We start from the raw sequence: 46,580 nt of genomic DNA, 5'->3' as shown, positions 1-46,580 counted from the left end.
GCCGTGGGGGTCGGTGATGGTGGTCCTGTGGGCGTCCCAGGTGATCAGGGCCTCCTGGCCCGCTCGGGATCTGGAGACGAGGTAGGCGGTCCCGGCGAGGCTGATGGTGCCGTTGCGTCCTGTGGTGGTGCGCCTGGTGGCGGTGGGGGCGGATCTGCGTCCCGCGTGGGCGCGGGGCCTTGGGTGGTCTGGCCGGTTGGGCGGGCGGGTCGTCGTGCGGCGGTCTGGGGGCCTGGGCCGCCTCGGTGGCGTCCCGTGCCTGGGCGGGGGTAGTGCGCCCGGGCAGGCTCTGGTGGGGACGCTCGGTGTCGTGTGGATGCGGTCGAGGGCGCCTGGCCTGTGCCCGGGGGCCCGGCGACGGTGGCGGGGCGGGGGCTGCTTGCCCGTGCCGGCGCAGCAGGGCGGGGGTGGAAGCGCTCGTTCCTGCGCCGTGGGTGGTGGGCTTGTAGGGCCTGCCGGTGATGGGCTCCACGCCCAGCGCTCTGACGTGATCCACCCCCCGGCCCTGCCGGCCCCTGCGGGTGGGCCTCAACGAGGCCCCGTTATCTCGGTCAGGGGGCTGCCGGGGGCACGCCGTAGGCGCGCACGCCCCCTTGCCGCAGGACCCTGACAGCCGCGTGGCTGGTGGCGGCCCGGGCGACCAGCCAGGCCACCGCCAGGCGGGAGTGATCGCCGAAGAAGGCTGGAGGACCACGCGCTTGCGGCCTCTGTCCAGGACGATTCTCGGTGGAGCCGGCTGCCAGCAGGCGTTCGAGAGCGGGGTAGACGAACCGCCGCCCCTGGCCGCCCCGGGGGGCCTCCTTGCTGGGCTCGGCGCGGACCCGCGTCCCTGGCCCGCAAGGACCCGGGCCAGGGACGCCACTGAAGGCGCCACCCCAGGCCCATGGAGACCATCTTGTCGCACCACGCTGACCGGCCCGTGGCCCCGGGCCCGAGAGCCCCTCCGGGGACGCGCGTACTGCCACCGCCTGGTCCGCGGTCGCCCCACCCAGACGAGTCGGACTGGTCCTGGGGCGGCGGGACCCGGCCCGGCACAGCCGCCTGCCCCTCGGCGCGGGCACGGGCCCTTGAGGGCACAGCAGCGTCCTTGCGCGAGATCCCCTGCTCGGCGCCCAACGTGGCCGGCGCCCCACGCGGAGCGTCATCGGGCCACCGGGCGATGGCAGGGCGAACACCGGGGACGAGCAGGCTCATTCCCACTCACCCGCCAAGCACAACCGAAGTGTCACCACCACCCGAACCGTCACCGATGCCCTGACACACCAACCGTCACCGATCTCCTGAGACATCACAGGTCAGAAGGACGGGAGAAAGGTACGTTCACGCTGCAAAGGTACGTTCACGTCGTCAACCGCCGTCGGCGTCTGGGGTGCGTCCCGTGCCGCCCGCCGGGACCTCCCCGGCGCTGGTCCCTCGGAGTCCGCCGGAGTCCCGAAGGGCCCCGAACGGGTCGCCCTCAGCCGGGAGCAATCACCCCACGCGCTTTCAGGACGATCGGCGGTCTCGGGCGCGGTGCGGATCGTCGTGATTCCACAGTTCTGCGATACGGGCGGCGCGAAGCGCGGTGCTGAAAGTGCGTGGGATGCTCACTTTCCCGAGAGCGCGGCTCCCGGCGGGCGTCCCGAACCGATCTCGGGCCGGAACCGGACCGACCTCGGCGACAGGGGCTGGCGGGAAGATGCGGGAGGAGACGGGGACGGCCAGGCGCCACCGCACCCCACCCGCACCCGGGCCCCGGAGCCGTTCCTCTAGGATGGGCCCATGGCGGACAAGAGCAGCGAGGGCACCCAGGACGCACCCAGGGACGACTTCGTCCACCTTCACGTCCACACCGACTACTCCATGCTCGACGGCGCGGGCAAGATCAAGGACTACGTCGCCGAGGCCAAGCGGCTGGGCCAGCCGGCCCTGGCGATCACCGACCACGGCTACATGTTCGGCGCCTACGAGTTCTACGCGGCCGCCACGGCCGCCGGCATCAAGCCGATCATCGGCGTGGAGGCCTACATGACCCCGGGCACCTCCCGCTTCGACAAGACCAGAGTCTTCTGGGGGGAGGAGTCCCAGCGCGGCGACGACGTGTCCGCCCGCGGCTCCTACACCCACATGACGCTGCTCTCGCGCACCAACGAGGGCCTGCACAACCTCATGCGCATGGACTCCTACGCCTCCCTGGAGGGCCAGTGGGGCAAGGCCCCGCGCATCGACCGCGAGCTGCTCTCCCGCTACTCGGCGGGCCTGATCGGCTCCACCGGCTGCCCCTCCTCCGAGGTCCAGACGCGCCTGCGCCTGGGCCAGTGGGACGAGGCGCTGCGCGCCGCCGGGGAGCTGCAGGACATCTTCGGCAAGGAGTTCTTCTACGTCGAGCTCATGGACCACGGCCTGGAGATCGAGCGGCGGGTCACCAAGGACCTGCTGCGCCTGGCCGAGACGCTCGGCGCCCCGCTGCTGGCGACCAACGACTCCCACTACGTGCGCCCCGAGGACCGCACCATCCAGGACGCCATGCTGTGCATCAACTCCGGCTCGGTGCTCACCGACCCCGACCGCTTCAAGTTCGACGGGGACACCTACTACCTGCGGCCCGGGCGGGAGATGCGCGAGCTCTTCGCTGAGATGCCGGGCGCCTGCGACAACACCCTCCTGGTGGCCGAGCAGTGCGACGTCCACTTCGCCACCGTCGACGAGGGCGCCTCCTTCATGCCGGTCTTCCCCGTCCCCGAGGGCGAGACCATGGAGTCCTGGTTCATCGCCGAGTGCTGGCGGGGCATGGAGCGCCGCTTCGGCGGCGACATCCCCGAGGACTGCCGCAAGCAGGCCGAGTACGAGATCGGCGTCATCGTGCAGATGGGCTTCCCCGGCTACTTCCTGGTGGTCGCCGACTACATCAACTGGGCCAAGGCCCAGGGCATCCGGGTGGGGCCCGGGCGCGGGTCGGGCGCCGGGTCCATGGTCGCCTACGCCATGGGCATCACCGAGCTCAACCCCCTGCGCCACGGGCTCATCTTCGAGCGCTTCCTCAACCCCGAGCGCATCTCCATGCCCGACATCGACGTCGACTTCGACGAGCGCCGGCGCGACGAGGTCATCGAGTACGTCAAGCGCAAGTACGGCTCGGACAAGGTCAGCCAGGTCGTCACCTACGGCGTCATCAAGGCCAAGCAGTCCCTGAAGGACTCCAGCCGCGTCATGGGCTACCCCTACGCGGTGGGCGACCGGCTCACCAAGGCCATGCCACCGACCATTATGGGCAAGGACATCTCCATCAAGGGCATGTTCAACCCCGCCGACGAGCGCTACGGGGAGGCCCAGCAGTTCCGCGAGCTGCACGCCGAGGACCCCGACGCCCAGAAGATCGTCGAGCTCGCCGGCGGCCTGGAGGGCATGACCCGCCAGTGGGGCGTGCACGCCTGCGCCGTCATCATGTCCTCGGCGACCCTGACCGACATCATCCCCATGATGCAGCGCCTCCAGGACGGCGCCTACATCACCCAGTTCGACTACCCCACCTGCGAGCACCTGGGCCTGCTCAAGATGGACTTCCTGGGGCTGCGCAACCTGACCGTCATCTCCGACGCCCTGGAGGGCATCGTCGCCAACGGCAAGGAGCCGCTGGACATCGACCACGTCGAGCTGGACGACCGGGCCACCTACGAGCTGCTCTCGCGCGGGGAGACCCTGGGCGTCTTCCAGCTCGACGGCGGCGGCATGCGCACCCTGCTGCGGCTGATGAAGCCGGACAACTTCGAGGACATCTCCGCCGTCGGCGCCCTGTACCGCCCCGGCCCCATGGGCGCGGAGTCCCACACCAACTACGCCCTGCGCAAGAACGGCCTGCAGGAGATCACGCCCATCCACCCCGAGCTCAAGGAGGCCCTGGAGCCGATCCTGGGAACCACCCACGGCCTGATCGTCTACCAGGAGCAGGTCATGAAGATCGCCACCGACCTGGCGGGCTTCTCCATGGGCAAGGCCGATGCGCTGCGCAAGGCCATGGGCAAGAAGAAGATGGACATCCTGGCCAAGATGTTCGTCGAGTTCGAGGCCGGCATGGTGGAGGGCGGCTTCTCCAAGGAGAGCGTCAAGACCCTGTGGGACGTCGTGGTCCCCTTCGCCAAGTACGCGTTCAACAAGGCGCACTCGGCGGCCTACGGGGTCGTGTCCTACTGGACCGCCTACCTCAAGACCCACTACCCGACCGAGTACATGGCGGCGCTGCTGACCTCCCAGAAGGACAACAAGGACAAGCTGGCCGTCTACCTGGGGGAGTGCCGCCACATGGGCATCACCGTCCTGCCCCCCGACGTCAACGCCTCGCGCGCCCAGTTCTCCGCCGACGGCGAGAGCATCCGCTTCGGCCTGGCGGCCGTGCGCAACGTGGGCCTCAACGTCGTCGACGCGATCGTGGCGGCGCGCGAGGACAAGGGCGAGTTCACCAGCTTCGAGGACTTCCTCGACAAGGTCCCGGCGGTGGTGTGCAACAAGCGCACCATCGACTCCCTGATCAAGGCCGGCGCCTTCGACACCCTGGGCAGGACCCGGCGCGCCCTGCAGGCCTGCCACGAGGACTTCGTCGACGAGATCATCGGCGTCAAGCGCAACGAGGCCGCCGGCCAGTTCGACCTGTTCGCCTCCCTCATGGGCGGCGACGCCATGGAGGGGGCCGGAGGCGCGCCGTCGCCCTTCGGCTCGGGCCCCGTCTTCTCCTCCGAGGTGCCCGACCTGCCCGAGTGGGACAAGAAGGACAAGCTCGCCTACGAGCGCGACATGCTCGGCCTCTACGTCTCCGACCACCCGCTGCTGGGCCTGGAGGGCGTGCTGGGCAAGCTCGCCGACACCGAGATCGCCGACCTGGTCGAGGACGAGGAGCGCCCCGACGGCGCCATGGTGACGATCGCCGGGCTCATCACGGGCCTGACCCGCAAGACCACCAAGCAGGGCAACCTGTGGGCCATCGCCCAGATCGAGGACCTGGGCGGCAGCATCGAGGCGCTGTTCTTCCCCAGCACCTACCAGACCGTCTCCACCATGCTGGCCCCGGACACGGTGGTCACCGTGCGCGGGCGCCTCAACCGGCGCGACGGGCAGGTGGCCCTGTACGCCCAGGAGATGACCCTCCCGGACGTCTCCAGCGCCGCCCACGAGGCGGTCACCATCACCCTGCCGACCAACCGGTGCACCGCCCCGCTGGTGGAGAGGTTCAAGGCGGTCCTCGAGAACCACCCGGGCATGTCCACGGTGCGGCTCAACCTCACCAGCCCCGGCCGGGAGGTGCGCACCCAGCTGGACTCCTCGCTGCGGGTCGAGGCCAGCGCCGCCTTCTACTCCGACATCAAGGCGCTGCTCGGGCCGGGCTGCCTGAGGCGCTGAGGAGCCGCGGGGCGCTTTCGGCTCTACGCGTAACCCGGCGCCGGGCGGGGACGCCCGCCGCCTCGCGGCCGGCTGAGCAGGCGGCCCCTGCCGCCCGGCTCAGACCACTCAGACCACCTCGACGACGGCGCCCGCGGCACCGGTCGGCAGGTCCACCACGACGACGTCGCCGTCGGCGAGCGCGTGCCCGCGACGGGTGTCGGTCTCGCCGTTGACGGTGACATCGCCGCACTGGACCGCCATGCGGGCCTCGGCGCCGTCCTCGACGAGGCCGGCGAGCTTGAGGAACTGGCCGAGCCTGATCCGTCCGCGCACGGGCACGCACGGGTAGCGGCTCGAAGGCGTGTGAGGAGGCGTCCGGGGCTGCACGCCCCCATTCTTCCAGGCCCGCCGTCGGGCCGCCCCGTGTGAGGAGGAGCGCGTCGCGCAGCGGCGCGCTTATCGCACTGTGAGGCACATGTGCTCGCGCTCGGGCAGGGATAACGGTACGGTAAACGCGATTCCGTGCAGTCTGCAGGAGGAGAATCAGCGTGCGTCGCAGCGCAGCCACCATCATTGCCGTGCTCGCCCTCATCATGCTTCCACTGACACTTCCACTGACGGCGTCCAGCGCCGCAGCCGCTCCCGCTGCTGGTGTCGTCCATGTCTCGGCATCGGCCGGTCAGGGCGGCGACGGCTCGGCGGACAAGCCCTACACCACCATCACCGAGGCGATTGCCGCCGCCCCGTCCGGAGCCACGATCGAGGTCGGGGACGGCACCTACCGGGAGGGCGAGATCTCGGTCGACAAGAGCCTGACCATTCGCGCCGCCGAGGGCGCGGCCCCGGTCCTGTCGGGAGCCGAGGTCCCCACATCCTGGTCGGCCTCCGGCTCCACCTGGTCCACCGCGGCGGACATGGTGCGCTTCTGTACGGTGTGCACCACCAACGCCGACCCCTCCGCCGAGGGCATGGCGGCCCACCCCGAGCAGGTCTTCGTCGACGGCAAGCCGCTGACCCAGGTCGCCACGCGCGGGGAGGTCACGGAGTCCACCTTCTACGTCCAGGACGACGACCCGATCACCGCCAAGAACCCGTCCAACAGCCGGGCGGGCTACAACACCAAGCCGCACCGGGGGACCTCCTACGTCATCGGCGTGGACCCCGACCAGCACACGGTCGAGGTCGCCCAGCACTCGCGGGCCCTGACCCTGTCGGCCGACAACATCACCCTCAGCGGCCTGACCGTGGAGAAGTACTCCCCGGTCCAGGAGTGGGACTACATGGACCCCGAGATCGGCACCAGCACGGGGGGCGTCATGGTCTTCGCCTCCGGCACCGGTCTGACCATCACCGGCAGCGCCTTCAGGTACTCCGGGGGAGGCACGGCGCTGGGCGTCGCCAACGCGCAGAACGCGACCGTGACCAGCAACAGCATTACCGACAACGCCGGCGTCGGGATGGGCGTCAACCGCTCCTCCAACGTCACCATCGAGAACAACCTGTGGTCGGGGAACAACAGCGCCGGCTTCATCACGACCGCCTGCGGGGGCTACTGCACCATCGCGGACACGAAGGTCACGCACTCCGAGAAGGTGCGCTACGCCTACAACACCGTGGACTACTCGCAGTCGGGCACCGACCACTCCGAGCTGTCCTCGTGGGAGACCAACCGGCAGTCCGGCGTCTGGTTCGACGAGGGCGTCCTGGACTCCTCCGTCCTGGCCTCGTACTTCGTCAACGTGCCCACGGGGGTCTCCGTGGAGGTCTCCAAGGGCAACACGGTCGCCTCCAACCTCATCGAGGGCGCCGGCATCGGCATCCAGGTCGCGGGCTCGGAGAGCACCAAGGTGTGGAACAACACGGTGACGCACGCGCTGACGAGCGTCTCGGTCTACGAGGACGAGCGCTCCGACGGCTGCAACGCGCGCGGCAGCGACGGCACCTGCACCTCCAACGAGAGCTGGTCCAAGGAGCACGGCCTGACATGGGACGCCACGGACACGAGCATCTACAACAACATCCTGTCCTCCGAGCAGATGGTCCCCGCGAACGCGGACACCTGGCGGTACTCCGCCATGGTGCAGGTCACCGGCGCCAAGGACGCCGACGGCTCGAGCGCCTTGTACGCCAACGACATGGTCTCCGGCATCGACTACAACGTCTACTACCGGCAGCCCACGAGCCAGCCCTCGACCACCGTCCTGTGGCAGTACGGGGAGGACCGCGGCTCCCAGGCCGTCAACGCCGCCTCCCTGTCCGACTTCTCCAGCAGCCCGAACGTGACGACGGCGGGCAAGGAGGCCAACGGGCTGGACCTGCAGGGCGGCCGGGACGCCAACCCCGTCCTGGTCAGCGAGTCGGCCGACCCCACCGCGTGGAAGACCTCCGACCTGCACGCCAAGCCGGGCGGTCCCGCCGCGGGCACCGGCACGCCGCTGCCGCAGGACATCGCCGACGCCCTGGGGGTGAGCCCGGGCGGCGCCGTCGACCGCGGGGCTCTGGTCAACGCCGCCTGGCAGGGCGGTGCGCAGACTCCCAAGGCTCCCGCCGCCGCGCCCGCGGCGGAGCAGACCGCCTCCCCCTCGGCCCAGCCCCAGGGGGAGGGCGGCGAGGACGCGGCGGCCCAGACCCAGGCGGCCCAGGCCGCAGCTGATGATCCGACGACGCCGGGCGTGATCGCCGCCTCCGGGGCCGAGGGCGTCGGCGTGGCGGCACCGGGCGGCCAGATCGACGCCGTCGATCACCCCGCCACCGGTGCTCAGTCCACGACGCTGCAGAAGTTCGTCGGCCGCACCATCGCCGGCCTGGGGGCGACCGCCACGGTCCTGGGCGCCGTCCTCTACCTCTTCCGGGCACGGCTGTTCTGAACAACGGGCTGTGCTGCGGCGCAGGCGGAAGGGGGCGAGGACGGTGGTCATGATCTCAGACGGCGGTCCGCAGCCGGCGTCCTCGGAGGGCCGTGAGCTCGCCGAGGAGCCGGGGGCCCTGGCTCTGGACGTCGGCGAGCGCTACCCGGTGGGCGAGCGCATGCTCACCCTCACCCCCGCTCTGGCGGAGGCCGCCGGCCGGGCCCGGGCGGTCCTGCTCGACGTGGCGGCCCACCGCGAGGTCATCACCTACGGCGAGCTCAGCGAGGCGATCGGCGGCCTGGTCCTGCCCCGGCACATGGGACCGCTGCTCCACATGCTCGGCCACGACTGCCGACTGCGCGACGAGCCGTCCCTTCCCGCGCTCGTCGTCAGTGCAGCCACGGGCGAGGTCGGCACCTCCGACGGCGCCTGGGCGGCGCCCGCCCGCAGGGCGTGCTGGCTGCGCTGGGGCCTCGGAAGTGGCGCGGGGTACTGATATGCCGCGGCGTCCTAACGACTGTGAAACGAACTGGCGCAGGCCCTGGTGCTCATCCGCGTACTGTGGTAACGTCCTCGTGCTTTCTCTATCCATCTTTCCCTGTAGGAGATACACGGCATGCTCAGTTGTGAATCTCGATTGGTGACGGCGGTATGACATTCGAGGATCTTCTCAAGCTCACTCGCCGGCAGGTCGTCGCCATCGCCGTCGGTCTCCTCGCGGGGCTCTTCGTGGCCCTCACGGTGATCCTGCTGACGCCGGTGTCGTATCAGGCCTCCGCGGAGGCCTACATCCGCGTCAACGTGTCGCCGGACGGGGAGGCGGCGCAGCAGTACGCGGCCTCCCAGCTCGCCAACCAGAAGGTCAAGGCCTTCGTGCCCGTGTTCACCTCCGAGGCCGTCGCGCAGGGCGTCATCGACTCCCTGGGGCTCGACATGACGCCGGCCCAGCTGTCGCGCTCGCTGTCGGCGACCAACAAGAACAACACCCTGACGATCACCGTCACCGCGACCGCGTCGTCGGAGGACCGGGCCCGCCGCATCGCCGACGAGGTCGTGCGCCAGTCCGCCGAGCAGGTCAAGCAGCTGGAGGGCGAGGACTCGCCGATCGAGGTCGTGCTCATGTCCCCGTCCGCCCTGGCGCCCACGACCCGCTCGCCGTCCGGGTTCAAGTATCTCGGCGTCGGCCTGGTGGGCGGCGTCCTGCTCGGATACGCCCTGGCCTTCGCGCGCGAGGTGTGGGACAGGCGCGTCCGCTCCGCCGCGGACCTGGCCGCCGTCGTGGACGGCCCCGTCCTCGGCGTCATCCCCGTGTCGGACGCCATTGCGCACGGGCGGGTGGGAACAGGCGCCGGCGCCGGCGCCGAGGAGGCCTTCCGCAAGCTGCGCACCAACATGCGCTACGCCAATGTCGACAAGGGCGTGCAGTCCTTCGTGGTGACCTCGGGCATGCAGGGCGACGGGAAGTCCACCGTCGCCAGCAACCTGGCCCGCGTCATGGCGCTGGCCGGCCAGTCGGTCGTGCTCATCGACGGCGACCTGCGCCGTCACCGGCCCCATGACGGGGGCGGGCGGCGCCGTCCCGGGCTGACCCAGCTGCTGGTCGGCTCCACGTCCCTGGACGCGGTGCTGGTCCAGAGCGCGGTGCCCGGCCTGCGGGTCATTCCGGCCGGCGACCCTCCGCCGAACCCGTCCGAGCTCCTCGGCTCCGAGCGCATGTCGGATCTGGTGACCTACCTGTCGTCGAAGCATGTCGTGGTGATCGACGCGCCGGCCGCGCTGCCGGTCACCGACGCCGCCGCGCTCGGCGCCCACACGGACGGCGTCCTGCTGGTGGCGCGCTCGGGACGGACGACGAACGACCAGCTCGAGCAGACGGTCGAGGTGATCCGGCAGGGCGGCGGCTCTGTCTTCGGCGTCGTTCTCAACCAGACGCCGCAGCCCAAGCCGCGCCGGTTCACCGGCGCCGGCGAGGCGCCGGCGTTCGCGCCCCGTGAGCAGGCCCACGGGGCGGGACGGCGCACGGTGGAGGGGCTGGGCGGCGCCCCGGCTCCGGGGCCCAACCTGCCTGCCAGGGCCAGGTGAGTGCACGGCTCCAGCAAGCACAACTGCGTCGTACGTCCGCTACTCGTCCCCATATCACAGCAGTTTCCCCCTGAGGTTGCAGTTGTCCGCGCCGCCTCGATGCCCTTACGACCCTGGAGAGACCAGAGACCATGTCCCGCACACAGATCGCCCCCTACACCACATCGAAGGTCCCTGGTCCCCGCGTGACGGCGGGATTCCAGCACTCACTACGCGCCGGCGATCTCGCCGCCATCTTCTGCGCCGTCCTCTTCGGCCGGTTCGTGGGCCTTGCCGACGAACGGGCCTTCGCCGCGCACGCCGGTCGGCTCATGCCCAACGACATCCTCCTGGACGTCTGCGTGGCCGCCAGCTGGTGGTTCCTCCTGACGGTCATGAACGCCTACCAGGAGCGCATTCTCGGTCACGGGCTCGACGAGTACCACCGCGTGCTTCAGGCCTCGGCGGCCGAGTTCGGGGGCCTGGCCCTCCTGTCCGCCCTCAGCGGGGCCCAGCTGCCCCGCGTCTACTTCCTGGTGGCCCTGCCCGGCGGCATCGCCCTGCTCCTTATCTGGCGCTGGGCGGCCCGTCAGTTCTTCGTGCAGGCCAGGAGACGGGGGGCCTTCACCCGCCCGGCGTTCGTCGTCGGCTCCCACGAGTCGGCCTCGGCGGTGATCGCCACGATCAGCCGGCGGCCCGAGCTCGGCCTGAAGCCCTGCGGCGCCTTCCTGTCCGACGACGGCCCGGCGGACTGCGACGCCGCAGACGTCGCGCACCTGCCCGTGCCGGTCGTCGGGGGCGTCGAGGACATCGGCCGGGCCGTTGACGGGGCCGACGGGATCACCCTGCTGATCGCCCCGACCTCCGGCCTGACCCCGCTGGCGGTCCGCAGGATCGGACGGGCGCTGGGGACGACGAGCCGGCTCATGCTGGTGCGCGCCGCCCTCGAGGTCTCCGGCCCGCACTCGGCCGGCGGCATCCGTCTGCACGAGATCAGCTTCGGCTCATTCGCCAGAACCAGGCTCGCGGTCAAGAGGGCGATCGACATCGTGGCGTCGGTCATCCTGATCATTGCCCTGGCCCCCATGTGGGTCGTGGTGCCCGCGCTCATCCGGCACGACGACCGCGGACCGGCCTTCTTCCGCCAGACCAGGGTCGGCAGGGACGGGCAGACGTTCAGGATTTGGAAGTTCCGCACCATGCGCGTCAACGCCGACACCGAGCTGGGCACCCTGCTGACCGAGCAGGGGACGGGCGACAAGCCCTTGTTCAAGGTGGCGGGCGACCCCCGCATCACCAGGATCGGACGGGTGCTCCGGCGCACGTCCCTGGACGAGTTCCCCCAGCTGTTCAACGTTCTCGAGGGATCGATGAGCCTGGTGGGGCCCAGGCCCCAGGTCCCCAAGGAGGTCGAGTTCTACGACGAGACCGCCGCACGCCGGCTGCTGGTCAAGCCGGGGATGACGGGACTGTGGCAGGTCAGCGGAAGGTCCGCCCTGAGCTGGGAGGAGGCCCTGCGCCTCGACCTGTTCTACGTGGAGAACTGGACCCTCCTGATGGACTTGAAGATCCTGCTCAGGACCGTCAAGGTCGTCCTCACCCAGGAGGGGTCCGCCTGAGCGGCTGGAGCGTCCGCCGTCGTCCGCCCGGACGGCGCGACGCCGGTCAGGCCGCCGGCCGTCCGATTCCCGCCAGCGCCGTCCGGCGCGCCAGGTCCCGCAGGTCGGCGGCGCGCGGCGGTGCGGAGCCGGGGCCGGCCGGCAGCCCGTGGACCTTCGCCTCCCACCTGTCCGGGACGGCGGCGGCGCCCAGGTAGCCGCCCGCCACCGCGCCGGCGATCGCGGCCACCGTGTCGGCCCCGCTGAACGGCAGGCCCCTCACGCCGGCGAGACGACGTGGGCGCGGATCATCTCGGCCTGGATGACGCAGGAGCCGGCGGCCAGGGGATCGGCGTGCGTCAGCGACGCCGCGGCCCGAGCCGCTGCCGCCGTGGCGCGCGGGTCGTGCAAACGGGTCAGGCCGACGACGCCGTTGCGCATGAGCGCCGTTCCCGGTGCTGCGCCCGCCGGAGGCCCTGTGGTAGTCCAGCGCGGCGCATCCTCTCCGAGACGCCCGGCTCACCGCGGTGGCGGGCGACGGACGTCAGGACCGCGTGGGTCTGCGCGCCGACGTCGGAGGCCGCTGAGGCGAGCCAGTCGATGAAGCCGTTCGCAATGGCGTCCAGGGCGGCCCGGCTCGTCAGGTCGGCGCCGGTGGCCGCGACGCGGGCGATCACCACCGCCACCTGGGTGTCGTCGCTCCACTCGCCCGGCGCGCAGGGGCCCAGGCCCCCGCCCTGCATGAAGCCCTCGCCCGGCTCGGCCCCGCAGCCGGGATCGGCGGGGCGGCGGTCGAGCTCCCACGGCGCCCCGAGGGCGTGGCCGCAGGCCTGGGCCGGCAGGACTCCCTCGGCGCGGTCGAGCTGGGAGGCGGACAGGGGGGCTTCATCGGTACCCGCGGGCGGAGTGTAGGTGTCGGGCGCGGCGGCCGACGGCGCACGGGGGCGCTCGGCGGGGGCGTGCCCGCCTTGGGCGCCGGCCGGCCCGCACCGGTCGGGGCGGGGCCGTCGGGGACGGCCGCACGCGCCGGTACCGGGACGGACCGCGAGCGCCCCCGGGCGGCTGTGCTCAACCTGTGAGATACTCCATGAATCGAACGTGATCATTTTGTTACATTCATGCATGCTTCTGATTATCCTGGGTGCACGTGGTGTTCGGCTGTCCTGAGAGCGGCCCGGCGCCCCGTGCAAGAGACGCGCCGTCCCCCAGGGGCGCGGCGCTCCGCCACCTCACCAAGTGTCGATCGGCAACGATCATGCACATTCTTGATCTCACAGACGCGGAGCACGTCCTCGTCGCCTCCGCCTTCTTCGCTCAGCAGCGTCTCGACCTGGTACCCCGGCTGCTCGTGGACGTCGCCGGGGCGGTGTTCCTCGCCGTCGTCCTGCTCTTCATCGGGCTCAACGTCTACGGCGCCGCCCACCGCGCGCGCTCCGCCGGCGGCGCCTACCGGCCGCGTCACGCGCGGCCCCGCTCCTACCGCGGCGCCGGCTCCTCCAGCCGCCGCCCCAGAACCGGCCTCCACGACCTGACGACGGGGTGAAGCATGAGCATCCTCATTCTGATCGACCGCATCGTCTGGGGCGGTGCGCTGGGAATGGTCATCGTGGCCCTCGGCTACGCCCTGGCCCTTCTCGTCGTCTCCGGGCGCCCGCCCCGCCGCTCGGCGGACGGACGGCCGCCGGCCCTCGACCCCGGCATGCGCGTCGTGGTCCTCATGCCCTGCCTCAACGAGGCCGAGGTCATCGCGGCCTCCGTCCAGCGCCTGCTCGACATCCGCGACCCCGGTCTGCACGTCATGGTTATCGACGACGGCAGCGACGACGGGACCGGGGACGTCGTCCAGGCCCTCGGCGACCCGCGCGCCGAGGTCCTGCGGCGCGTCCTGCCCAACGCCCGCAGGGGCAAGGGCGAGGCCCTCAACAGCGCCCTCGCCGTCGTCCGCGAGCGCTTCTCCGGCTGCGACCCGAGCTCGGTGATCGTCGGCGTGGTCGACGCCGACGGCCGCCTGGACCCCCACGCGATCGCCGAGGCGCGCCGGGCCTTCGCCTCGGCGGAGGTCGGCGCCGTGCAGATGGGGGTGCGGATCAACAACCGGTTCAGCTCGCTGCTGGCCCGCATGCAGGACATGGAGTTCGTGGTCTTCACCTCCGTCTTCCAGGAGGGGCGCCGCCGCCTGGGCAGCGTCGGCATGGGCGGGAACGCCCAGTTCGCCCGCCTGTCCGCGCTCAACTCCCTGGGGCGCAGGCCGTGGACGCGCTCGCTGACGGAGGACTTCGACCTGGGCGTGCGCCTCAACGGTGCCGGCTGGACGAATGAGTACTGGGGCCGGGCGGCCGTCCACCAGCAGGGCGTCACCAGCGGCCGCCGCCTGCTGCGCCAGCGCACCCGCTGGTTCCAGGGCAACCTCCAGTCGGCCCGCCTCCTGGGGAGGGTCGCCCGCGAGCAGCGGGGCCTGTCCAGGGCGGACTCCCTGTGGCAGATCCTCACCCCCTCGCTGCTCCTGGCGGGGTCATTCCTGGTCGCCTCGTTCCTGTCCGCCCTCATCCTGACGGCCGCCGCCGCGGTTCAGGGCATGCCCCGGTCGTGGCGGTGGGCCGCCGGCGCCTACCTGCTGGCCTTCGGCCCGGGCCTGATCTTCGGGTGGCTCTACTGGCGTGTCGAGCGCAGCGAGGGCCTGGGGCTGCTGCGCGCCCTGGCATACTCCCACCTGTTCGTCCTGTACGGGCTCATGCCCTGCCTCGTCGGCTGGCGCGCCCTGGCCCGTCAGGCCACCGGCCGCACCGGCTGGGCCAAGACGGCCCGCGAGGCGGACCCGGAGGAGGAGCAGGCCGCCCTGGTGCCGGTCCAGGGGGCGCCGCGGCGGCCCGGCGCCGCACCGGGCCAGCCGACGGGGACCGGCCCCCGCCCCGACGCCGCGGGCGCCCCGGCTCCGGTGTGGCGGAGGGTCGCTGCGGGGACGGCCGGATGAGCATCCGTGTGGCGGAGAGGATCGGGGAGGGGGCCAGGTGGTTCCTGCGGCTCGCCCGGCGGCACGTCGTCGTGGCCCTGGTCGGGGTGCTCGTCCTGGGCGGTGTCGTGACCACCGTGTACACCATGGCCAACCGCTGCGGGTGGACGACCGTCCACCACGGGTACGGGAGGGTCACCTGCTCCCGGGAGACCATCCGCCTGAGCCCGAAGGCCGCCACCCGCTCCGACGAGACGCACGCCGCCCTGGCGACGGTCGACGGCATGGCGGTCGAGGCGGGCGCGACGCAGACGATCACGGCGACCGTGCGCACCGTCGCCCAGCTGCGCACCGGGAGCGACCCCAATCCCTGGGAGGTCGCCTGGCTGCTGTGGAGCTACACCGACGACCAGCACTTCTACGCCCTGGCCCTGAAGCCCAACGGCTGGGAGGTCAGCAAGGAGGACCCCGCCTACCCCGGGGCCCAGCGCTTCCTCGCCTCCGGGGACGCGCCCACCTACCCGATCGGCACCGCCTTCGACGTCACCGTGACCACGACCACGGCCGGCGACGCCGTCACCATGACGGTGAGCGTGGACGGCGCCGAGCTCGCCACCGTCACCGACGAGGAGAGCCCCTACCCGTCAGGGGCCGTAGCGGCCTACACCGAGGACGCCGTCATCACCGTCGGCCCGGTCTCGCTGACGACCGGGGCCGCGCCGAGTAGCCTGAGTAGCCCAAGCAATCGCACAAGACCCGGAGATAGGGACGAAACCCATGACCGCGCCTGAGCCGCCCCTGACCGCCATGCTTATCTACGGCACCCGCCCCGAGGCCATCAAGATGGCCCCGCTGGTCAAGGCCATGGGGGAGGACCGGCGGTTCCGCCCCGTCGTCGTCGTGACCGGCCAGCACCGCGAGATGCTCGACCAGGTCAACGGCTTCTTCTCCATCGCCCCCGACGTGGACCTCGACATCCACGCCCCCGGCCAGTCCCTGACCCAGGTCACCACCCGGACGCTGACCGGCGCGGGCGAGCAGATCGAGGCACTGGCCCCCGACGTCGTCCTCGTCCAGGGCGACACCACCTCCGCCTTCGCCGCGGGCCTGGCCGCCTTCTACCACGAGGTGCCCGTCGCGCACGTCGAGGCGGGCCTGCGCACGGGTTCGATCGCCTCGCCCTACCCCGAGGAGGCCAACCGGCGCCTGCTCAGCCAGATCACCTCCCTGCACCTGTGCCCGACCGGGCGCAGCCGGGACAACCTCCTGCGGGAGACCTTCGACCCGACCACGGTCCTGGTCACCGGCAACACCGTCATCGACGCCCTCCTGGACGCCGTCACCCGGCCGGTGCCGCCTGCCGACCCGGCGCTGGCCGACGCCCTGTCCGACTCGGCCCGCCGCGTCGTCCTGGTCACCGCGCACCGGCGGGAGTCCTGGGGCGAGCCCATGGAGCGCATCGGACAGGCCGTCGCGCGCCTGGCCCGGGCCCACCCCGACACGCTCTTCGTCCTGCCGGCCCACCGCAATCCGCGCGTGCGCCAGGCCCTCCTGCCGCGCATCGCCGGCCGTGGCAACGTCGTGGTCACCGAGCCCCTGGAGTACGGCCAGTTCTGCACCCTCATGAACCGGGCCGACGTCGTGCTCACCGACTCCGGCGGCGTCCAGGAGGAGGCGCCGGCACTGTCCAAGCCCGTCCTGGTCATGCGCGAGAACACCGAGCGTCCCGAGGCGATCGCCTTCGGGGTGGCCCGGCTCGTGGGCACCGACGAGGAGCGGATTGTGGCGGAGGTCTCCCGCCTGCTGGACGACCCGGAGGCCCACGCGGCCATGGCCCGCGCCGTCAACCCCTACGGCGACGGGAGGGCCGCCGCCCGCGTCCTGGCGGCGCTCGCCGCCACCTTCGGCCTCGGCGAGCGCCTGCCCGACTTCGACCCGGCACCTGGGGCCTGAGCGGGCGTCCTCGGGGTCCGGGCCCCGCTGAGGGCCGCCCGCGCCGGACCGTCCGGTGGCTAGCATGTGCGTGTGCTGACCCGAATCGACCTGCGCGACCAGGACCTGTCCGCCCGCGACCTCGCCGAGGCGCTGCCCCGCGCCCGCCTGGACGTCGCCACCGCCCTGGACCGGGTGGCGCCCGTCATCCAGGACGTGCGCGCGCGCGGCGCCGCCGCTGTGCGCGACGCCTCCGAGCGCTTCGACGCCGTGCGCCCCGAGCACCTGCGCGTGCCCGCGCAGGCCCTCCGGACCGCCCTGGCCGGCCTCGACCCGGCGGTGCGCGAGGGCCTCGAGCTGTGCATCGCCCACAACCGTGCTGGTCACGCCGCCCAGCTCCCCGTCGAGGCCGTCACCCAGATCGTTCCCGGGGGGCGGATCGTCCAGCGGTGGATCCCGGTGGGCAGGGTCGGGCTCTACGTCCCCGGAGGTCTCGCCGTCTACCCGAGCTCGGTGGTCATGAACGCGGTGGCCGCCCAGGTCGCCGGCGTCGAGCAGATCGCGCTCACCTCGCCGCCGCAGGCCGCCTTCAACGGCCTGCCCCACCCCACGATCCTGGCCGCCTGCGCCCTGCTGGGCCTCACCGAGGTCTACGCCGCCGGCGGCGCCCAGGCCGTCGCCATGCTCGCCTACGGCGCCCGGGCCGACGACGACGTCGACCGGGCCGACCTCGCGGCCGCGGGCGGTCCCGGCGAGCCGGGGGCGATGCTGTGCGATCCCGTCGACGTCGTCACCGGCCCCGGCAACATCTACGTGGCGGCCGCCAAGCGCGCCGTGCGCGGCGCGGTGGGCATCGACGCCGAGGCCGGGCCCACCGAGATCGCCGTCCTGGCCGACGGGACCGCCGACCCGGAGTACGCGGCCGCCGACCTGCTCTCCCAGGCCGAGCACGACCCGAGCGCCGCAAGCGTCCTGATCACCGACTCCCCGGCCCTGGCCGACGCCGTCGACCAGGCGCTGGCGCGCCGCCTGGCCGCCACCAGGCACGCCGAGCGGGCCGGCACCGCCCTGCGCGGAAGGCAGTCGGGGACCGTGCTGGTGCGCGACCTGGAGCAGGGCATCGCCGTCGCCGACGCCTACGCCGCCGAGCACCTGGAGATCCACACCGCCGGCGCCCCCGAGGTCGCGCGCCGCATCCGCAACGCCGGGGCGATCTTCGTGGGCCCCTGCAGCCCCGTGCCGCTGGGGGACTACCTGGCGGGCTCCAACCACGTCCTGCCTACCGGCGGCACGGCCCGCTTCAGCTCCGGGCTGAGCGTCATGGCCTACCTCAGGCCCGTCCAGCTCATCGAGTACGACGCCGCCGCCCTGGAGTCCCTGAGCGGCCCGCTGAGCGCGCTGGCGCACTGCGAGGACCTGCCGGCGCACGCCGAGGCCGTCCGGGCCCGCCGGGGCTGACCCCCGCCGGGGCTCGTCGTCCCCGGCTCCACAGGGACGCCCGGGCCCGCCGGGGCCGGTCTCGCCGTTCGCCTGCACGTCGGACCCTGCAGCGGGGCCGGCCCCCGCCGGACCGCCGGAGCACGTCCCTCCGCCTCGGGGAGGCTCGCGACGCCCCTCCCGTCGGCCCTCCCCGTGGGTTCCGCGGGTCTCCGTGTGAGCAACGACATATACAAGGGGTCCCTATGAATGCTAGCGTCGTTACCGGATCGTAACTTTGACTGCGTCACTGATCGCTTTAGCAGGTGCTTCCGGCGCTCGTCGCTCCCCGACGGGGCGATCGTCTTCGGAGCGCCTTCGAGACGCAGGATCCTTCCAACCGAGAACGGCCCCTGACGGAGGTGCACCATGTCCCGTCCCTTCCCCGGCGGACAACGCCGGACCCGATACGGGCTCCCTCTGCTGGCGATGTGCGTCGCGGCCCTCGCCCTGGCGGTGCCGGGCTCGAGCGCGGCACCCGCCGACTCGCCCGACTCGCCCGCCGGGGCCCCGGCGGGCGAGTCGGGCGCCCCCGCGGACCTCGCCTCCGAGGTCGCCGACCAGGCCGCCGCCGGAGTACCGGCCCCCGAGGCCGCCAGGCAGGAGACCCTGCCGCTCGCACTCGACCCGGACGCCCAGGTCGACCTCGCCGCCCCCGCCGACGCGGCCGGTGCGCCCGCGCAGCCCCGCGACCTCGCCGCGCAGGCGCCGGAGACGCCCGCCAGCGCCCGCAGCTTCTCCAGCCAGGCCAACGGCCCGGCCAGCACCCTGGTCCTGTTCGACACCGGCGGCGAGTGGGGCCGGCTCGGGGAGTACTACGCGATCGAGGCCGGCATGCTCGCATCCCACAGCGGGGCCGTGACGACCCTGCCGGTGACCGACTACGTCGCCGGTCTCGCGGGCCGGTACACCGCGGTGATGTACGTGGGCTCCACCTACGACGGCGAGCTGCCCCAGGCCTTCCGGGACGACGTGCTGACCGGGGACGTGCCCGTGCTGTGGATGGGCTTCAACATCTGGCAGCTGACCTCCACCCAGGAGGGCAGGACGGCCTTCGCGGCCCGGTACGGGTGGGACGCGGCCACGTCCTACATCGACGCCACCGACACCGTGACGAAGGTGAGCTACAACGGCCGGGACCTGAGCCGCAACGCCCTGAACACCAGCGGCATCCTCTCGCCCCACATCACCGACGCCGCCGCCGTCAGCGTGCTCGGCCAGGCGCGGTGCTCAGGGGCCGACGGCGCGGAGGCCGCCTGCGCCTCCGTGGCGCAGTCCTCCGGGTCGGCCTTCCCGTGGGCGGTGAAGTCGGGCAACCTGACCTACATCGGCGAGATCCCCATGACCTACATGAACGAGTCCGACCGCTACCTGGCGGCCGCCGACATCGTCCTCGACACCCTCCAGCCCGGGGCGGCCGCCACCCGCACCGCGGCCGTCCGCATCGAGGACGTCAGCCCGGAGACCGACCCGGCCCAGCTGCGCGCCCAGGTCGACTACCTCGTGGGCGAGCAGGTCCCCTTCCAGATGGCCGTCGTCCCCATCTACACCGACCCCCTGGGCGTGGACAACGACGGCGCGCCCGAGGGCCCCACCACGCTGGCCGACCGGCCCGAGCTCGTCGCTGTGCTCAAGTACGCGGTCGACAACGGCGGGACCCTCGTGCAGCACGGCACCACCCACCAGTACGGCGAGCTGACCAACCCGTACTCGGCCGTGAGCACCGACGACTTCGAGTTCATCCGCTCCTGGTGCACCGCCACCCCCGACCGGGGCGCCGAGGCGGTGCCGTGCACGAAGACGACCTACGTGCAGATCGGCGGCGAGCTGGCGAACATGTCTGCCGCTCAGACCGCCGACCGCGTCACCCGCGGCCGCGACCTCTTCGCCGAGGCGGGCCTGCCAACCCCGGCCATCTTCGAGGCCCCCCACTACGCGGCCACCGACGCCGCCTACCGGGGGATCTCGCAGGTCTACTCCACCCGCTACGAGCGCTCCCTGTTCTACGCGGGCACGCTCACCGGCCGCAGCGGCGGCCCCTACGACTACGTCGGGCAGCTCTTCCCCTACACGGTCACCGACCCCTACGGGATGAACGTCCTGCCGGAGAACCTGGGCAACTACGAGCCCGAGGCCTACAGCCAGCACCCGGCCCGAACGGCGCAGGACATTATCGCGGCGGCGCAGGCGAACACGGTGGTCACCCACGCCAACGCCTCCTTCTTCTTCCACCCCTTCTACGACATCAACGCGCTGAAGGATATTGTCGCCGGTATCAGGGGGGCCGGATACACCTTCGTGCCGGCGACCGACCTGGGTTGAGCGAGCATCCGGGTGAGTGGGACCGCCCACCCGGACACGGGCAGGAGGAGCTATGGCGCACCCGGTGCACCCGGCGCACCACGCGGGCGGGATCAGCAGGCGCCGGGCCCTGGCCTGGACGGCCGGCGTCACCACCGCGGCTGCCGCCGTCATGGCGGCGTGCGCGCCCGACGAGGACGAGCCGGGCTCGGGCGTCGCGCGCCTCGACGTCGTCGATCCGGCCGGCTCCCTGCTCGACCTCGACGGCCTGCGCCGCATCCAGTCCAACGGGGCGGGGGAGGACGGCTGGGACGACCAGCTCCTGGACACCGGCACCCTGGAGGTCCTGGCCCACGCGCCCCTGTACGAGGACGACGAGGCCAGCGCTGCCGTCGACCTGCCGGGGGGCGGCCCCGCGACCCTGACGCTGTCGTGGCCCACGAGCCACGGCTACTCCGCCCTCATGGCGGACATCCCCGGCCCGGGCCGCTACTCCCTGGCCGAGCTCGCCGCCCGCGCCCTGTACGAGCGCCAGGGGACGCGCCTGGACGCCCTTGGTGCGGCGGCGCGCGCCGGGGTGCAGTCCCTGCGGGAGGGCGCCGCCGCCGCCCTGGAGGCCTGCTCGTCGGCCTCCGACCCTGCCGAGCGCGCCTCGCGCGGGGCTGAGGCCCTGGAGGCGGCGGCCGGCGCCCAGCTGGCCCTCGACGAGGCCGGCCGGGCGCTCGCGCCGGCCGACGCGCTCATCGGCGTCACCTTCACCCAGCCGCCCGACGCCTCCCAGGTCTCCCGGGCCGCCGGCATCGGCGAGGGGCGGCGGCGCACGGCGGCCAGGATCGTCGTCGACGACGCCTCTGACTCCGACGAGCTGGACGCCTGGCGGCGGACCGTCACCGCCCTGCACGACGCCGGGGCGCTCGCCCTGGTGCAGGTCTGCGACTCCCAGGTGATGGCGGACTTCAGCGACGAGGCCTGGGACCAGCGGGTGGGGGCTCTGGTGGCCGGCCTGCCCGGGGCCGACGCCTGGGAGGTCGGCAACGAGCTCGGCGGCTCCTGGCTGGGGGACGGCGCCGTCGACAGGACCCTGCGGGCGGCGCGGGCCGTGCGCGCCGACCCGGCCACGGCCGCCGCCACCACCGTGGTTACCCTCTACTACCAGTTCGGCCAGGAGTCGGGGGAGAGCTCGGTCCTCACCTGGGCGGGCAGCGAGCTCACCCCTGAGCTGCTCGGGCTCACCGACGTGCTGGGCCTGTCCGTCTACCCCCAGCTGCACCCGCTGGGCACGGGCGCCGACCGGGTCCTGACCGCCCTGGCGGAGGCTTTCCCGGACCAGCGCCTGGCCCTGACCGAGCTCGGCTACGGCGGGGACGACCTCGACCCCGGCCCCTGGTGGTTCGGCTCCCGGCAGGACGCGGCCGCCGCCCGCACCGCCACCGCCCGCCACCTGACCAGCGCGGCGCTGGGCCGCGCGAGGTCCTGGGGCGCCCCCTTCTGGTGGTACTACCTCCGGGACGAGCAGCCCGGGGCGCCGGGAGGCCCCGTCGGCGAGGTGCTCGCCGAGGCCGCCACGGGCTCGTCGGACCACTAGGCGACCGGTCCGGGGCGTTGGGCGGGTCGGCGCCCGGAGCGCCCGGCTCCTCCCTCGGCCGCTCCCGGTCGTCTCCTTTGCCGAGATTTTGCCGAGATCGGTCTGAGGTGCTCGTCGGGAGCGGTCTCGCCCGGTTCCTCGGGACCTTGTGGGGGCCGGTTGCGGTAGGGAAAGGTGGCTCCTACGCACTTTTAACGCTGGGCCTTGCTCCGCCTGTGTCGTAGAACCGCGAAATTGCAACGATTCTTGTTGAGCGCATCGGTGTCGATCGCCTTAAAAGTGCGTGGGAACCACCTTTTCTCCGCTCTCGGGCGCAGGCGGGTGCCGGGTGGGTCCCCTGCTGTGGTGCCGGCTCCTGCGGTGGACGGTTGGTGCGGCCGGGTGCGGCCCGAGGGGTGCGGGCCGGAGCCGGACCAGCCGACCGTCCCGGCCATGACGGGGCTCGGACGACGGCGCGGCCGCGCCCGCCCGGGCCCGCGGTGCGCCGGAAAGGTGCGTTGACGTTGGGATGGCTCGGTTGACGCGCGGGACGCAGGCTGCGCTGCCCGTCTGCACCCTCCCGGCACCGGCCATCGCACGGGTCCGGCGGGGTCGGACAGGGTCTCAGCGCTGAGCCAGCACGAAGGGGTGGACCGAGGCGGCGCCCGCGCACAGCAGCAGGCGGGCCGCGACCGTGAGCGTCCAGCCCGAGCCGGTCCAGTCGTCGACCAGGATCACCCGCGCCCCGGTAAGCCGGGTCCGGGCGTCGTCGGACCACTCCTCCAGGGTCAAGGAGCGCGCCACCTCGGCGAGCCGGTAGGCGCCGCCGACGTCGTGGCGGCCCGGCTCGCCGCGCACCCCGACGACTCCCAGGGGCCTGGCGCCCAGGTGGCGGGCCAGCGCCCGGCCCAGCTGGCGCACCAGCCGGGGCCGGCGCCGCGAGTCGACGATGACGACGCCCAGCGGCGCGTCCTCCCCCTGCGGCGGCGCGGCGGCTGGGCCGGTCTCGTCCCCGGCGCCTGTCGGAGGGGCCCCGATGAGGGCCGCCAGGCGGTCGGCGACCTGGAGCACCGGGGCCCGCAGCGCGCGGGGGACCTCGGCGTCGGAGCCCGGCTCGATCAGCTCGCGCAGCGCCCCGGCCACCCCCAGGCCGTCCAGCCTCCCGACGGCCATGCCCGCCCCGGCGCGCTCGGGCTCCTTGATCCGGCCGCGCAGGCCGGGCAGCCCCAGCCGGTCCATGCCGGCGGGCCACTGCCTGCGCGGCGTCAGGGCGACCCCCACCCGGGCCAGCGAGGCCCGGGCCGCCTCCACCTCCCGGGCCTGCGCGTCCTGGGCCAGGGCCAGCCCGCCGCACAGGTCGCAGGCCCCGCAGCGCCAGTGCGCGGGCATGACCGGGTCGTCCAGGGCGGCGCGCAGGAAGGCCATGCGGCACTCGGGCGCCTCCAGCGCCTCATAGCGCAGCATCGCCTCCCGCTCGCGGACGCGGGCGGCCTCCACGCGCGCGTACCGCTCGGCGTCGTAGGTCCAGGGACGTCCGGTGGACTGCCAGCCGCCGCGCACGCGCCGCGCCGCGCCGTCGACGTCCAGGACCTTGAGCATGGACTCCAGGCGGGTGCGGCGCAGGCTCGTGGCGGTCTCCAGCACGTTCGTGCTCAGCGGCCCCTCGCCCGCTCCGGCCGCCTCGTCCAGGGCGGCCAGGACCTCGCGGACGGCGGACTCGGGCGGGAACCCCTGGGAGCCGAACCAGTCCCAGATGGAGCGGTCCTCGGCGCCCGGCAGGAGCACCACCTCGGCGCGATCGACCCCCCGGCCGGCGCGCCCGACCTGCTGGTAGTAGGACACCGGCGAGCTCGGCGCCCCCATGTGGATGACGAAGGCCAGGTCGGGCTTGTCGAAGCCCATGCCCAGGGCGGAGGTGGCCACGAGCGCCTTGACCCGGTTCGCCTTGAGATCCTCCTCAAGCCGCTCGCGCTCGGCCGCGTCGGTCTGGCCGGTGTAGGTGGCGGCCTCCAGGCCCGCCTCGCGCAGACGCTCGGCGACCTCGCCGGCCGCCGAGACCGTCAGGCAGTAGACGATCCCCGAGCCGGGGGCGCCGCGCAGGTAGGCGGTCAGCCAGGCCAGGCGCGAGGCCGCGTCGGGCAGGCGGCGCACGCCCAGGTGGAGGGAGGCCCGCTCCAGGGTCCCCCTCAGGACGAGGACCTGCTCGGCCCGCGACCCCGGCTCCCCGCCGGCGAGCTGCTCGGCGACGTCGGCGGTGACGCGGGCGTTGGCGGTCGCCGTGGTGGCCAGGACCGGCGTGCGCGCCGGCAGGCCCGCCAGCAGGGTGCGGATGCGCCGGTAGTCGGGGCGGAAGTCGTGGCCCCAGTCCGAGATGCAGTGCGCCTCGTCGATGACGACCAGGCCTGCGTCGGCGGCCAGGTGGGGGAGGACCTCGTCGCGGAAGACCGGGTTGTTGAGGCGCTCGGGGGACACCAGCAGGACGTCGACGGCGCCGGAGCGCACCCGGGCCTCGATGTCCGGCCACTGCGCGACGTTGGCGGAGTTCATGGTGACGGCGCTGATGCCGGCGCGGCGGGCGGCCGCGACCTGGTCACGCATGAGGGCCAGCAGCGGGGAGATGATGACCGTCGCGCCGGACGCCGCGCCCTCGCCGCCCGCCGGGGCGGGCGAGCCGGGCCCGGAGGAGGTGGGCCGCGGGGCGCCCCAGCCGGTGCGCAGCAGGACCGTGGCCACGAAGTAGACGGCCGACTTGCCCCAGCCGGTGCGCTGGACCACCAGGGCCCGACGGCGGTCGACCACCAGGGCGCGGATGGCGCGCCACTGGTCCTCCCGCAGGCGGGCGTCCTCGCGCCCGACGAGCTCGCGCAGGACCGCCTCGGCGCGCTCGCGGACGGCGGATTCGGCGGCGCCGGGGGAGCGGGCGGCCGGGTCGTCGGTGTCGGGGGAGCGGGCGGCCGGGTCGTCGGTGTCGGGGGAGCGGGCGGCCGGGTCGTCGGTGTCGGGAGCGGAGGACTGGCTCATGCGGCCACGCTAGATGAGTGACTCCGGGGCTGGGCGGTGCGGCGCGGTGGGGAGCCGCCTTTTTCCGGTCGGTGTCGGCCTCCCGGGGCCTCGGAGAGACCCGAGGGCTGGTGGAGGCCCGGCGGCGGGCCCCGCCGGGCTCCCTTGAACCGATCTCGACGAGAAAGGGGCCGCAGGTCCCGGAGCCGCCCGTCTAGAGGGAGCGCAGCACCGTCACGACCTTGCCCATGATCGCAGCCTGGTCTCCCGGGATCGGCGTGTAGTCGGGGTTGCGGGGCAGCAGCCACTGGTGGCCGTCCTTGCGGGAGAGGACCTTGACCGTGGCGGTGGCGCCGTCGACGTCGTCGAGCATGGCTGCGACGATGTCCCCGTTCGAGGCGTCCGCCTGGGCTCGCACCACGACCCAGTCGCCGTCGCATATGGCGGCCTCGATCATGGAGTCGCCGTGGACCTCGAGCATGAAGAGCTCGCCGTCGCCGGTCAGGCGCCGGGGCAGCGCCACGACGTCCTCGATGCTCTGCTCGGCGAGGATGGGGCGGCCCGCCGCGATCCGGCCGACGAGGGGCACGGCGACGGCCTCGTCCTCGGCCACGCCCGGAAGAGGCGGCGGCGGGGGCGGCTCGCCGGGTTCTGCGCGCTGTGCGGGGGCGGGGGTCCTCGGCTCGTCGTCGCGATGGTCGGGCATGATGATCTCGAGGGCGCGCGGTCGGTTCGGGTCGCGCCGCACCAGGCCGAGGCGCTCGAGCTTGTCGAGCTGGTGCTTGACCGACGACGGGCTGGTCAGACCGACCGTGGCGCCGATCTCCCGCATGGAGGGCGGGTAGCCGTGCGCGCTGACGGCCTCCCGGACGGCCTCGTAGACGGCGCGGGCGCGTGTGTCGAGGGCTGCGAGGGCCGCGTCCACGGGGGCCGGAGCGGCCGTGGCTGTGGGGCTGGGGGCTTTCATGGCCGGGCGGTCCTTCCTCGGCCCCGTCCCGGGCGCTGTCCGCGGCGGCCGGGACGGGGCCGGTGCGGACAGCGCGCTCGGTGAGGGGGTCGAATTCGTGTCGGTGGCCTGTGGTGGTCTTGACGCATCCAGTTTACGGTGGAATCACCGTAAGTTCAAACATGTGTTCGAAATGTCCTGGACACGGCTCCCGTTCCCCGCTATCGTATCGAACAGATGTTCGTCGAACATGTGTTCCAGGAGGTCCTTGTGAGTGCCCGTACGCTTCTCCCTTCCCTCGGCCCGAGTGGCGTCTCGGCCCTCCCCACGCGGCGGGCGGTGCGCGGGAAGGCGGCTGCCGGCTCCCGTCCTCACCTTCGCCTGGTGGTTGGCGGCGGTGCCGATGGCCCTGCGTCCGACGGCTCCCGGGCGGAGGCGGCCATCGAGCCCCCCGCGGAGCTGACCCGTCGCCCCGCCGTCCCGCGGGCCGGGCGCACCCGGCGCGAGCGGGCCGGACGGCCGGCGGGCGCCGCAGGAGCGCGCCCGGCGGACCTGGCGCCGAGGCACCCGGCCGTGCGCGCCTCTCGCCGACGCGAGCTCGAGGCGCGGCGGCGGGAGGTCGAGCGTGCCGAGGCCCCGCCCCGGCGCGCCGGCGGGCCGGCGGGCTCGCTGCCGGTCGGGCTGCGCCGCCTGGCAGTGGCGAGCGCCGTGGCGCTCGTGCTCGCTCTTCTCGTCTCCCTGGGGATCGTGGTCTCCGGACTCGCGGACGCCGGGCTCGCGGGCGCCCCCGGCCGGACGACGACGGCGACCGTGCGGGCCGGGCAGTCCCTGTGGGATATCGCGGCGGCCACGGGCACGGGCGACATCGGGGGGACCGTGGCCCGGATCGTCGAGCTCAATGCCCTGGAGTCCTCCGTGCTCGAGCCCGGTCAGGTTCTCGTGGTCCCAGCCGGGTGAGCTCGACGCCGATGCCGGTTGCGGCGGCCCGGCCTGTGCGTTTAGTCTCGTTTGCACGCCAGTGGTGACCAGCCGGAGGAGGTCGGCGTGCACTGTCCCTTCTGCCGACACGACGGCTCGCGCGTGGTGGACTCCCGCACCGCTGAGGACGGGATGTCGATCCGCCGTCGGCGCGAGTGCACCCGGTGCGGGCGCCGCTTCACCACGGTGGAGACCGCCAGCCTGTCGGTGCGCAAGCGCTCGGGCGCCGTCGAGCCCTTCTCGCGCGCCAAGGTGATCGGGGGGGTGCGCCGCGCCTGCCAGGGGCGGCCCGTGTCCGACGACGACCTGGCGCTGCTGGCCTACAAGGTCGAGGAGACGATCCGGGGCACCGGCCAGGCGATCGTGGACTCCCACGAGGTCGGCCTGGCGATCCTGGGGCCGCTCCGCGAGCTCGACGAGGTCGCCTACCTGCGCTTCGCCTCGGTGTACTCCTCCTTCGACTCCGTGGAGGACTTCGAGGCCGCCATCGCTCAGCTGCGCGCCTCCCGCCACGACGACTGAACCCCGGCTGGCGCCGGGTCCGTACCGGGCTCTTCGGCGCCGGACGGCCCCTGTCGGTCCGGAGGTCCCGCGGCGACGTCGGCGTGGGCAAGCAGATGATAACGATGCCGGTGGTGCGTCCGGAGTCCCAGCCGGAGGTAGCGGGCGATGGCGCCGTCGCTGTCGTCGCCGTCCTCGACCTCCAGCGCCACCCGCCGCGCCAGGGCCGCGTCCGGGCGCAGGGGGGACGGCAGGGCGAGCTCGAGCCGCACGACGGGGCTCGTGGCGGCGCCGGCTGGCAGGCCGGGGTCGGCCGGCTCCCGCCGGGCCATTCCTGCTTCCCGGATCGACGGCATCGTCCCGCCCCTACCGCGCGTCGATCGCGTCGATCAGCCCGGCCACCAGGGAGGGCCAGGTCCACCTCTCCTCCATGAGCGCCCGCCCCGCCGCCCCCATCCGGGCCCGCAGCGCCGGGTCCGCCAGCTGGGCGACCAGGGCGGCGACCAGGGCGTCCCGGTCGCGGCCGTCGACGACGTCGCCGGTCGCCCCCTCGACCACCGTCTCGGGCGCGCCGCCGCTGGTGCCGGCGATGACGGGCAGCCCCGTCGCGGAGGCCTCGAGGAAGACGATACCCAGCCCCTCGACGTCGAGACCGCCGCCGCGCGTGCGGCACGGCATGGCGAAGACGTCGCCCATCGCGACGTGACCTGGCAGCTCGGCGGCGGGCACCTCGCCGGTCAGGACGATCGACTCGCGCACCGGCGAGGCGCGGCGCAGCTCGGCCAGCCGCCTGGCGTAGGAGCCCCAGCCGACAATGACCAGCCGGGCCCCGGGGATCCGCGCGACCACGCGGGGCCAGGCCTCGATGAGCGAGTCCTGGCCCTTGCGGGCCACGAGCCGCGAGACGCACACGACGGTCGGGGCCCCGCCCAGGCCGTAGCGGGCGCGCAGGGCGGCGCGGGCGGCGGCGTCGGGGCGGAAGCGCTCGACGTCGATGCCGCTGGGGAGCCGGAGCACCCGCTGACCGGCCGGCATGTGGGGGCGGAGCCCGCTCAGCGTGTAGTCCGAGATGCAGGTGACGACGTCGGCGCCGCGGAAGATCCTGCGCAGCGCCTGCCGGCCCCCCGGGAGCATGCCCCACCCGACCTCGTGGCCGTGGGTGGTCGCGATAATGCGCGTGGCTCCGGCCCTCCTGGCCGCCGGGCCGAGCAGGCCCAGCGGCGCGGCGGCACCGAACCAGACGGTCTCGATGCCGCGGGCGCGGATCAGGTGCTGCATCCGTGCGCGCGCCCCCGGCGTGGGCAGCAGCACGCGGGCGGGGGCCCGCACGACCTCGAAGTCGCAGGCGGAGTCGAACCCGTCCGCCGCCTGCGGGCCCTCGGGCGGCGTCGAGGCCAGGACCACGAGGTCCCGGGCGGGCAGGCGCCGGGTGTAGTCGTCGAGGTAGGACTGAATACCTCCCACGACGGGGGGGAAGTCGTTGGTGACGAGCAGGGTGCGGCGCATGCCGGGAGTCTATTGCGCGTTCCCGCGCCCGGGCGCACGGCGCCGGCGGGTCAGCCCTCGTCGTTGTTGCGCAGCACCTCGGACAGGCGGCGCGCGGCGGCCATGACGACCCCGCCGTGGACGCGGCCGGGCTGACGGCCCATCCGCTCGATCGGCCCGGAGATCGACACGGCGGCGATCACCTTTCCGCTGGAGCCGCGCACGGGGGCCGACACGCTGGCGACGCCGGGCTCCCGCTCGCCCACGGACTGGGCCCAGCCCCGCCGCCGGACGGCCGAGAGCATGGTGGCGTTGAAGCGGGCGCCCATCAGGCCCCGGTGCAGGCGGTCGGGCTCCTCCCAGGCCAGGAGCACCTGGGCGGCCGATCCCCCCTGCATGGACATGGTGGCGCCCACGGGGATGGAGTCGCGCAGGCCGATGGGGCGCTCGGCGTTGGCCACGCAGATGCGCACGTCGCCCTGGCGGCGGTAGAGCTGGGAGGACTCGTGGGTCTTGTCGCGCAGCGCCGCCAGCACGGGGCCCGCCGCCGCCAGGAGATGGTCCTCCCCGGCGGCCGAGGCGAGCTCGCTCAGACGCGGACCGAGGATGAAGCGGCCCTGGGAGTCGCGGGAGACGAGGCGGTGGTACTCCAGCGCCACGGCGATGCGGTGGGCGGTGGGCCGTGCCAGGTGGGTGGAGGTGACGAGCTGCGCCAGGGTGGCGGGCCCCGCCTCCAGCGCACTCATGACGAGAGCGGCCTTGTCTATGACTCCAACGCCGCTGCTGCTCTCACTGTCGCTTAACGCGTCCATAATCTGATATTGCCATTCCGAGGGATGAGACTTCAAGTATGCTGCCGCATAGAAGTGGCGCCGTGTCAGAATCCTCACGCCGACGGCGCCCGGCGCCGCCGCGGGCGGCGCCCCTGACAGCCCCGAGGGAACCTCTTCTTCACGGAAAGGATGTGCAGCGATGGGAATGACCCTCGCCCAGAAGGTCTGGCGCGACCACGTCGTCTCGCAGGGCGTGGACGGAGCCCCCGACCTGCTCTACATCGACCTCCACCTCATTCACGAGGTCACCAGCCCCCAGGCATTCGAGGGGCTGCGCCTGGCCGGGCGGCAGGTGCGCCGCCCCGACCTGACCCTGGCCACCGAGGACCACAACACCCCCACGCTCGACATCGACCTGCCGATCGCCGACGCCACCTCCCGCACCCAGATCGAGACGCTGCGCGCCAACTGCGCCGAGTTCGGCGTGCGCCTGCACCCCCTGGGCGACGCCGACCAGGGCATCGTCCACGCCGTCGGCCCCCAGCTGGGCCTGACCCAGCCGGGCATGACGGTGGTGTGCGGGGACTCCCACACATCCACCCACGGCGCCTTCGGGGCGCTGGCCTTCGGGATCGGCACCAGCCAGGTCGAGCACGTCCTGGCAACCCAGACCCTGCCCATCGCCCCATTCAAGACCATGAGCGTGACCGTCGACGGCGACCTGCCGGCCGGCAGCGGCGCCAAGGACATCATTCTGGCCATAATCGCCAGGATCGGCACCAACGGCGCCCAGGGCCACGTCATCGAGTACCGCGGCCGCGCCATCGAGCAGCTCTCGATGGAGGCCCGCATGACGGTCTGCAACATGAGCATCGAGGCCGGCGCCCGGGCCGGCATGATCGCACCCGACCAGACCACCTTCGACTATCTCGCCGGCCGTCCCCACGCCCCCGTCGGCGAGGACTGGGACGCTGCCGTGGAGTACTGGGGAGGCCTGCGCACCGACGACGACGCCGTCTTCGACACCGAGGTCGTCCTGGCGGCCGCCGACATCGAGCCCTTCGTCACGTGGGGCACCAACCCCGGCCAGGGCCTGCCCATCTCGGCGACCGTCCCCGACCCCGAGTCCATCGCGGACGAGACCCGGCGCCGCGCCGCCCGGCGCGCCCTGGAGTACATGAGCCTGACTCCGGGCATGCCGCTGCGCGACATCAGGGTCGATACCGTCTTCCTCGGCAGCTGCACCAACGGGCGCATCGAGGACCTGCGCGCCGCCGCCGAGGTCGTGCGCGGGCGGACCAAAGCGCCGGGCGTGCGCATGCTCGTCGTCCCCGCCTCCGCCCGCATCCGCATCCAGGCGGAGGCCGAGGGCCTGGACCGGGTCTTCAAGGACTTCGGCGCCGAGTGGCGCAACGCCGGCTGCTCCATGTGCCTGGGCATGAACCCCGACCAGCTCGCCCCCGGCGAGCGCTCGGCCTCCACATCGAACCGCAACTTCGAGGGCCGTCAGGGCAAGGGCGGACGTACCCACCTGGTCTCGCCCGTCGTCGCGGCCGCTACCGCCGTGCGCGGCACGCTGTCGACCCCCGCTGACCTTCCGCCCCGCTCCACCCCGGTGGGGCTGCCCGCGTCCACCGCGGCCTGAGCCGGATCAGCCGGACTTAAGGAGACCCACGATGGAGAAGTTCATCCGCCACACCGGCATCGGCGCCCCCCTGCGCCGCAGCGCCGTGGACACCGACCAGATCATCCCCGCCGTCTACCTCAAGCGCATCACCCGCACCGGCTTCGAGGACGCGCTCTTCGCGGCGTGGAGGGCGAACGAGGCCGACTTCATCCTCAACCGGAAGGCCTACAGGCGCGCCAGCATCCTGGTGGCCGGCTCCGACTTCGGCACCGGGTCCTCGCGCGAGCACGCCGTGTGGGCGCTGAAGGACTACGGCTTCAAGGTGGTGCTGGCCCCGCGCTTCGCGGACATCTTCCGGGGCAACGCGGGTAAGCAGGGCCTGGTCGCCGGCGTCATCAGCCAGGACGACGCCGAGCAGCTGTGGAAGATCCTGGAGGCCGAGCCCGGCACCGAGATCACGGTGGACCTTCGTGAGCGCACCGTCGTCGCCGGCGGCTTCCGCACCACCTTCCAGATCGACGACTACGTGCGCTGGACCCTCATGGAGGGCCTGGACGACATCTCGCTGACCCTCCAGCACGAGGACGAGATCGTCGCCTACGAGCGGGCGCGCCCGGCCTTCAAGCCGGCCACGCTGCCGGCCCGCCACCTGCCCGAGGAGGAGGTCGTGCCCGCGCGCGCCGCCGACATGCCCGCCGTCGTCGGGCTGCCGGGCGCGCGCGCCGAGGGCTGAGGCGCATGCCACGGGCTGTTCGCCGATGGCGCGCTCACAGGCGTCCGCGGCGCCTCCCGTCTCGCCTATGCTGAAACGGCTCTGCGCTCACCGGGCGCGCTCGTAGGAATACGCGGTGCCCGCGACCACTTCATCATTTCGGAGGTACTTGATGGTCGACGGATTGCTCCAGGTCCGGGGCGGACGCCCGCTCAACGGCGAGATCACGGTGCGCGGGGCGAAGAACCTCGTGCCCAAGGCGATGGTCGCCGCCCTGCTGGGCGCGACGCCGTCCGTCCTGCGCAACGTCCCGCTCATCCGCGACGTCGACGTCGTCTCGGGGCTGCTGTCCCTTCACGGCGTGTCCATCGACTACGACCAGACCGAGGGCGTCCTGCGGCTGGACTCCTCACGCGTCGAGACCGCCCACATGGCCGACATCGACGCCCACGCCGGCAGCTCGCGCATCCCCATCCTGTTCTGCGGCCCGCTCCTGCACCGGCTGGGGGAGGCCTTCATCCCCGACCTGGGCGGCTGCCGCATCGGGGACCGGCCGATCGACTTCCACCTGGAGATCCTGCGCCAGTACGGGGCGGTCGTCGACAAGCTCGAGGGCGGCATCCGCATCACCGCCCCCGACGGCCTGCGCGGCACCGTCATCGACCTGCCCTACCCCTCCGTCGGCGCGACCGAGCAGACGCTGCTGACCGCGGTGCGCGCCGAGGGGCTGACCGAGCTGCGCGGCGCCGCCGTCGAGCCCGAGATCCTCGACCTGGTCGACGTCCTGCAGAAGATGGGCGCCATCATCTCGGTCGACACCGACCGCACCATCCACGTCGAGGGCACGGGCGAGCTCTCCGGGTACAACCACGCCGCCCTGCCGGACCGCATTGAGGCGGCCTCCTGGGCGTCGGCCGCCCTGGCCACCCGCGGGGACATCTTCGTGCGCGGCGCCCGCCAGAGCGACATGACGACCTTCCTCAACACCTTCCGCAAGGTCGGCGGCGCCTTCGACGTGCGCGACGACGGCATCCGCTTCTACCACTCCGGCGGGGACCTGAGAAGCATCGTGGTGGAGACCAACGTCCACCCCGGCTTCATGACCGACTGGCAGCAGCCCCTGGTGGTGGCCCTCACCCAGGCGCAGGGCCTGTCCATCGTCCACGAGACCGTCTACGAGAACCGCTTCGGCTTCACCGGCGCCCTGCGCAAGATGGGCGCCACCATCCAGGTCTACCGCGAGTGCCTGGGCGGTACCGCGTGCCGCTTCGGCCAGCGCAACTTCAACCACTCGGCCGTCGTCTCGGGCCCCTCCCCGCTGCACGGCGCCGACATCGTCGTGCCCGACCTGCGCGGCGGCTTCTCCCACCTCATCGCCGCCCTGGCGGCCGAGGGCACCAGCCGGGTCGAGGGCATCAATCTCATCGATCGCGGCTACGAGCACTTCATGAGCAAGCTCTCCGCCCTCGACGCCGACGTCACCCGCCTGGCCTGAGGCGCCACAGGTCTGAGACGCGTCTGGCTCCATGCGCCCGTCCGCAGTCGTGCGCCGAGGCGCGGGCACCGGCTAGAGTCGCATCGTGCCCACGACCCGACGCATGACCCCCTTCTACCGGTTCGCCTCCCGGGGGGCGATCATCCCGTTCCTCAGGCTGGTCTCCCGCCAGCACGTCAGCGGTACGGAGAATATCCCCCGCGAGGGGGGCTTCGTCGCGGTGTGCAACCACCTGTCTGACCTGGACTCCCTGACGGCCATGCGGTGCCTGGTCGATGAGGACGTGCCCGTGTACTCGCTGGCCAAGTCCACGATCTTCGAGGCGCCGATCATCGGGCACGTCTTCAAGGCCGGCGGCCAGATCCCCGTCTACCGGGGCACGAAGGAGGCCGGCAGCTCCCTCATCGAGGCGGAGAGGCGGCTGCTCGCCGGGGACGTCATTATGATCTTCCCCGAGGGCACGCTCTCGCGCGACCCGCTCCTGTGGCCCATGACCGGCAAGACCGGGGCGGCGCGCCTGGCCATGCGCACCGGCGCGCCCGTGCTGCCCATGGGGCAGTGGGGGGCGCAGGACATCCTGGACTCCTTCGGCGGCGGCTTCCACCCCTTCCCGCGCAAGGACGTGCGGGTCCTCATCGGCGAGACCTTCACCCTGGAGTCCTTCGGCTCGGACACCGAGGACCGCGCGGCGGTGCGCGCCGCGACGGCGGAGATCATGCGCCGCATCACCGTCCTGGTCGAGGAGCTGCGCGGGGAGAAGGCCCCGCGCCCCTACGACGTGCACTACGACGGCGATCCCGGCAGGAAGCGCCACGGGGTGCGCAGGCCCGACCCGGCGCCCGGCGCGCAGGCCGAGTCCGGCGACGACGGCGGGACCGGGCCGGGCGGGGCCGGCTCCGAGTCTCCCGGCGGCACCGGCACCCAGACCGGCACGGAGGCGCAGCCGTGAGCGACGCAGCCGTGCACAGGGCGGCCGTCGTCGGCGCGGGCGCCTGGGGCACCACCTTCGCCTGCCTGCTCGCCGAGGCAGGCACTCCCACGACGGTGTGGGCGCGCCGCGAGGAGGTCGCCGCCGAGATCAACGCGGGCACCAATGAGCGCTACGTCCCGGGCCGGCGCCTGCCCGAGGGGGTGTCGGCCACGAGCGACCTGGTCCGGGCCGTCCGGGGGGCGGGGCTCGTCGCCGCCGCCGTGCCCTCCCAGAGCGCCCGCGACGTGCTGTCCCCGCTGCACGGCGGGCTGGAGGACGGCGCCGTGACGGTCTCGCTGATGAAGGGGGTCGAGGTCGGCACGGGGCTGCGCATGAGCCAGGTGCTCGCCGAGGCCCTCGACCTGCCCGCCGAGCGGGTCGCGGTCATCTCGGGGCCCAACCTCGCCGACGAGATCGCGGCGCGCCAGCCCACCGCCACCGTGGTCGCCGCCGTCGACGAGCACGTCGCCTCACGCGTGGCCGCGCTGTGCGCCACCAGCACCTTCAGGCCGTACACGAACACCGACGTGCTCGGCGTCGAGCTGTGCGGCGCGGTCAAGAACGTCATCGCCCTGGCCGTCGGGGCCGCGGCCGGGTGCGGCTTCGGCGACAACTCCAAGGCGACTATCATCACCCGCGGCCTGGTGGAGATCACCCGCCTGGGCCTGGCCCTGGGGGCCAGGCCGGAGACCTTCTCGGGGCTGGCGGGCATGGGGGACCTGGTGGCGACCTGCTCCAGCCCCCTGTCGCGCAACCAGACCTTCGGCCGGCGCCTGGGCGAGGGCATGAGCGTGGCCCAGGCGGGACGGGCCTCGCGCGGCGTGGCCGAGGGCGCGAAGTCGGCCCGCGCCGTCCTCGACCTGGCGGCCTCCCACGGCGTCGAGATGCCGATCACCGCGGGCGTGGTCGCCGTCGTCGAGGGCAGGGCCACCGTCACCGAGGTCAATGACGCGCTGCTGGCGCGGCCCCGCAAGGCCGAGGGCGTCTACGCCGCCCCCGCTGCCGACGCGGGCGGGCCGGGCCACGCGGGTTAGCCCCGTGAGGACCGCCGTGTCCCGCTGCGCGCGGTGAGCGCCCGCGGCCGGGAGGACCGATCAGCCGTCGTCGTCATGGCTGTCGTCCCCCTGGTCGTCGTGGCCCTGGTCGTCATCGGCCACGTCGATGACCAGACGCGTGGGGTTGGACAGGGTGAAGACCCGGTAGGTCTGGGAGTCGGTGCCCAGGGCGACCTGGAACTCGCCCTCGAAGCCCGGGTCGACGAAGGCCTCCTCAATGCCCTCGTCGTTGTCCCCCTTGTCCAGGTCGAGGCGCTGCTGGCTAGTGGTCCGCTGCCCCGAGGGCGGCACCGCGGCCAGGCCGGTGCCGTGGACGACGAGCGTGTGGTCCCCCTCGAGGGCGACCGGGTCGCCCTTGCCCATGGTGCTGACGTCGGTGTCCCACTGCGGGGCCTTCCAGCCCGGCGTCCCCTCACCGTCGAGCTCCAGGACGATGCGGCTGTAGTCGTCGTGGGACCCCACGCGCACCTCGGCGACGGTGAGCGTGCTGCCCTCGGACGCCTCCTGTCCGTCGCTGCCGGTGCCCCAGGCCGGGGCGCCGGAGGCGTCCTGCTCCTCCTCGCTCAGGGGCCCGGGGCCGGCGGTCTGGGAGGGGGAGGGCCGGCCGGTGTCGGTGCTGTCCGCAGCGGGAGCGGCGGACGCTGAGGCGTCGCCCGCGGGGGCACCCCCCTCATCCGTCGGGTCCGAGGTCGGAGCCCCTCTGCTGCAGGCGCTCAGCGTCAGGGCCCCGCCGAGGAGCACGGTGGCGAGCAGTGCGGGTGAGCGGTGTTTCATGGTGTCTCCTGATGTCGGGCGGTGCGAAGGTCCGGGTGCCGAGATCCGAGTGCGTTTCCAGGATATGAGGTCGGGCGCGGTAGCGTGGGACCCATGGCAGATGACTTGCAGGAGCCCGCTTCCTCCCCCGCATCCCGCCCCACTGGCCGCAAGCCGCGTGTCGCCGTCGTCTTCGGAGGGCGCAGCGGCGAGCACACCATCTCGTGCGCCACCGCCGCCGGGGTGCTGTCGGCCATCGACCGCGACCGCTACGAGGTCCTGCCCATCGGCATCACGCCGAGCGGCCAGTGGGTGCTCGTCGACGACGACCCCGCCGCCCTGGCCCTGGACGACTCCCGCCCGCCGGTGGAGATCACCGCCGAGGGGCTGGGGCGCGGCGAGCTCGCCGTACGGCCCGGGAGCGGGGCGCTGACCGCCCTGACGCCCGCCGGGCCGAGCGCCCTGGGCGGCGTCGACGTCGTCCTGCCCCTGCTGCACGGCCCCTACGGGGAGGACGGCACCATCCAGGGGATGCTGGAGATGCTGGGCGTCCGCTACGCGGGATGCGGCGTGCTGGCCAGCGCCGCGGGCATGGACAAGCAGGTGACCAAGGTGCTGCTGAGCGCCGCCGGGATCGCCACCGCCCCGCACGTGGTCGTCGAGCCCCACCGGTGGAACCGGGACCGCGCCGCCGTCCTGCGGGCCTGCGAGGCGCTGGACTACCCGCTGTTCGTCAAGCCGGCGCGGGCCGGGTCCTCGCTGGGCATCACCAGGGTCGAGCGGCGGGCGGACCTGCCCGCCGCCATCGAGGCCGCCCGCGAGGTGGATCCCAAGGTGCTCGTGGAGACCGGGATCGTCGGGCGCGAGATCGAGGTCGCGGTCCTGGGCGGCCACGGCGACGACGCCCCGCGCGTGGCCGAGCCCGGCGAGATCGTCATGGACGCCGCCCACGGGGCCGGCGAGTTCTACGACTACCAGACCAAGTACCTGGCCCACGACGCCGTCCAGATGGTCTGCCCCGCCCGCCTGACCCCCGCCGAGCGCGAGCTGGTCATGACCACCGCCGCCGGGGCCTTCCTGGCCATCGGGGCCGAGGGCCTGACCCGGGTCGACTTCTTCGTCACCGACGACGGGCGCGCCATCGTCAACGAGGTCAACACCATGCCCGGCTTCACCCCCTTCTCCATGTACCCCTACATGTGGAGGGTCTCCGGCATGGACTACCCGGCGCTCGTCGGCGAGCTCATTGAGCTGGCCCTGGAGCGGCCGGCCGATGTCAACCGCTGAGGGCGCCGCCCCGCTCGCCGTCGCGGACCTGACGGAGGACGGGCTCCTGGCCGCCCTCACGCCCCTGCTGCCGCGCGGGCGACGCGAGCTGGTCGGCGCCGGCGACGACTGCGCCGTCCTGGCGGCCCCGGACGCCCGCTACTGCGTGAGCACGGACCTGCTGGTCGAGGGCCGTCACTTCTCCACCGGCTGGTCGGGCCCGCAGGAGATCGGGGCGCGCGCCGCGGCCCAGAACCTCGCCGACGTCGCGGCGATGGGGGCCCGCCCGGTTGCGCTGGTCGTCGGCCTCGTCCTGCCGCCGGCGACGCCGCTGGCCTGGGTCCAGGACCTGGCGCGCGGAATGGCGCGGGTCTGCGAGCGGGCCGGGGCCGGCATCGTCGGCGGCGACCTGAGCGCGGGGGAGAGCCTCGTGGTCGCCGTCACCGTCCACGGCGACCTGGGGGGCCGCGCGCCCGTCCTGCGCTCGGGCGCCCGCCCGGGCGACCTGCTCGTCCACGTCGGGACGCTCGGCCGCAGCGCCGCCGGGCTCGCCCTGCTCTCCGCCGGCATTGACGACCCCGACCGGGCCGGCACGCGCTCGGGCGCCCCGCCCTGGAGCGGCCTCGCGGAGGGGACGCGCGCTGCGGCGCGCCGGGCGCTGTCCGTCTTCCGCGTCCCCGCCCCGCCGCTGGCGGCCGGCCCCGCCCTGGCCGGTGCCGGCGCGACCGCGATGATGGACGTCTCCGACGGCCTGCTGCGCGACGCCGGGCGCGTGGCCGCGGCCTCCCGGGTGCGGATCGACGTCGGGGACCCTGCGGGCGCCCGTGACGGCGCCGGTGAGGACCTGGCCGCCCTGGAGCCCGTGGCGCGCCTGCTGGAGGACTCGCCCGCCGGCGCCCGCGCGCTGGCGCGCCGGTGGGTGCTGACCGGGGGAGAGGACCACGGCCTGCTGGCCGCCGTCCCGGCCGGGGCCGGGCTCCCGGCGGGCGGCCGCGTCATCGGGCGGGTGCTCGAGCCGGGAGACGGCCCGCGCGTCACGCTCGACGGCAGGGCGCCCGACGTCGGGGCCGGGTGGGACCACTTCCGCGGCCGGGGCGCGGTCGACGGCGCCGCTGACTGACCCGGTCCCGGACCGATCCCGAGCCGGAGCACGGCCGATCTCGGCGGCCTCAGATGTTGCGCGTCACCCTGCCGGCCTTGAGGCAGGAGGTGCACACGTTGAGGCGCTTGGGGGCGCCCTTCACGAGCGCGCGCACGCGCTGGATGTTCGGGTTCCACCGGCGGTTGGTCCGCACGTGGGAGTGCGAGACGCTCTTGCCGAAGATGGGCCCCTTGCCGCAGACGTCGCACACAGCAGCCACGGTCTCACTCCTGAATCTTCTTGCTTGAACGCCGGGCGAGGGCCCGGTGCTGGATCGACCGCCCGAGAGCTCGCGCTCGGGCAACCAGGAAACCTTATCGGACGGCGGGCGCGCGTCCCAAGCGGGCAGTGCGTGGGGTGAGGCACACGCCCCGCCCTCTCGCGGTGCATCCGGCGCGCTCCCAGGACGCGCGCAGTGGCGCGGACCGGTAGCCTGGGAGCATAACAGGGTCAGCGTGCCGCCCGGTCGGGCGGTCGGATCGCCCACCAGCAGCCAAGGAGAGCGCGGCGTGACACGGCAGATGAGCAGCCAGTCGCCCAAGCCGCTCCCCGCGCACGCTCTGACCGCCCCCGCACTGCGGGACTGGCTGCACCTGGCCCGCAGAACGGGGGAGGTCACGCGCGGGCTCGTCGACTCCTTCAACGTCTTCCCGGTCCCGGACTCCGACACCGGCACCAACGTCCTGCTCACCGTGCGCGCCGCCTGCGACGCCATGCGCCTCCTGCCGGCCGGCGCCGATCTCGTCCAGGTCTCCCGGGCGGCGGCCGACGGCGCGGTGCGCGGCGCGCGCGGGAACTCCGGTCTCCTGATCTCCCAGGCCCTGGCCGCGCTCGCCGACGTCTGCGCTGAGGCACCCGACCCCGCGGCCCTGCGGCCGGTCGAGGTCGTCCGCGTCTACGAGCGCATCGCTGACACCACCTGGGCCGCCGTGTCGCGCCCGGTGACGGGCACCCTGCTGACGGTTGCCCAGGACGCCGCCGCGGCCGCGCGCGCCGCCCTGGAGGAGTCCCGCCCCGCCTCGCCCGCGAGCGTCCCGGCGATCTGCGCGGCCGCCGCCTTCGGCGCCCAGGAGAGCGTCGTGGAGACCGCCGGGCTCGGTCACGGCCCCGTCGATGCCGGGGGCGCGGCCCTCATGCTCATGCTCACCTGCCTGTCGGACACGGTCGCGGCCGGGGGACGGGCCACGGTGGGCGACGGGACGGGGGATGTCCCGACGCCCTGCACCGAGGTCGCCCACCAGATGCTCGTCGACCTCCTCACCGGCGCCGCGCACGGGGTCGCCGGTCCGGGCGGAGCCGCGCAGGCGGCCTCGACCGGAGAGTTCGAGGTCATGTACCTGTTCGAGGCGACCACCGCCCAGGCGTGCGCCCTGCGCCGCGACCTCGAGCGCGTCGGGGACTCCGTGGGCGTCGTCGGCACCCCCGACGCCCTGGGTGTGGGCCTGTACCAGGTCCACGTCCACACCGACACCCCCCGTGCGGCGCTGCCGCGCGCCGGCCGGGCGCGTCAGGTGTGCGTCCACCACCTCCACCCCACGGCCCTGGCGGTGGCCACCGGCTGGGAGGCCGATGAGCCTCCCCTGCCCGGCGGCCAGATCGAGGACTCCCACGTCGTGTCCTTCGAGCGCCTGGCGGCCCGTCGGGCGCGGAACCGGGCCGCCCAGCGCGACCGCTCCATGCGTCAGCACCCTTCGCGGCTCGGCTCCCCCACGCCGGCCGGCGAGCGCACGGGCGTCATCACCTGCACCCGCGCCCCGGGGCTCATTGAGCAGCTCGCCCGCACCGGCGCCGTCGTCGTCCTGGACCCCGAGCGCGACGGAATCGTCCGCGCGGCCGTCGACCTCGGCCGGGACCGGGCGGTTGTGCTGCCCTGCGATGCCGAGTGCGCCGCCCACGCCCACGAGGCGGCGCGCTTCCTGGCGGCCCGATCGGCTGCCTCCCATGTGCGCGGCGCCGTCGAGGACGCCTTGGAGCCCGGCGACGGCGTTCGCCTCCTCGTGTGCGACACGGATGACGAGGCCCGCGTCCTGGCGGCGGCCGTCGCCGTCGCCGGGCGTGACGAGGACCTCACCGCCCTGGCCATGAGGGCCGGCCGCGCCGCCGTCGAGCTGCGCACCCTGGCGCTCAGCGGCCCGGACGCCGAGGCCGATGCGGTCACAGCCGCCCTGAACGCCGCGCTGCGTCCCGACGACGAGCTGGTCACCGTGATCCTCGGCCGCGACGCCGTGCCCGACGCTGGCGCCCTGGCGGCCGAGGCCGTCGCCCGCTACGGCGAGCGGGCCCTGGGGGACCCCGACGCCATCGAGGTCGTCATCCACGCCGGCGGCCAGGTGCGCCCCGACGTCCTGTTGGCCCTGGAGTAGGGGCGCGCATGACCACCTCACCCACGCCCGCCCGCGCGGCGGTGCCCCTGCTGGACCGCCCCCTGGACGGGCTGGTGGGCAGGCGGACCGCGGACCAGCTCGCCAAGCAGGGGGCCCGGACGGCCGGGGACCTGCTGCGGCTCCTGCCGCGCCGCTACGACACCTGGGGCGAGTTGACTGATCTGCGCACCCTGACCGACGGCGAGCAGGCGACCGTCCAGGTCCAGGTCGTGCGCTCCTCGGTCCGCCGCACCCGCAGCGCCCGCCCCCCCGCCATGATGGAGGCCACCGTCACCGACGGGACCACCGCCATGCCCGTCGTCATGTTCGGCACCATCGGCCTGATGAAGCAGCGCGCGAACCAGCTCTCGCCGGGCACCACGGCGCTGATGACGGGCAGGGTGGGGCGCCGCCGGGGGCGCCTGCAGCTGGCGAATCCGCGCTACCAGGTCCTCGACGACCTCAGCGAGGCCGAGCGCGAGGCGATCCTGGCCCGCCCCCTGCCCATCTACCCGGCCACCGAGGCCCTGCCGACCTGGCAGGTGGCCAAGGCCGTGAGCACGGTCCTGGACCAGGTCGGCGCCGCCGACGTCCCCGACCCGCTGCCCGCGGATGTGCGCCGGGCCCACCGCCTCATCGACGCCTTCACCGCCTACCGGTGGGTCCACGAGCCCCAGGACGACGAGCAGTGGCGGGTCGCGCGACGGCGGCTGCGCCACGAGGAGGCGCTCGTCCTCCAGACCGCCCTGGCCCAGCGGCGCGCCCGCCACCGGGCCACGCGCACCGCCGTGGCCTGGCCGGCCCCCGGACCCGACTCCCTGCGCGCCGACCTGGACGCCACCCTGCCTTACGAGCTCACCGCCGGGCAGGCGCGCGTGGGGGAGGACCTCGCCCGCGCCCTGGAGTCGACCGTGCCCATGCAGGTCCTCCTGCAGGGCGACGTGGGCAGCGGCAAGACTGTCGTCGCCCTGCGCGCCATGGCCCAGGTCGTCGGTGCCGGCGGGCAGGCCGCCCTGCTGGCCCCCACCGAGGTCCTGGCGGCCCAGCACCAGACCAGTCTCGAGGCGCTCCTGGGGCCTCTGGGACGGGCGGGCGAGCTCGGCGGCGCGCAGCGCGCCACCCGCGTCCTGCTGCTGACCGGATCCACCCCGGCCCCACGGCGCCGCGAGATCCTCGCCGCCCTGGCCTCCGGCGAGCCCGCCATCGTCGTGGGCACGCACGCCCTGCTGTCCGAGACCGTCCAGATCCCCTTCCTGGGGCTGGTGGTGGTCGACGAGCAGCACCGCTTCGGGGTCGCCCAGCGCGACGCCCTGCGCGGGCGCCGCGGCGTGACCGACCCCGCCACAGGGGCCGAGCGCACCCCGCACCTGCTGGTCATGACAGCCACCCCCATTCCGCGCACGATCGCCATGACGATCTTCGGCGACCTCGACACGGCGGTCCTCGACGGGCTCCCGGCCGGCCGGCGCCCCGTGGCCACCCACCTGGTGCCCTGGGAGCGGCGGCTGTGGGTGGAGGGGATCTGGAGGCGGGCGGCCCGCGAGGTCGCCGCCGGGGGGCGGGTCTACGTCGTCTGCCCGCGCATCGACGCCGACGAGCAGGCCGGGGCGGCCGAGCAGGCGCACGACGACCCGGACCGCCCCGAGGGCTTCGACGACGGTCTTCTGGAGGGCCCCGGCTCCCGGGAGCCGGGCCGTGGGGCGTCGGCGCGCCCGCCGGCCGCGGTCGCCCAGTGGGCGCAGCGCCTGGCCGACGAGCCCGCGCTCGCGGGGATCGGCATCGGCACGCTGACCGGGCGGATGACCAGCGCCGAGAAGGGCGCCGCCATGGGGGCCTTCGCGAGCGGCGCGGCCCCGGTGCTCGTGGCCACCACCGTCATCGAGGTCGGGGTGGACGTGCCCGAGGCGACCATGATGGTCATCCTCGACGCCGACCGCTTCGGGCTCTCCCAGCTCCACCAGCTGCGCGGGCGCGTGGGCCGTGGGGGCCGGCCGTCGGTGTGCGTGGCGACCACCGGGGTCGAGATCGGCTCGGCCGCCTACCACCGGCTCAAGGCCTTCGGCGACATCACCGACGGCTTCGCCCTGGCCGAGGCGGACCTGGCGCTGCGCAGCGAGGGCAACGTGCTGGGGGCGGCCCAGTCCGGGCGGCGCTCCGACCTCGACCTGCTGCGGGTGACGCGGGACAGGAAGGTGATCGAGGATGCCCGCGGCGAGGCCGAGGCGATCGTCGACGCCGATCCCCGGCTGAGCAGGCACCGCGTCCTGGCGGCCGCCATCGCCGACCGCCTGGACGAGGAGTCCCAGGCCTTCCTGGAGCGGTCCTGATGAATGCGCCTCAGCCGCCCCGGGCGGCAGCGGGCTCGGCGAACCACAGGGCGGTCTCCCCGTATCGCCTGTGCGCGAAGCGCTCCAGGCCGGTGGGCCAGGCGGGCTCGGGAGAGCGGGTCGAGCGCTCCACCACCACGACGGCGCCGGGCGCCAGCCACGGATCGCCACCGCGGGCCAGGGGGGCGAGCATGGCCGCCAGTCCCTCCCGGCCCAGCCCGTAGGGCGGGTCGACGAGCACCAGATCCATCGGCGCCCCGGCCGCACCCGCCAGAAAGGCCGCCGCCGTGGCTGTCGCCACGCGCACGCCCGCCAGCCCCAGGGAGCGGGCATTGCGCCGGCAGACCGTCGTGGCGCTCCGCGAGGAGTCCACCAGGGTCACCTCCCCGGCGCCCCGGCTCGCCGCCTCCAGCCCCAGCGCCCCCGAGCCCGCGCACAGGTCCAGCACGCTGGCGCCCTCGACGAGCCCGTAGTGCTCCAGGCGGGAGAACAGGGCCTCCCGCACCCGCTCGGAGGTCGGGCGGGTGCCCGCGCCGGGCACCTCGATCCTGCGTCCGCCGGCCGTCCCGGCCACGATCCTGGTCACGTCCGGAGCCTACGGCAGGGCGGCGGCAGTACGTGGATCGGTGCCGTCGCCCGCGGCGCGCGTCCACCGCTGAGCCGGGCGTGCCGTTAGCCTCGGGGCATGTCACTGGCCGTCTATCCCGGAACCTTCGACCCCATCACCCTGGGGCACGTCGATGTCGTACGCCGCGCCCTGACCGTGTTCGACCGGATCGTCCTGGGAGTCGCCCAGAACGCCGCCAAGGCCTCCGGCCACCTGCTCGGTCCCGACACCCGCGTGGCGCTGGCCCGGCGGGCCCTTGCGGGCCTGCCCGGGGCGGAGGTCGACGTCGTGCCCGGGCTCCTGGCCGACTACTGCCGCGACCGCGGGGCCGACGCCATCGTCAAGGGGCTGCGCAATGGCACCGACCTGGACGCCGAGGCGCCCATGGCCCTGCTCAACCGCGATCTCGGCGCGCCCGAGACCGTTTTCCTCGCCGCCGCCCCCGCGCACGCCCACGTCTCGTCGTCTCTGGTCAAGGACGTGGCGCGTCATGGCGGCGATGTCTCCCGCCTGGTGCCCGACGGCGTCCCGGAAGCGCTTCGGGACGCCCTGCTGGTGCCGCAGTCCCTGAAATGCCTGACCGGAAGGAGCCACTCGTGACCACTAGCCCCGACGCCGGAGACGACCTGCTGCGCATTCTTGACGAGCTCGATCAGCTCATCACCGGTGCGCGCTCCGTCCCCATGAGCGGCTCCGCCATTGTCAACCGCGAGGACGCCCTCACGCTGATCGAGCGCGCCCGCCACGCCGTCCCCACCGCCGTGCGCCGCGCCGAGGAGATCGTCGCCGACGCGGACGAGGTCCTGGCCCAGGGGCAGGAGGAGTCCGAGCGGATCGTGCTGCGCGCCCAGGAGGAGGCCGAGCGCCTGGTTGCGGGCGAGAGCGTGGTGCGCATGGCCCACGAGCGCGCCGACGAGATCATCGCCGTCGCCGAGGACCGGGCCGCCGACCTGCGCCACGGCGCCGATGTCTACTCGGACCGCTCGCTGGCGGCCCTGGAGGACGAGCTCGTCAAGATCACCGAGCAGGTGCGCGCAGGACGTGACGTCCTGGCCGCCCGGCTCGGCGAGCTCGACGACGCCGAGCAGGAGGAGGCGCCGGGCGGTCGCCGTCGGCCCGGCTGGCCGCTGATCCCCGGCGGCCTGTGAGGGGCCGGCCCGAGCCGTGCAGAAGGCGTGCGGCGCCGTCGCGCCGGAAGATCACGATTCAAAGTGTGACCCGCGGCCGCGGGACGACGCAGGATCGTGCCGCCGGCGCCCGAGTACTCTGAGCCCCTGCGGGCCCGGGAGTCGCCCCGACCCGTCCACGTACCGGACAACCGGAGGAGCACCATGACCACCACGGCCGCCCTGGTCGTCGACATCGTCGATCTGCCGCGCCAGATCGGGTCTGTCAAGGACGTCCGTGTCGAGACGGCCGCGCCCGCGGACCTGGGCACCGACATCATCGGCGTGCCCGAGGGCAGCCCCATCGTCCTGGACGCGCAGCTGACCAGCATGGAGGACGGCGTGCTCGCCCGCGGTCGCGCCGGCGTCCACATCCACGGCAGGTGCGTGCGCTGCCTGCGGGACCTCGACGAGGACCGCGCCATCGTCTTCGACGAGCTCTACTACCTGCCCCCGGCCGCCCAGGCCCAGGCGGCCGAGGGCGACGAGGAGGCCGCCGACCTGTTCCTGGTCGGCGAGACCGACCTCGACCTGGAGCCGGCGCTGCGCGACGCCCTCGCGCTCGCCCTGCCCTTCCAGCCTCTGTGCCGGCAGGACTGCGCGGGCCTGTGCCCCCAGTGCGGGGAGAGGCTCGACGACCTGCCCCCCGACCACCATCACCACGACCAGCCCGATCCGCGCTGGTCGGCGCTGGCGGCGCTCCTGCCCGATCAGGGCGAGCCCGGCACGAGCGAGAGGGGGCGGGCCTGATGGCCCGTTCATCCCGCAGGGGCGGCAGGAGCTCCCGCCGTGTCGCCTCCCCGGCTCGCGCCGATGTCGAGGCCCTCGTCTACCGGTGGGGCTCGAGGATCGATCCGGACCTGCTCGACCTGTCGCTGACCCACCGCTCCTTCGCCCACGAGCACGGCGGGCTGCCCACCAACGAGCGCCTGGAGTTCCTGGGCGACTCCGTGCTGGGCATCGTGGTGACCGAGTACCTCTACCGCGCCCACCCGGACGTCCCCGAGGGCCAGCTCGCCAAGATGCGCGCCGCGACGGTCTCGGAGCCCGCGCTGGCGGCCGTGGCCCGGGACCTGGGCCTGGGGGAGTTCATCAAGCTGGGCAAGGGGGAGGCCCTGTCCGGCGGCCGCGACAAGGACTCGATCCTGGCCGACACGGTCGAGGCGCTCATCGGCGCCAGCTACCTCACTCAGGGCCTGGAGCCCACCCGCGCCGTGATCGAGCGCCTCGTGTCCCGCTTCCTCCGCCAGGCCCGCACGCGCGGCGCGGGCCTGGACTGGAAGACCAGCCTCCAGGAGCTGGCCGCGGCCCACGGCCTGGGCAATCCGCACT

General features: G+C 73.8%; 39 protein-coding genes (1 of these 39 only partly in view). 27 read left to right on the top strand and 12 right to left on the bottom strand.

Features of this window, described 5'->3' with window-relative positions; translation table 11 throughout:
- The first annotated feature begins 1,761 nt into the window (after positions 1–1,761).
- Positions 1,762–5,370 carry a DNA polymerase III subunit alpha gene (gene dnaE / locus O145_RS01190; RefSeq protein WP_043558439.1) on the top strand — a complete coding sequence of 1,203 codons (3,609 nt, stop codon included), beginning with the start codon at positions 1,762–1,764 and terminating at the stop codon, positions 5,368–5,370.
- Positions 5,371–5,478: 108 nt separating this feature from the next.
- Here the strand turns inward: dnaE and O145_RS01185 are convergent, their stop codons facing one another.
- Positions 5,479–5,739, bottom strand: a complete 261-nt coding sequence (locus O145_RS01185) for an RNA-binding S4 domain-containing protein (protein ID WP_229118271.1) — start codon at positions 5,737–5,739, stop codon at positions 5,479–5,481.
- A 161-nt stretch (positions 5,740–5,900) separates the two neighbouring features.
- Between O145_RS01185 and O145_RS01180 the strand changes: the two genes are divergently transcribed.
- The 4 genes from O145_RS01180 to O145_RS01165 all read left to right on the top strand — a co-directional run bounded on the left by O145_RS01180 (position 5,901) and on the right by O145_RS01165 (position 11,881).
- Positions 5,901–8,219: a NosD domain-containing protein gene (locus O145_RS01180; protein ID WP_043558437.1), complete on the top strand. Its 2,319-nt coding sequence runs from the start codon at positions 5,901–5,903 to the stop codon at positions 8,217–8,219.
- A 160-nt stretch (positions 8,220–8,379) separates the two neighbouring features.
- Positions 8,380–8,697: a hypothetical protein gene (locus O145_RS01175; RefSeq protein ID WP_229118278.1), complete on the top strand. Its 318-nt coding sequence runs from the start codon at positions 8,380–8,382 to the stop codon at positions 8,695–8,697.
- A gap of 155 nt (positions 8,698–8,852) precedes the next feature.
- Entirely contained in the window at positions 8,853–10,283 is a 1,431-nt protein-coding gene (locus O145_RS01170) for a tyrosine-protein kinase domain-containing protein (RefSeq protein ID WP_043558434.1), read from the top strand.
- A gap of 131 nt (positions 10,284–10,414) precedes the next feature.
- Positions 10,415–11,881 (top strand): sugar transferase, encoded by a 1,467-nt coding sequence (locus tag O145_RS01165; protein ID WP_043558432.1) that lies wholly within the window; start codon positions 10,415–10,417, stop codon positions 11,879–11,881.
- 46 nt (positions 11,882–11,927) lie between these two features.
- Here O145_RS01165 and O145_RS18840 read toward each other — a convergent pair whose 3' ends face one another.
- From O145_RS18840 to O145_RS01155, 3 genes are read right to left on the bottom strand one after another with little or no spacing between them, the layout of a single operon-like run.
- On the bottom strand, positions 11,928–12,143 hold the full coding sequence (locus tag O145_RS18840; protein ID WP_043558430.1) for a hypothetical protein: 216 nt from the start codon (positions 12,141–12,143) through the stop codon (positions 11,928–11,930).
- Complete coding sequence (locus O145_RS19505) at positions 12,140–12,301, bottom strand: ADP-ribosylglycohydrolase family protein (protein WP_267489899.1); 162 nt, start codon at positions 12,299–12,301, stop codon at positions 12,140–12,142. The genes O145_RS18840 and O145_RS19505 overlap by 4 nt, the downstream gene beginning before the upstream one ends.
- Entirely contained in the window at positions 12,277–12,966 is a 690-nt protein-coding gene (locus tag O145_RS01155) for an ADP-ribosylglycohydrolase family protein (RefSeq protein WP_267489898.1), read from the bottom strand. The genes O145_RS19505 and O145_RS01155 overlap by 25 nt, the downstream gene beginning before the upstream one ends.
- A gap of 149 nt (positions 12,967–13,115) precedes the next feature.
- On the opposite strand from O145_RS01155, the gene O145_RS01150 reads away from it, so the two are divergent.
- The 7 genes from O145_RS01150 (at position 13,116) to O145_RS01120 (ending at position 22,104) form a co-directional block, all read left to right on the top strand.
- Positions 13,116–13,403, top strand: a complete 288-nt coding sequence (locus O145_RS01150) for a hypothetical protein (protein ID WP_043558428.1) — start codon at positions 13,116–13,118, stop codon at positions 13,401–13,403.
- A gap of 3 nt (positions 13,404–13,406) precedes the next feature.
- Positions 13,407–14,831 (top strand): glycosyltransferase family 2 protein, encoded by a 1,425-nt coding sequence (locus tag O145_RS01145; protein WP_052374456.1) that lies wholly within the window; start codon positions 13,407–13,409, stop codon positions 14,829–14,831.
- Entirely contained in the window at positions 14,828–15,601 is a 774-nt protein-coding gene (locus tag O145_RS01140) for a hypothetical protein (protein ID WP_229118270.1), read from the top strand. Before O145_RS01145 ends, O145_RS01140 begins: the two co-directional genes overlap by 4 nt.
- The gene (gene wecB, locus O145_RS01135) at positions 15,588–16,763 is read left to right on the top strand and encodes a non-hydrolyzing UDP-N-acetylglucosamine 2-epimerase (RefSeq protein ID WP_043558426.1); all 1,176 of its coding nucleotides are present in this window, start codon (positions 15,588–15,590) and stop codon (positions 16,761–16,763) included. The genes O145_RS01140 and wecB overlap by 14 nt, the downstream gene beginning before the upstream one ends.
- Before the next feature lie 72 nt (positions 16,764–16,835).
- On the top strand, positions 16,836–18,200 hold the full coding sequence (gene hisD / locus O145_RS01130) for a histidinol dehydrogenase (RefSeq protein WP_043558424.1): 1,365 nt from the start codon (positions 16,836–16,838) through the stop codon (positions 18,198–18,200).
- Between the two features lie 387 nt (positions 18,201–18,587).
- Complete coding sequence (locus O145_RS01125) at positions 18,588–20,540, top strand: DUF2334 domain-containing protein (protein ID WP_043558421.1); 1,953 nt, start codon at positions 18,588–18,590, stop codon at positions 20,538–20,540.
- A gap of 52 nt (positions 20,541–20,592) precedes the next feature.
- Positions 20,593–22,104 carry a hypothetical protein gene (locus tag O145_RS01120; protein ID WP_043558419.1) on the top strand — a complete coding sequence of 504 codons (1,512 nt, stop codon included), beginning with the start codon at positions 20,593–20,595 and terminating at the stop codon, positions 22,102–22,104.
- Positions 22,105–22,707: 603 nt separating this feature from the next.
- Here the strand turns inward: O145_RS01120 and O145_RS01115 are convergent.
- Together O145_RS01115 and lexA are read right to left on the bottom strand one after the other, a co-directional pair.
- Entirely contained in the window at positions 22,708–25,104 is a 2,397-nt protein-coding gene (locus O145_RS01115) for a RecQ family ATP-dependent DNA helicase (RefSeq protein WP_052374455.1), read from the bottom strand.
- A 193-nt stretch (positions 25,105–25,297) separates the two neighbouring features.
- Entirely contained in the window at positions 25,298–26,050 is a 753-nt protein-coding gene (gene lexA, locus O145_RS01110; protein WP_043558417.1) for a transcriptional repressor LexA, read from the bottom strand.
- Between the two features lie 363 nt (positions 26,051–26,413).
- Here lexA and O145_RS18835 point away from each other — a divergent pair, with 363 nt between their 5' ends.
- Together O145_RS18835 and nrdR are read left to right on the top strand one after the other, a co-directional pair.
- On the top strand, positions 26,414–26,986 hold the full coding sequence (locus tag O145_RS18835) for a LysM peptidoglycan-binding domain-containing protein (RefSeq protein WP_052374453.1): 573 nt from the start codon (positions 26,414–26,416) through the stop codon (positions 26,984–26,986).
- 87 nt (positions 26,987–27,073) lie between these two features.
- Positions 27,074–27,529 carry a transcriptional regulator NrdR gene (gene nrdR / locus O145_RS01100; protein WP_043558414.1) on the top strand — a complete coding sequence of 152 codons (456 nt, stop codon included), beginning with the start codon at positions 27,074–27,076 and terminating at the stop codon, positions 27,527–27,529.
- Here the strand turns inward: nrdR and O145_RS01095 are convergent.
- Genes O145_RS01095 through O145_RS01085 form a run of 3 tightly spaced genes read right to left on the bottom strand, consistent with a single transcriptional unit; the run spans position 27,499 to position 29,805 of the window.
- On the bottom strand, positions 27,499–27,840 hold the full coding sequence (locus tag O145_RS01095; protein ID WP_043558411.1) for a hypothetical protein: 342 nt from the start codon (positions 27,838–27,840) through the stop codon (positions 27,499–27,501). The genes nrdR and O145_RS01095 overlap by 31 nt on opposite strands.
- 34 nt (positions 27,841–27,874) lie before the next feature.
- Positions 27,875–29,014 carry a glycosyltransferase family 4 protein gene (locus O145_RS01090; RefSeq protein WP_043558409.1) on the bottom strand — a complete coding sequence of 380 codons (1,140 nt, stop codon included), beginning with the start codon at positions 29,012–29,014 and terminating at the stop codon, positions 27,875–27,877.
- A 50-nt stretch (positions 29,015–29,064) separates the two neighbouring features.
- A complete protein-coding gene (locus O145_RS01085) occupies positions 29,065–29,805 on the bottom strand; it encodes an IclR family transcriptional regulator (protein ID WP_043558406.1) in 741 nt (246 codons plus the stop codon).
- Positions 29,806–29,965: 160 nt separating this feature from the next.
- On the opposite strand from O145_RS01085, the gene leuC reads away from it, so the two are divergent.
- The 5 genes from leuC to O145_RS01060 all read left to right on the top strand — a co-directional run bounded on the left by leuC (position 29,966) and on the right by O145_RS01060 (position 35,604).
- Positions 29,966–31,411: a 3-isopropylmalate dehydratase large subunit gene (leuC, locus tag O145_RS01080; protein ID WP_043558404.1), complete on the top strand. Its 1,446-nt coding sequence runs from the start codon at positions 29,966–29,968 to the stop codon at positions 31,409–31,411.
- Between the two features lie 31 nt (positions 31,412–31,442).
- The gene (gene leuD / locus O145_RS01075) at positions 31,443–32,126 is read left to right on the top strand and encodes a 3-isopropylmalate dehydratase small subunit (RefSeq protein WP_043558402.1); all 684 of its coding nucleotides are present in this window, start codon (positions 31,443–31,445) and stop codon (positions 32,124–32,126) included.
- 151 nt (positions 32,127–32,277) lie between these two features.
- Entirely contained in the window at positions 32,278–33,600 is a 1,323-nt protein-coding gene (murA, locus tag O145_RS01070; protein ID WP_043558400.1) for a UDP-N-acetylglucosamine 1-carboxyvinyltransferase, read from the top strand.
- Between the two features lie 103 nt (positions 33,601–33,703).
- Positions 33,704–34,549, top strand: coding sequence for a lysophospholipid acyltransferase family protein (locus O145_RS01065; RefSeq protein WP_043558397.1), 846 nt, complete (start codon positions 33,704–33,706; stop codon positions 34,547–34,549).
- Positions 34,546–35,604, top strand: a complete 1,059-nt coding sequence (locus tag O145_RS01060) for an NAD(P)H-dependent glycerol-3-phosphate dehydrogenase (RefSeq protein ID WP_043558395.1) — start codon at positions 34,546–34,548, stop codon at positions 35,602–35,604. The genes O145_RS01065 and O145_RS01060 overlap by 4 nt, the downstream gene beginning before the upstream one ends.
- Positions 35,605–35,664: 60 nt before the next feature.
- Here O145_RS01060 and O145_RS01055 read toward each other — a convergent pair whose 3' ends face one another.
- The gene (locus O145_RS01055) at positions 35,665–36,399 is read right to left on the bottom strand and encodes an AMIN-like domain-containing (lipo)protein (protein ID WP_043558392.1); all 735 of its coding nucleotides are present in this window, start codon (positions 36,397–36,399) and stop codon (positions 35,665–35,667) included.
- A gap of 93 nt (positions 36,400–36,492) precedes the next feature.
- Here O145_RS01055 and O145_RS01050 point away from each other — a divergent pair, with 93 nt between their 5' ends.
- Complete coding sequence (locus O145_RS01050) at positions 36,493–37,665, top strand: D-alanine--D-alanine ligase family protein (protein ID WP_043558390.1); 1,173 nt, start codon at positions 36,493–36,495, stop codon at positions 37,663–37,665.
- Positions 37,652–38,764 carry a thiamine-phosphate kinase gene (locus tag O145_RS01045; RefSeq protein WP_043558387.1) on the top strand — a complete coding sequence of 371 codons (1,113 nt, stop codon included), beginning with the start codon at positions 37,652–37,654 and terminating at the stop codon, positions 38,762–38,764. The genes O145_RS01050 and O145_RS01045 overlap by 14 nt, the downstream gene beginning before the upstream one ends.
- 49 nt (positions 38,765–38,813) lie before the next feature.
- Here the strand turns inward: O145_RS01045 and rpmB are convergent, their stop codons facing one another.
- Positions 38,814–39,005: a 50S ribosomal protein L28 gene (rpmB, locus tag O145_RS01040; RefSeq protein WP_043558383.1), complete on the bottom strand. Its 192-nt coding sequence runs from the start codon at positions 39,003–39,005 to the stop codon at positions 38,814–38,816.
- 301 nt (positions 39,006–39,306) lie between these two features.
- On the opposite strand from rpmB, the gene O145_RS01035 reads away from it, so the two are divergent.
- Together O145_RS01035 and O145_RS01030 are read left to right on the top strand one after the other, a co-directional pair.
- The gene (locus O145_RS01035; protein ID WP_043558382.1) at positions 39,307–41,148 is read left to right on the top strand and encodes a DAK2 domain-containing protein; all 1,842 of its coding nucleotides are present in this window, start codon (positions 39,307–39,309) and stop codon (positions 41,146–41,148) included.
- 8 nt (positions 41,149–41,156) lie between these two features.
- Entirely contained in the window at positions 41,157–43,475 is a 2,319-nt protein-coding gene (locus O145_RS01030; RefSeq protein WP_084682276.1) for an ATP-dependent DNA helicase RecG, read from the top strand.
- A 10-nt stretch (positions 43,476–43,485) separates the two neighbouring features.
- Here O145_RS01030 and rsmD read toward each other — a convergent pair whose 3' ends face one another.
- Positions 43,486–44,061, bottom strand: a complete 576-nt coding sequence (gene rsmD / locus O145_RS01025) for a 16S rRNA (guanine(966)-N(2))-methyltransferase RsmD (protein WP_084682275.1) — start codon at positions 44,059–44,061, stop codon at positions 43,486–43,488.
- A gap of 99 nt (positions 44,062–44,160) precedes the next feature.
- Between rsmD and coaD the strand changes: the two genes are divergently transcribed.
- The 4 genes from coaD to rnc form a co-directional block, all read left to right on the top strand.
- The gene (gene coaD / locus O145_RS01020) at positions 44,161–44,682 is read left to right on the top strand and encodes a pantetheine-phosphate adenylyltransferase (protein ID WP_229118269.1); all 522 of its coding nucleotides are present in this window, start codon (positions 44,161–44,163) and stop codon (positions 44,680–44,682) included.
- Positions 44,679–45,230: an ATP synthase subunit B family protein gene (locus tag O145_RS01015; protein ID WP_043558380.1), complete on the top strand. Its 552-nt coding sequence runs from the start codon at positions 44,679–44,681 to the stop codon at positions 45,228–45,230. The genes coaD and O145_RS01015 overlap by 4 nt, the downstream gene beginning before the upstream one ends.
- 183 nt (positions 45,231–45,413) lie before the next feature.
- Positions 45,414–45,998, top strand: a complete 585-nt coding sequence (locus tag O145_RS01010) for a YceD family protein (protein ID WP_043558377.1) — start codon at positions 45,414–45,416, stop codon at positions 45,996–45,998.
- On the top strand, positions 45,998–46,580 hold the 5' portion of the coding sequence (rnc, locus tag O145_RS01005) for a ribonuclease III (protein WP_052374451.1). It continues 263 nt past the right edge of the window; the window shows 583 of its 846 coding nt (coding positions 1–583); the start codon lies at positions 45,998–46,000; its stop codon lies beyond the right edge, outside the window. Before O145_RS01010 ends, rnc begins: the two co-directional genes overlap by 1 nt.

It is taken from the genome of Actinomyces israelii DSM 43320 (assembly GCF_000711965.1).
GTDB lineage: Bacteria > Actinomycetota > Actinomycetes > Actinomycetales > Actinomycetaceae > Actinomyces > Actinomyces israelii.
The sequence above is the reverse complement of the archived record's forward strand: the minus strand, read 5'-3'. Positions and strand labels throughout refer to the sequence as shown.

Excerpts from the sequence above, each read along its gene's own strand:
- dnaE (WP_043558439.1), top strand. The coding sequence starts at position 1,762 with ATGGCGGACAAGAGCAGCGAGGGCACCCAGGACGCACCCAGGGACGAC.
- O145_RS01175 (WP_229118278.1), top strand. The coding sequence starts at position 8,380 with ATGCTCACCCTCACCCCCGCTCTGGCGGAGGCCGCCGGCCGGGCCCGG.
- O145_RS01170 (WP_043558434.1), top strand. The coding sequence starts at position 8,853 with ATGACATTCGAGGATCTTCTCAAGCTCACTCGCCGGCAGGTCGTCGCC.
- O145_RS01165 (WP_043558432.1), top strand. The coding sequence starts at position 10,415 with ATGTCCCGCACACAGATCGCCCCCTACACCACATCGAAGGTCCCTGGT.
- O145_RS19505 (WP_267489899.1), bottom strand. The coding sequence starts at position 12,301 with ATGCGCAACGGCGTCGTCGGCCTGACCCGTTTGCACGACCCGCGCGCC.
- O145_RS01155 (WP_267489898.1), bottom strand. The coding sequence starts at position 12,966 with ATGATCACGTTCGATTCATGGAGTATCTCACAGGTTGAGCACAGCCGC.
- O145_RS01150 (WP_043558428.1), top strand. The coding sequence starts at position 13,116 with ATGCACATTCTTGATCTCACAGACGCGGAGCACGTCCTCGTCGCCTCC.
- O145_RS01145 (WP_052374456.1), top strand. The coding sequence starts at position 13,407 with ATGAGCATCCTCATTCTGATCGACCGCATCGTCTGGGGCGGTGCGCTG.
- O145_RS01140 (WP_229118270.1), top strand. The coding sequence starts at position 14,828 with ATGAGCATCCGTGTGGCGGAGAGGATCGGGGAGGGGGCCAGGTGGTTC.
- wecB (WP_043558426.1), top strand. The coding sequence starts at position 15,588 with ATGACCGCGCCTGAGCCGCCCCTGACCGCCATGCTTATCTACGGCACC.
- O145_RS01125 (WP_043558421.1), top strand. The coding sequence starts at position 18,588 with ATGTCCCGTCCCTTCCCCGGCGGACAACGCCGGACCCGATACGGGCTC.
- O145_RS01120 (WP_043558419.1), top strand. The coding sequence starts at position 20,593 with ATGGCGCACCCGGTGCACCCGGCGCACCACGCGGGCGGGATCAGCAGG.
- O145_RS01115 (WP_052374455.1), bottom strand. The coding sequence starts at position 25,104 with ATGAGCCAGTCCTCCGCTCCCGACACCGACGACCCGGCCGCCCGCTCC.
- lexA (WP_043558417.1), bottom strand. The coding sequence starts at position 26,050 with ATGAAAGCCCCCAGCCCCACAGCCACGGCCGCTCCGGCCCCCGTGGAC.
- O145_RS01095 (WP_043558411.1), bottom strand. The coding sequence starts at position 27,840 with ATGGCCCGGCGGGAGCCGGCCGACCCCGGCCTGCCAGCCGGCGCCGCC.
- O145_RS01090 (WP_043558409.1), bottom strand. The coding sequence starts at position 29,014 with ATGCGCCGCACCCTGCTCGTCACCAACGACTTCCCCCCCGTCGTGGGA.
- O145_RS01085 (WP_043558406.1), bottom strand. The coding sequence starts at position 29,805 with ATGGACGCGTTAAGCGACAGTGAGAGCAGCAGCGGCGTTGGAGTCATA.
- leuC (WP_043558404.1), top strand. The coding sequence starts at position 29,966 with ATGGGAATGACCCTCGCCCAGAAGGTCTGGCGCGACCACGTCGTCTCG.
- leuD (WP_043558402.1), top strand. The coding sequence starts at position 31,443 with ATGGAGAAGTTCATCCGCCACACCGGCATCGGCGCCCCCCTGCGCCGC.
- murA (WP_043558400.1), top strand. The coding sequence starts at position 32,278 with ATGGTCGACGGATTGCTCCAGGTCCGGGGCGGACGCCCGCTCAACGGC.
- O145_RS01065 (WP_043558397.1), top strand. The coding sequence starts at position 33,704 with ATGACCCCCTTCTACCGGTTCGCCTCCCGGGGGGCGATCATCCCGTTC.
- O145_RS01055 (WP_043558392.1), bottom strand. The coding sequence starts at position 36,399 with ATGAAACACCGCTCACCCGCACTGCTCGCCACCGTGCTCCTCGGCGGG.
- O145_RS01050 (WP_043558390.1), top strand. The coding sequence starts at position 36,493 with ATGGCAGATGACTTGCAGGAGCCCGCTTCCTCCCCCGCATCCCGCCCC.
- O145_RS01045 (WP_043558387.1), top strand. The coding sequence starts at position 37,652 with ATGTCAACCGCTGAGGGCGCCGCCCCGCTCGCCGTCGCGGACCTGACG.
- O145_RS01035 (WP_043558382.1), top strand. The coding sequence starts at position 39,307 with ATGAGCAGCCAGTCGCCCAAGCCGCTCCCCGCGCACGCTCTGACCGCC.
- O145_RS01030 (WP_084682276.1), top strand. The coding sequence starts at position 41,157 with ATGACCACCTCACCCACGCCCGCCCGCGCGGCGGTGCCCCTGCTGGAC.
- coaD (WP_229118269.1), top strand. The coding sequence starts at position 44,161 with ATGTCACTGGCCGTCTATCCCGGAACCTTCGACCCCATCACCCTGGGG.
- O145_RS01010 (WP_043558377.1), top strand. The coding sequence starts at position 45,414 with ATGACCACCACGGCCGCCCTGGTCGTCGACATCGTCGATCTGCCGCGC.